The organism is Bradyrhizobium sp. th-b2 (genome assembly GCF_000426785.1).
Lineage (GTDB): Bacteria > Pseudomonadota > Alphaproteobacteria > Rhizobiales > Xanthobacteraceae > Bradyrhizobium > Bradyrhizobium septentrionale.
In genome coordinates, this window is sequence record NZ_AUGA01000004.1 from 282178 (window position 1) to 338223 (window position 56046).

55 protein-coding genes and 1 pseudogene (2 of these 56 cut by a window edge) are annotated in these 56046 nt (G+C 64.2%); 17 read left to right on the forward strand and 39 right to left on the reverse strand.

The features are described from left to right. Positions 1–221, forward strand: partial view of a DUF2339 domain-containing protein gene (locus tag K359_RS0108690; protein WP_029079001.1) — the 3' end only. Its footprint begins 2500 nt before the window's first position; only the last 221 of its 2721 coding nucleotides appear in the window; its start codon lies beyond the left edge, outside the window; the stop codon is at positions 219–221. Between the two features lie 4 nt (positions 222–225). On the opposite strand, the pseudogene K359_RS51480 reads toward K359_RS0108690, so the two are convergent. The 9 genes and pseudogenes from K359_RS51480 to K359_RS58675 form a co-directional block, all read right to left on the reverse strand. Beyond that, positions 226–1964 (reverse strand): annotated as a pseudogene (locus K359_RS51480) (methyl-accepting chemotaxis protein). A gap of 352 nt (positions 1965–2316) precedes the next feature. Then, complete coding sequence (locus K359_RS0108700; RefSeq protein ID WP_016844381.1) at positions 2317–2550, reverse strand: hypothetical protein; 234 nt, start codon at positions 2548–2550, stop codon at positions 2317–2319. A gap of 154 nt (positions 2551–2704) precedes the next feature. Continuing rightward, positions 2705–3283, reverse strand: coding sequence for a hypothetical protein (locus K359_RS0108705; protein ID WP_029079002.1), 579 nt, complete (start codon positions 3281–3283; stop codon positions 2705–2707). Between the two features lie 187 nt (positions 3284–3470). Then, entirely contained in the window at positions 3471–4457 is a 987-nt protein-coding gene (locus K359_RS0108710) for an MDR family oxidoreductase (RefSeq protein WP_029079003.1), read from the reverse strand. A 44-nt stretch (positions 4458–4501) separates the two neighbouring features. Continuing rightward, entirely contained in the window at positions 4502–5746 is a 1245-nt protein-coding gene (locus K359_RS0108715) for an MFS transporter (RefSeq protein ID WP_029079004.1), read from the reverse strand. 253 nt (positions 5747–5999) lie between these two features. After that, positions 6000–7478, reverse strand: coding sequence for a cell wall hydrolase (locus tag K359_RS0108720; protein WP_029079005.1), 1479 nt, complete (start codon positions 7476–7478; stop codon positions 6000–6002). A gap of 123 nt (positions 7479–7601) precedes the next feature. Next, a complete protein-coding gene (locus K359_RS0108725; protein WP_156928416.1) occupies positions 7602–7895 on the reverse strand; it encodes a hypothetical protein in 294 nt (97 codons plus the stop codon). A 37-nt stretch (positions 7896–7932) separates the two neighbouring features. After that, positions 7933–10860 carry a pyruvate, phosphate dikinase gene (gene ppdK / locus K359_RS0108730; protein ID WP_029079007.1) on the reverse strand — a complete coding sequence of 976 codons (2928 nt, stop codon included), beginning with the start codon at positions 10858–10860 and terminating at the stop codon, positions 7933–7935. A 91-nt stretch (positions 10861–10951) separates the two neighbouring features. Continuing rightward, positions 10952–11107, reverse strand: a complete 156-nt coding sequence (locus K359_RS58675; protein WP_084518327.1) for a DUF3096 domain-containing protein — start codon at positions 11105–11107, stop codon at positions 10952–10954. Positions 11108–11342: 235 nt separating this feature from the next. On the opposite strand from K359_RS58675, the gene K359_RS0108740 reads away from it, so the two are divergent. Beyond that, positions 11343–11702 carry a DUF1236 domain-containing protein gene (locus K359_RS0108740; protein ID WP_029079008.1) on the forward strand — a complete coding sequence of 120 codons (360 nt, stop codon included), beginning with the start codon at positions 11343–11345 and terminating at the stop codon, positions 11700–11702. Between the two features lie 116 nt (positions 11703–11818). Here K359_RS0108740 and K359_RS0108745 read toward each other — a convergent pair whose 3' ends face one another. From K359_RS0108745 to K359_RS0108790, 9 genes are all read right to left on the reverse strand, one after another. Continuing rightward, positions 11819–12919, reverse strand: coding sequence for a hypothetical protein (locus tag K359_RS0108745; RefSeq protein WP_029079009.1), 1101 nt, complete (start codon positions 12917–12919; stop codon positions 11819–11821). A 139-nt stretch (positions 12920–13058) separates the two neighbouring features. Further along, positions 13059–13430: a GFA family protein gene (locus tag K359_RS0108750; protein ID WP_198031129.1), complete on the reverse strand. Its 372-nt coding sequence runs from the start codon at positions 13428–13430 to the stop codon at positions 13059–13061. Between the two features lie 2 nt (positions 13431–13432). Beyond that, positions 13433–14026: a bifunctional 2-polyprenyl-6-hydroxyphenol methylase/3-demethylubiquinol 3-O-methyltransferase UbiG gene (locus K359_RS0108755; RefSeq protein ID WP_029079011.1), complete on the reverse strand. Its 594-nt coding sequence runs from the start codon at positions 14024–14026 to the stop codon at positions 13433–13435. Positions 14027–14029: 3 nt separating this feature from the next. Beyond that, on the reverse strand, positions 14030–16258 hold the full coding sequence (glyS, locus tag K359_RS0108760) for a glycine--tRNA ligase subunit beta (protein ID WP_029079012.1): 2229 nt from the start codon (positions 16256–16258) through the stop codon (positions 14030–14032). After that, positions 16258–17193 carry a glycine--tRNA ligase subunit alpha gene (locus K359_RS0108765; protein ID WP_029079013.1) on the reverse strand — a complete coding sequence of 312 codons (936 nt, stop codon included), beginning with the start codon at positions 17191–17193 and terminating at the stop codon, positions 16258–16260. The genes glyS and K359_RS0108765 overlap by 1 nt, the downstream gene beginning before the upstream one ends. Before the next feature lie 265 nt (positions 17194–17458). Next, a complete protein-coding gene (locus tag K359_RS0108770; protein WP_029079014.1) occupies positions 17459–17650 on the reverse strand; it encodes a hypothetical protein in 192 nt (63 codons plus the stop codon). A 116-nt stretch (positions 17651–17766) separates the two neighbouring features. Beyond that, the gene (locus K359_RS0108775; RefSeq protein ID WP_029079015.1) at positions 17767–18678 is read right to left on the reverse strand and encodes a S49 family peptidase; all 912 of its coding nucleotides are present in this window, start codon (positions 18676–18678) and stop codon (positions 17767–17769) included. 245 nt (positions 18679–18923) lie between these two features. Continuing rightward, complete coding sequence (locus K359_RS0108785; RefSeq protein ID WP_245284546.1) at positions 18924–19751, reverse strand: tRNA1(Val) (adenine(37)-N6)-methyltransferase; 828 nt, start codon at positions 19749–19751, stop codon at positions 18924–18926. Further along, entirely contained in the window at positions 19744–19971 is a 228-nt protein-coding gene (locus K359_RS0108790) for a DUF2007 domain-containing protein (protein WP_021080019.1), read from the reverse strand. The genes K359_RS0108785 and K359_RS0108790 overlap by 8 nt, the downstream gene beginning before the upstream one ends. Positions 19972–20105: 134 nt before the next feature. Between K359_RS0108790 and K359_RS0108795 the strand changes: the two genes are divergently transcribed. After that, positions 20106–21116: a polyprenyl synthetase family protein gene (locus K359_RS0108795; protein WP_029079017.1), complete on the forward strand. Its 1011-nt coding sequence runs from the start codon at positions 20106–20108 to the stop codon at positions 21114–21116. Between the two features lie 444 nt (positions 21117–21560). On the opposite strand, the gene K359_RS0108800 is transcribed toward K359_RS0108795, so the two are convergent. Further along, positions 21561–22400, reverse strand: a complete 840-nt coding sequence (locus tag K359_RS0108800; RefSeq protein WP_029079018.1) for an AraC family transcriptional regulator — start codon at positions 22398–22400, stop codon at positions 21561–21563. Between the two features lie 237 nt (positions 22401–22637). On the opposite strand from K359_RS0108800, the gene K359_RS0108805 reads away from it, so the two are divergent. Together K359_RS0108805 and K359_RS0108810 are read left to right on the forward strand one after the other, a co-directional pair. Further along, positions 22638–23879, forward strand: a complete 1242-nt coding sequence (locus K359_RS0108805; RefSeq protein WP_051346059.1) for an ABC transporter substrate-binding protein — start codon at positions 22638–22640, stop codon at positions 23877–23879. Positions 23880–24027: 148 nt separating this feature from the next. Further along, on the forward strand, positions 24028–25131 hold the full coding sequence (locus K359_RS0108810; protein ID WP_029079020.1) for a mandelate racemase/muconate lactonizing enzyme family protein: 1104 nt from the start codon (positions 24028–24030) through the stop codon (positions 25129–25131). A 101-nt stretch (positions 25132–25232) separates the two neighbouring features. Here K359_RS0108810 and K359_RS0108815 read toward each other — a convergent pair whose 3' ends face one another. Next, the gene (locus tag K359_RS0108815) at positions 25233–25604 is read right to left on the reverse strand and encodes a hypothetical protein (protein WP_029079021.1); all 372 of its coding nucleotides are present in this window, start codon (positions 25602–25604) and stop codon (positions 25233–25235) included. Positions 25605–25799: 195 nt separating this feature from the next. On the opposite strand from K359_RS0108815, the gene K359_RS0108820 reads away from it, so the two are divergent. Then, the gene (locus tag K359_RS0108820; protein WP_029079022.1) at positions 25800–26024 is read left to right on the forward strand and encodes a hypothetical protein; all 225 of its coding nucleotides are present in this window, start codon (positions 25800–25802) and stop codon (positions 26022–26024) included. 86 nt (positions 26025–26110) lie between these two features. Here the strand turns inward: K359_RS0108820 and K359_RS63215 are convergent, their stop codons facing one another. From K359_RS63215 to K359_RS0108840, 3 genes are all read right to left on the reverse strand, one after another. Beyond that, positions 26111–26248 (reverse strand): hypothetical protein, encoded by a 138-nt coding sequence (locus tag K359_RS63215; protein ID WP_165125233.1) that lies wholly within the window; start codon positions 26246–26248, stop codon positions 26111–26113. Between the two features lie 18 nt (positions 26249–26266). Beyond that, entirely contained in the window at positions 26267–26701 is a 435-nt protein-coding gene (locus tag K359_RS0108830) for a cupin domain-containing protein (RefSeq protein WP_029079023.1), read from the reverse strand. 320 nt (positions 26702–27021) lie between these two features. Then, entirely contained in the window at positions 27022–27678 is a 657-nt protein-coding gene (locus K359_RS0108840; protein ID WP_029079025.1) for a glutathione S-transferase, read from the reverse strand. A 173-nt stretch (positions 27679–27851) separates the two neighbouring features. On the opposite strand from K359_RS0108840, the gene K359_RS0108845 reads away from it, so the two are divergent. Both K359_RS0108845 and K359_RS0108850 read left to right on the forward strand, forming a co-directional pair. Then, positions 27852–29075, forward strand: coding sequence for a polyhydroxyalkanoate depolymerase (locus tag K359_RS0108845; RefSeq protein WP_029079026.1), 1224 nt, complete (start codon positions 27852–27854; stop codon positions 29073–29075). A gap of 220 nt (positions 29076–29295) precedes the next feature. Next, positions 29296–30084, forward strand: coding sequence for an extracellular solute-binding protein (locus tag K359_RS0108850; protein WP_029079027.1), 789 nt, complete (start codon positions 29296–29298; stop codon positions 30082–30084). 167 nt (positions 30085–30251) lie between these two features. On the opposite strand, the gene K359_RS0108855 is transcribed toward K359_RS0108850, so the two are convergent. The 6 genes from K359_RS0108855 to K359_RS0108880 form a co-directional block, all read right to left on the reverse strand. Then, positions 30252–31988, reverse strand: a complete 1737-nt coding sequence (locus K359_RS0108855; RefSeq protein ID WP_029079028.1) for a bifunctional protein-serine/threonine kinase/phosphatase — start codon at positions 31986–31988, stop codon at positions 30252–30254. A gap of 60 nt (positions 31989–32048) precedes the next feature. Next, a complete protein-coding gene (locus tag K359_RS0108860; protein ID WP_029079029.1) occupies positions 32049–32867 on the reverse strand; it encodes a formate/nitrite transporter family protein in 819 nt (272 codons plus the stop codon). A 392-nt stretch (positions 32868–33259) separates the two neighbouring features. Next, positions 33260–34006 (reverse strand): transporter substrate-binding domain-containing protein, encoded by a 747-nt coding sequence (locus K359_RS0108865; RefSeq protein WP_084518333.1) that lies wholly within the window; start codon positions 34004–34006, stop codon positions 33260–33262. Positions 34007–34162: 156 nt separating this feature from the next. Next, positions 34163–34567 (reverse strand): DUF4399 domain-containing protein, encoded by a 405-nt coding sequence (locus tag K359_RS0108870; RefSeq protein ID WP_371261140.1) that lies wholly within the window; start codon positions 34565–34567, stop codon positions 34163–34165. A gap of 58 nt (positions 34568–34625) precedes the next feature. Beyond that, complete coding sequence (locus tag K359_RS0108875) at positions 34626–36221, reverse strand: SUMF1/EgtB/PvdO family nonheme iron enzyme (RefSeq protein WP_029079032.1); 1596 nt, start codon at positions 36219–36221, stop codon at positions 34626–34628. 210 nt (positions 36222–36431) lie between these two features. Further along, positions 36432–37622 carry an MFS transporter gene (locus tag K359_RS0108880; protein ID WP_029079033.1) on the reverse strand — a complete coding sequence of 397 codons (1191 nt, stop codon included), beginning with the start codon at positions 37620–37622 and terminating at the stop codon, positions 36432–36434. 74 nt (positions 37623–37696) lie between these two features. Between K359_RS0108880 and K359_RS0108885 the strand changes: the two genes are divergently transcribed. Further along, positions 37697–38509 (forward strand): helix-turn-helix transcriptional regulator, encoded by an 813-nt coding sequence (locus tag K359_RS0108885; protein WP_035976328.1) that lies wholly within the window; start codon positions 37697–37699, stop codon positions 38507–38509. A gap of 158 nt (positions 38510–38667) precedes the next feature. After that, positions 38668–40032 carry a malonyl-CoA decarboxylase gene (locus K359_RS0108890; protein ID WP_029079035.1) on the forward strand — a complete coding sequence of 455 codons (1365 nt, stop codon included), beginning with the start codon at positions 38668–38670 and terminating at the stop codon, positions 40030–40032. A 164-nt stretch (positions 40033–40196) separates the two neighbouring features. Here the strand turns inward: K359_RS0108890 and K359_RS0108900 are convergent, their stop codons facing one another. The 9 genes from K359_RS0108900 to K359_RS0108940 form a co-directional block, all read right to left on the reverse strand. Beyond that, on the reverse strand, positions 40197–42566 hold the full coding sequence (locus tag K359_RS0108900; RefSeq protein WP_245284547.1) for a TonB-dependent siderophore receptor: 2370 nt from the start codon (positions 42564–42566) through the stop codon (positions 40197–40199). A gap of 313 nt (positions 42567–42879) precedes the next feature. Next, positions 42880–43941: a hypothetical protein gene (locus K359_RS0108905; protein WP_029079037.1), complete on the reverse strand. Its 1062-nt coding sequence runs from the start codon at positions 43939–43941 to the stop codon at positions 42880–42882. Positions 43942–44108: 167 nt separating this feature from the next. Further along, positions 44109–45278, reverse strand: coding sequence for a mandelate racemase/muconate lactonizing enzyme family protein (locus K359_RS0108910; RefSeq protein ID WP_029079038.1), 1170 nt, complete (start codon positions 45276–45278; stop codon positions 44109–44111). Positions 45279–45416: 138 nt separating this feature from the next. Further along, positions 45417–45689: a DUF3297 family protein gene (locus K359_RS0108915; RefSeq protein WP_029079039.1), complete on the reverse strand. Its 273-nt coding sequence runs from the start codon at positions 45687–45689 to the stop codon at positions 45417–45419. After that, positions 45686–46168 (reverse strand): glutathione peroxidase, encoded by a 483-nt coding sequence (locus K359_RS0108920; RefSeq protein WP_029079040.1) that lies wholly within the window; start codon positions 46166–46168, stop codon positions 45686–45688. Before K359_RS0108920 ends, K359_RS0108915 begins: the two co-directional genes overlap by 4 nt. Positions 46169–46173: 5 nt before the next feature. Further along, positions 46174–47565, reverse strand: a complete 1392-nt coding sequence (locus tag K359_RS0108925; RefSeq protein ID WP_029079041.1) for an amidase family protein — start codon at positions 47563–47565, stop codon at positions 46174–46176. Between the two features lie 72 nt (positions 47566–47637). Beyond that, positions 47638–48207: a c-type cytochrome gene (locus tag K359_RS0108930; RefSeq protein WP_029079042.1), complete on the reverse strand. Its 570-nt coding sequence runs from the start codon at positions 48205–48207 to the stop codon at positions 47638–47640. A gap of 132 nt (positions 48208–48339) precedes the next feature. Then, positions 48340–49614: a sorbosone dehydrogenase family protein gene (locus K359_RS0108935; protein WP_029079043.1), complete on the reverse strand. Its 1275-nt coding sequence runs from the start codon at positions 49612–49614 to the stop codon at positions 48340–48342. Positions 49615–49796: 182 nt separating this feature from the next. Further along, positions 49797–50054 carry a hypothetical protein gene (locus tag K359_RS0108940; RefSeq protein WP_029079044.1) on the reverse strand — a complete coding sequence of 86 codons (258 nt, stop codon included), beginning with the start codon at positions 50052–50054 and terminating at the stop codon, positions 49797–49799. 323 nt (positions 50055–50377) lie between these two features. On the opposite strand from K359_RS0108940, the gene pqqA reads away from it, so the two are divergent. The 7 genes from pqqA (at position 50378) to K359_RS0108975 (ending at position 55684) form a co-directional block, all read left to right on the forward strand. After that, positions 50378–50458, forward strand: a complete 81-nt coding sequence (gene pqqA / locus K359_RS58305) for a pyrroloquinoline quinone precursor peptide PqqA (protein ID WP_035635412.1) — start codon at positions 50378–50380, stop codon at positions 50456–50458. A gap of 163 nt (positions 50459–50621) precedes the next feature. Then, positions 50622–51551 (forward strand): pyrroloquinoline quinone biosynthesis protein PqqB, encoded by a 930-nt coding sequence (gene pqqB, locus K359_RS0108950; protein WP_029079045.1) that lies wholly within the window; start codon positions 50622–50624, stop codon positions 51549–51551. Positions 51552–51571: 20 nt separating this feature from the next. Beyond that, a complete protein-coding gene (gene pqqC, locus K359_RS0108955) occupies positions 51572–52327 on the forward strand; it encodes a pyrroloquinoline-quinone synthase PqqC (protein WP_029079046.1) in 756 nt (251 codons plus the stop codon). Between the two features lie 11 nt (positions 52328–52338). Next, on the forward strand, positions 52339–52647 hold the full coding sequence (gene pqqD, locus K359_RS0108960) for a pyrroloquinoline quinone biosynthesis peptide chaperone PqqD (protein ID WP_029079047.1): 309 nt from the start codon (positions 52339–52341) through the stop codon (positions 52645–52647). Continuing rightward, positions 52644–53864, forward strand: a complete 1221-nt coding sequence (pqqE, locus tag K359_RS0108965) for a pyrroloquinoline quinone biosynthesis protein PqqE (RefSeq protein WP_029079048.1) — start codon at positions 52644–52646, stop codon at positions 53862–53864. Before pqqD ends, pqqE begins: the two co-directional genes overlap by 4 nt. Next, the gene (pip, locus tag K359_RS0108970) at positions 53854–54828 is read left to right on the forward strand and encodes a prolyl aminopeptidase (RefSeq protein ID WP_029079049.1); all 975 of its coding nucleotides are present in this window, start codon (positions 53854–53856) and stop codon (positions 54826–54828) included. The genes pqqE and pip overlap by 11 nt, the downstream gene beginning before the upstream one ends. Positions 54829–54859: 31 nt before the next feature. Next, on the forward strand, positions 54860–55684 hold the full coding sequence (locus tag K359_RS0108975) for a glutamate racemase (RefSeq protein WP_029079050.1): 825 nt from the start codon (positions 54860–54862) through the stop codon (positions 55682–55684). Between the two features lie 147 nt (positions 55685–55831). On the opposite strand, the gene K359_RS0108980 is transcribed toward K359_RS0108975, so the two are convergent. Then, a protein-coding gene (locus K359_RS0108980) for a DUF1501 domain-containing protein (RefSeq protein WP_029079051.1) crosses the window boundary here: on the reverse strand, positions 55832–56046 show its 3' portion. The gene runs 979 nt beyond the window's last position; only the last 215 of its 1194 coding nucleotides appear in the window; its start codon lies beyond the right edge, outside the window — the gene reads right to left on this strand; its stop codon occupies positions 55832–55834.

Consider the following 56046-nt stretch of genomic DNA (forward strand, 5'->3'; position numbering starts at 1 on the left):
CGGAGCGGGCGCGGCTCGCGTCCGCTGCCGTGATCGGCCTGACAATCCTGAAGGCGTTCCTGGTCGACATGTCCACACTGACCGGTGTCTACCGGGCGCTGTCGTTCATGTGCCTTGGCATCGTGCTGGTCGCGATCGGCTGGCTGTACCAGCGGATCCTGTTTCGCAGGCGGGCCGTCGCCGCAGCGCCGCCCCCGCCTGTTCCGCAAGCGGGGGGATAAGGCATCACGCCGCGCGAATCGTCCTGAGGAAGTTCGCGACCTTGAGTTTGAGGCGCTGGCTATCGCCCGACAGCGATCGTGCGGCCCCCAGGACCTGCGAGGAGGCGGAGCCCGTCTCGGTTGCGCCGCGCTGAACGTCGGTGATGTTGGCTGAAACCTGCTCGGTGCCGTGCGCGGCCTGCTGCACGTTGCGCGATATCTCCTGCGTTGCCGCGCCCTGTTCTTCCACAGCTGCAGCGATAGCCGAGGAGATTTCCGCCAGACGCTCGATCGTGCCACTGATCTGTTCGATGGCCTTGACCGATTCCTGCGTCGCCACCTGGATGCTGGAGATCTGTTGTCCGATTTCACCGGTCGCCTTCGCCGTCTGCTCGGCCAGCGCCTTCACTTCGGAAGCAACCACGGCGAAGCCGCGGCCGGCCCCGCCTGCACGTGCGGCCTCGATAGTCGCGTTCAACGCAAGGAGATTGGTCTGGCCGGCAATGGTGCTGATCAGTTCGACGACATCACCGATCCGGGTCGCGGCTTTCGACAACTCGCTGACGCGATCGGTAGTGACGTGCGCTTGACCGACAGCATCGCTGGCCATGCGCGCCGATTCCTGGACTTGGCGACTGATCTCGCTGACCGAAGACGACAATTCCTCGGTCGCCGACGCCACCGACTGCACGTTCGCAGAGGCCTCCCCTGAGGCCGCGGCCACCACTGTGGCGCGTTCCTGCGCCCGTTCGGCGGTCGACGTCAGCGTGCCCGCGGAAGCCTCGAGTTCGGTCGATGCCGAGGAGACGGTCTCGATGATCTCGCCGACCGCGCCTTCGAACGCGTCGGCGAGCTTGAACATCTCCGCCTTGCGCCGTTCCGCCGTGAGTTCATCCTGCTTGACCTTGGCCGCCGTCTCGTCGCGGGCCTTCTGCTCGGACATAAGCTTGAACCTCTCCACCGCGTCCGCCACGCCGCCTACTTCGTCCTTTCGGCCGAGCCCCGGAAGGACCACGCCAAGATTGCCGCCGGCGAGCTCTTTCATCGCAACCGTCAGGGCGCGTATCGGGCGGACCACCGTGAACAGCGAGAAAATCCAGCTCGCGATCAGCAGCAACGCAACACCGCTGCCAACCGAGAGCAAGGTGCGTTCGACCGAAGCTTCCTCCGCCTCGGCGGCCGACCGCGCATCTACGCTGCGGTGCCTGGCGAACTCGGCAATCTTCTCGGCGTTACTCTCGGTTTCGGTATTGATAGGAAGGGTCACATCCTTGCGGATTTGCGCGATCTGATCCGCGAACCTGGAGAGCTGCGCCGCCGTTTCCGGATTGGCGTCGCCCGCGACCCGCTTCGCTTCCAGATCGATGGTTCGCCTGCGTAGGACCTCGAGCTGCCCTTTGCCCTTGTCGAACGCCTCGATCAAGACCGGAATCCGCGCGATCCGTTGGCCGTTCTCGGGCGATTTGGACAATCGCGCCATCTCTTCGGCATATTTGAGCGCCGAGGTCTTGCGTCGCAGAAAAACTTCATCGGCCTTTTGCAGCTCAGCTTCCGATCCTGCGAGCAGGATGTCGCGGACCGCCATCTGCATGCCGCGCAACTCTGCCATGGTGGCGGCTGAATCGCTGACGATGGCTTGCTGCCCAGCGGCATATAACGTCACCTTGCGAATATCAGCGGCACCAGTCATCTGCAGAAAAATATCAACCCGACCAACAGCACGGCCGCTATCGACGTGATCGCAAGCTTTGTCCCGATACGCATGTCCCGAATAAATCGTGTCACGGAGCTCTCCGAACGACAGGTGCATTTCCGACGCGATTCCAACCGCCCGTGCGAGGGAGCGAGTGCGACATAATGTGGCACGCTGCTCGATGTTTGGTTAACACGGCCTCCGTAAGACTACCGGCGCCGACGATGGGATGCGTGAAGAACGAACGCAGTGCGATTGAGTTGGAAAAAGCGACGCGCCCAGGTAGCCGCAAGCGTTGGGAAGTGAACACCGAAGTCGCCGGTCAGCGTGTCTGGCGAGACGAACAGCTGGGTGACGGCGAGGCAAGGCGACGAACTCGCCGCCGACTGGAGGGTGAGCGCATGCGCCACGCCACGAGGAGAATTAGTCGACGGACTCGGCGACCAGGCGAATCCTGAACACCGGCTTTCTGCCCTCGTCGAGCAGCTCCATGTGCCATTCGCTGTTCTGCTTCAGATTGCGCGAAATGCTGCCGAGGAAATTGCCGCAGACCTTGGTCATCTCGGCCCAGGCCACATCACGGCTTTCAAACTCCGTCGCGTGGTCGGATGCGCCAGCGTAATCGCCGTCACTGATCCGGAAAAAATACTGCGCCATATGACTACTCAAAATCGGAGCCCCCAACATCTCGCCGCCTGGCGAACGCTAGGTATTGAGTAGATAACAACGCGTGGCGACCGCCATCCGTATGACTACGGCTTGGCGGCGCTATTCCCGTTAGCGCGCAGATGAAACGTTAGTCAGCAGAGCGTTAGTCGGTGGAGCGGCGCAACTCCGGCGCGCTCTCGACCTTGGCGGGTTCGGCCTTGACCGGCTCGAGCTTCGCGCTTCCGACCTGCGGCGTCTCAACGCGCGACACTTCGGTCTGCGAAGCATCCGCGGATCGGGTGCGCGGGTGCAGCGAGCGTGGCCGCGCCACCGCGCGCGCCATCAGCATCTGCTGGCCGCCCTGGTGACGGAATTCGCAATAGGCGAAGCCCATGCCCGAGACCGAGCCGCGGAACGAGCGCTCGTCCTGCTTGTCGAGGTTGAAGCACGGCTCGAACGGAATGCCCTTCAGCGAGGCGCAAACGCTCTGACCGCGGATTTGCAACGTGTTGCCGGGCAGGCGCACGTGACGGATCGGACCGGAGCCGGAGAACTGGACCGAGCCTGCCGCGCCCATGTCGTCGAGGATGCGGCCGGCGCCGCGCGTGCCATCGAAACAGGTGAAGGCGAATACCTTGCCCGCGACGAACTTGCGGGCCTCATCGGCGTTCATCATGCCTGCGAACGCCGGCACGACCATTGCCCCGGCCGTGACGGCCCCCAACACCAAACGCGCAAGCATGAGCTACTCCACTTACGAGCGCGGGCACCCGCTCCTTGTTGAGCATGATCCCCGCCACCGACGCTTCTCGACGTCTGCGCGAGGAAACCCGGCCCCCCGGGATCATGCTGCAAGTCTCTTTACCCGCTGCTTACCATACCAACCGTGGCAACATTGGAGCAGCTTGGTTGGTAAAGTCTGAACGTCCTCAGACTATTTTTACCACGATCCGCCCGCGGACCTGGCCGCCGAGAATTTTCGCGCCGTAGCCCATGACCTCGTCCAGCGCGATTTCATGAGTGATATCAGCAAGTTTTGCCTTGTCCAGATCGCTGGCGAGACGACGCCAGGCGGTCCGCCTGAGTTCGATCGGGCACATCACAGAATCGATGCCGAGAAGGCACACGCCCCGCAAAATGAAGGGCGCGACCGACGACGGCAGGTCCATACCAGCCGCCAGGCCGCAGGCCGCGATGGCGCCGCCGTATCTGGTCATCGAAAGCAGATTGGCGAGCGTGGTCGAGCCGACGCTGTCGACGCCGCCGGCCCAGCGCTCTTTGGCAAGCGCCTTCGGCGCACCCGACAGTCCGGCACGGTCGATCACCTCGCTGGCGCCGAGCGCCTTGAGATAGTCGGTCTCCGACACCCGCCCGGTCGACGCGATGACGTGGTAGCCGAGCTTCGACAGCACCGCGATCGCGACCGAGCCGACGCCGCCGGCAGCGCCCGTCACGACGACCGGGCCGCTCTTCGGCGTGAGCCCGTGCTTCTCGAGCGCCAGCACCGACAGCATCGCGGTATAGCCGGCGGTGCCGACCGCCATCGCATCGCGTGCGGAAATGCCGTCCGGCAGCCTTACCAGCCAGTCGCCTTTGACGCGGGCCTTTTCCGCATAGGCGCCGAGATGGGTCTCGCCCATGCCCCAGCCGTTGCAGACGACCTTGTCGCCCGCCTTCCAGTCGGGATGGCTGGATTGCTCGACCGTCCCGGCGAAATCGATGCCGGCGATCATCGGGAAGCGGCGCACCACCGGCGCCTTGCCGGTCAGCGCGAGGCCGTCCTTGTAGTTCAGCGTCGACCATTCGACGCGGACGGTGACATCGCCGTCCATCAATTCCGCGTCGTCGAATTGGGTCAGTGCGGCGGTGGTACCCTTGTCCGCCTTGTCGATCCTGATTGCCTTGAACGTTGCCACGATGAGCACTCCCCGTAATCCGTTTCGGAAAAGTGTTTAACCCATCAGGCGGGCTGCGCAACCGGGCGCACGACCGGCTTTTCGACGATTGGCAGGTTGATCAGCGCCGACAGCACGCCGAACACCACCGACAGCCACCAGATCGGGGTGTAGGAACCAACCTGCTCGAACACGATGCCGCCGAGCCAGACCCCGAGGAAGCCGCCGACCTGATGGCTGACGAAGGCGAAGCCGTACAGCGTCGCAAACCAGCGCGTGCCGAACATCAATGCAACCAGCGCCGAGGTCGGCGGCACCGTGGAGAGCCAGGTCAGGCCAGAGATTGCGCCGAATGCAATCGCCGAGAAGGTCGTGATCGGGAACGAGATGAAGGCGATGATCGACAGCGCGCGGGTGAAATAGATCACCGACAGGATGTAGCGCTTCGGGAACACGTTCTGCAGCCAGCCGACGCTGAGCGAGCCCATGATGTTGAACAGGCCGATCGCCGCGATCACCCAGCCGCCGGTCGAGGCCGGAATGCCGCGGTCGGCGAGATAGGCCGGCAGATGCACGGTGATGAAGGCGAGCTGGAAGCCGCAGGTAAAGAAGCCGAGCACCAGCAACACATAGGAGCGATGGCCGAAGGCTTCCGCCAGCGCGGTCTTGAACGATTGCTGATCGGCAGGCGCGGCATCATGCGTCTCTGCCGGCGGCGTCGAGAGCGCCAGCGACAGCGGCAGGATCAGCAGCATCAGCGCGGCGAACACGACGAGCGCGGTCTGCCAGCCGAAATTGTCGATCATCGCAACGCCGAACGGCGCGAACAGGAACTGGCCGAACGAGCCCGCGGCGGTGCCAGCGCCGAGCGCGATGCCGCGCTGCGCGGGCGGCAGCAGCTTGCTGAACGCGGACAGAACGAGGTTGAACGAGGAGCCCGACAGGCCGAAGCCGATCAGGACGCCGGCGCCGATATCGAGCGACAGCGGCGTCGTCGAGTAGCGCATCAGCAGCAGGCCGGCAGCGTAAAGCAGCGCGCCGACGATCATCACGCGCAGCAGGCCGAAGCGGTCGGCAATCGCACCGGCGATCGGCTGGCCCAGACCCCACAACAGGTTCTGCAGCGCCAGCGCGAGGCCGAACACGTTGCGGCCCCAGGCGAATTCATGGCCCATCGGCTGCACGAAGAAGCCGAGGCTGGAGCGCGGGCCGAAGCTCAACAATGCGATCGCGCAGCCGCAGACGATGATCACGAGCGGCGTGCGCCAGGTGCCGGACGCCGGTCGAAGATCCCCGGTGGTAACGGCCATGTTGTCTTCCCCCGCAACTGCTGCGGGGGAACCGCCCCGCCGAACATTACGGGGAGTTAATGCATCTGCATGAAAACCCCAAGAGGGTCCGGGAGAAAAATCTTCGCCCGCAGGGCTGCTCTGCAGATTATGCGACCGTCATTCCGGGGCGATGCGGAGCATCGAACCCGGAGTCTCGAGGTCGATTGATTGCCCAGACCATCGGGATTCCGGGTCTGGCCCTGCGGGCCATCCCGGAATGACGTGCAAAACGCTATCGCTTGGCGCTGGCCTGTTCGGCCGAACTCTGGGCGGCCTCGGCGAGCTGCGCCGAGATCTTGGCGGTCTCGGCCGGGTTGCCCCAGCTCGGCGCGTCGCTGCCGTCGCCCCAAGCGCGCGGGCGATAGAAGGTGTGGACGCCGAACTTGTACATCTTCTTCATTTCGCTGACCCAGGACGGCCGCACCCAATAGGCATGGTAGTGGGTCGAGCGGTCGACTTCGGGCAGCCACAATTTGCCGTCGAGCATCGCTTTCGCGATCTTCTTCGCTCGGTCCCACATATCGGGCTCGCGGACGACGTCGGCGGTGTTGTCGCAGGCGAAGGTGAACTGACAGGCGTAGTGCCGGTTCTTGTTCTGGTAGACCACGCCGCACACCGTCTCCGGATATTTGCCGGAGAAGGCACGGTTCAAGACCACTTGGGCGACCGCGATCTGGCCGCGCACCGCTTCGCCGCGGGCTTCGAAGTAGACCGCCTCCGCCAGGCACTTCTCCGACTTGGCGCGCGACTTGTCGTCGAACAGGCCGAGCCGCTCCGCCGGCGTCTTGGTGTGCTGGTCGTCGGCGTTGACCTCGCCCTTCGGCGCGATGCTCTCGCCCATCTCGCCGGCCCTGACCGGGCCGTCGGCATCGACCGGCAACGACGCCATCACCTTCATGTCGGGATCGGGCTGCACGGCCGGCAGCACGACGACCGGCGCCTCGCCGGGCTGCCAGCGCTCGAGATTCTCGGGCGTGCCGAGCGAAGAGCCGAAGAACAGGCTGGCGGTCTTGAATGCAAACGGATCGCGCTCGCGCGCTGCATCGGCGGGCGCAGCAGCAGGCTTCGCAGGAGCCGGTTTCAGATCGTCGAGCGGGCTGGCCTCGAGCGACAGCGACACGTCGTATTGTTGCGGTGACGGCTTGGCATATTGCGGCAGCGGCGGCGCGCGCAGCGCCTCCTGCAGTTCCGGATCAAGCGGCGCGCTGTCGGCCGGTGCGGTCGCGGTCTTCATGCCTTTGATCGACGAATTCGATGTCGCGGGATCCTCGTTCGCCGGCGCCGTATTTGCGGGCTCTGCAGGCTCGACCTGATCAGGCCGCCTGACCACGAGACGATCGCCCTTCAGGGTGCGATCGACCTTGGGAAAATCGGATGCCGCGTAACGCGGCGGCGGCGCCGCGATCGGATTGCGCGTCACCGTGCCGGTGATGTCGACGCTCGAATTGTCCAGCCTGGCGAGCAGGATTTGCGGGGCCTGCGGCGCGGATGTTCCGATCGGACGGCCGAAGCTGTAGGTGGCGACCTGGATCGAGCCGACCGCGGAGGCGAAGACGCGCTTCTGCCAGCGCTCGGCGACGCCGGGCTGCCGGGCCAGGAGCGAAGCAATATCCTGATATCCGATCTCGGTCGGCATCAGTGCGAAGATGCCAAGACCGAGACCGAAGAGCGCAAGACGTGCGCCCTTCGGCCGGTTACGCGACACAAACATCGTACGCTCACGCAACGCTTACTGAGTGCAATCGAACGCGGTACATCCGCGCAATTCGACCTTTCCCGTTGCTAACTTGTTTAGGTTGCCGCGGAGTTAATCGGCGTTGCACGCGCGCTACACTCAAGCGATCGCAGCGTCTTCGCGCGGCGCATCGCGCGCCTTGGTAAATGCGCGGCGCAAGAAGGTCGTGAACATCCGGTCAACGAAGATGGTGAACAAAGTCTTGCACGCAGCCTCCACCGTCATTGCGAGGAGCGCCAGCGACGAAGCAATCCATGTCTCAGCAAGCGGCGCGATGGATTGCTTCGCGGAGCCTGTCATCCGGCGGCGCTTCGCGCCGACCGGGTGGCTCGCAATGACGATATCCGCTGGCAGCGCTCCAGAAACACGTATGCCCGGGACAAGCCCGGGCATGACGTCGTTTGTGACCTACGTAGCTTGCGCCAGCTAGTTACGCCTGGCTGGCGGCGGCCTTGCCGAGCGCGGCCTGGGCTGCTGCGAGACGCGCGATCGGCACGCGATAGGGCGAGCAGGACACGTAGTCGAGCCCGACCTCGTGGCAGAACGCAACCGATGCCGGATCGCCGCCGTGCTCGCCGCAGATGCCGACCTTCAGATTCGGACGCGTCTTGCGGCCGCGCGTGACGCCGATCCTGACCAGCTCGCCGACGCCGTCGCGATCGACCGAGATGAACGGATCGATCTCGAGAATGCCCTTGGCGACATAGGTGCCGAGGAAGCTCGCGGCGTCGTCGCGGCTGATGCCGTAGGTGGTCTGCGTCAGGTCGTTGGTGCCGAACGAGAAGAACTCCGCGGTCTCGGCCACCTCGCCCGCCATCAGGCAGGCGCGCGGCAGCTCGATCATGGTGCCGACCTGGTAGCTGAGCTTGGCGCCGGTTTCCTTCATCACCGCCTTGGCCATGGCATCGATCCGCGCCTTGACCAGATCGAACTCGGCCTTGGTCGCGATCAGCGGCACCATCACCTCGAGGCCGACCGGCTTGCCGGTGCGCTTGCCGGCTTCGACAGCCGCCTCGAAGATCGCGCGCGCCTGCATCTCGGCGATCTCCGGATAGGCGATCGCGAGACGGCAGCCGCGGAAGCCGAGCATCGGGTTGAACTCGGACAGTTCGCGGGCGCGGTCCGCGAGCTTGCGCGGATCGGTGTTCATGGCGCGCGCCACTTCCTCGATCTCAGCCTGGGTGTGCGGCAGGAACTCATGCAGCGGCGGATCAAGCAGACGGATCGTGACGGGCAGGCCCTTCATGATCTCGAACAGCTCGACGAAGTCGGCGCGCTGCATCGGCAACAGCTTCGACAGCGCGGCGCGGCGCGATTGCTCGTCCTCGGAGAGGATCATCTCGCGCACGGTGCGGATGCGGGTCTCCTCGAAGAACATGTGCTCGGTGCGGCAGAGGCCGATGCCTTCGGCACCGAACTTCACCGCGGTGCGCGCGTCATCGGGCGTGTCGCCGTTGACGCGGACGCCGAGCTTGCGGACCTCGTCGGCCCAGCCCATCAGCGTGCCGAACTCGCCGGACAGTTCCGGCTCGATCATCGGCATCCGGCCGGCCAGCACCTGGCCGACAGAGCCGTCGATGGTGATGACGTCGCCGGTCTTGAAGGTGCGCGAACCGATGCTCATGGTGCCGCGGCCGTAATCGACGCGGATGGTGCCGCAGCCGGAGACGCAGGGCTTGCCCATGCCGCGGGCGACCACCGCCGCGTGCGAGGTCATGCCGCCGCGGGTGGTGAGAATGCCTTCCGCGGCGTGCATGCCGTGGATGTCTTCCGGGCTGGTCTCGATGCGGACCAAAATCACCTTGCGCCCGTCGGCCTGCAGCTTGGCCGCTTCATCCGACGAGAACACGATCTCGCCGGAGGCAGCACCTGGCGAGGCCGGCAGGCCGGTCGCGATCACGTCGCGCTTGGCGGCCGGATCGATGGTCGGGTGCAGCAGCTGATCGAGCGAGGCCGGATCGATCCGCGTCACCGCGTCCTTCCTGGAGATCAGGCCTTCATTGGCGAGTTCGACCGCGATGCGCAGCGCCGCTTTCGCGGTGCGCTTGCCGCCGCGGGTCTGCAGCATCCACAGCTTGCCCTGCTCGACCGTGAACTCCATGTCCTGCATGTCGCGGTAGTGCTTCTCGAGCAGCGTGTAGATCCGCGTCAGCTCCTTGAAGGCGTGCGGCATCGCGGCTTCCATCGACAGCTTGTCGGAGCCGGATTCCTTGCGCGCTTCCTCGGTGATGTCCTGCGGCGTGCGGATGCCGGCGACGACGTCCTCGCCCTGCGCGTTGATCAGGAACTCGCCGTACAGCTTGCTCTCGCCGGTCGAGGGGTTGCGGGTGAAGGCAACGCCGGTGGCCGAGGTCTCGCCCATGTTGCCGAACACCATCGCCTGCACGTTGACGGCGGTGCCCCAGGATTCCGGGATGTCGTGCAGCTTGCGGTAGGTCACCGCGCGCGCGTTCATCCAGGATGAGAACACCGCGCCGATCGCCCCCCACAGCTGGTCGTGCGGATCCTGCGGGAAGTCGTGGCCGGTCTCCTTGGCGACCGCTTCCTTGTACTTGCCGACCAGCTCGACCCAGTCGTCGCCGGTCAGGTCGGTGTCGAGCGAATAGCCCTGGCCGTCCTTGAAGGTGTCGAGGATGTCCTCGAAGTGATGATGCTCGAAGCCGAGCACCACGTCGGAATACATCGTGATGAAGCGGCGATAGCTGTCATAGGCGAAGCGGCGGTCGCCGGAGAGCTCGGCGAGCGCTTCGACCGTGCGGTCGTTGAGGCCGAGATTGAGCACGGTATCCATCATGCCGGGCATCGAGGCGCGCGCACCCGAGCGCACCGAGACCAGCAGCGGGTTCCTGGCATCGCCGAAGGTCTTGCCGGTCAGCTTGCCGACATAGTCGAGCGCCTTCTCAACCTGAGATTTCAATTCCTTCGGATACGTCTTGTCGTGTTCGTAGAAATAGGTGCAGACCGAGGTCGGAATCGTGAAGCCGGGAGGCACCGGCAGGCCGAGATTGGCCATTTCCGCGAGGTTGGCGCCCTTGCCGCCGAGCAGATCGCGCAAGGTCGCCTGGCCCTCGGCCTTGCCGTCACCGAACGTATAGACCCACTTGCCGGCCTTGATCGCAGCCGGGGCTGCCTTTTTCGCCGAAGTTGCCGCCTTCACCGGCGCCTTGCTGGCGGGCTTTGCAGCCGGCTTCGCAGTCGATTTGGCGGCGGGTTTCGGCGCCGCCTTCGGGGCGCTCTTCTTCAGCGCCTTGCGCGCCGGCGCGGCCTTGCGGGCCGCTGCGGAGGGCTTTGATTTCGCTGCAGTTTTCTCGGCAGTTCTCGCTGCAGTTTTCTTGGACTTCGCGACGGCTTTGGCCATGTCAGACAACAATCCGGAAGGAGGGGTCGAAGATGCGCGCCTTACACCATTTTGGGGGGTTCCGCGCAAGCCGCGAAACCCCGCTTTCCCGCTACAGGTGCAGCCAGCGCAACAGGCCCATCCCCACCAGACCGACGAAGATCAGGTAGATCGCGACGATGTAGTTGAGGAGCCGCGGCATGATCAGGATCAGGATGCCTGCAATCAGAGCGACAATGTGCGGCAAATGCCCAGCGGTGATGACCATTGAAGTTTCTCCGGCGGTTTTTGGAGGAGCGAATCGAGCGGCAGTTTATCCGCTGCGCGGGTTCCCACATCAAGACGCCCGTCACGCCCGCAGGTTCCCGCACCTCACCAAAATTGCTCCAAAATGCCGCGTGTATGGCGGCGGTTTTTCCGGAACATCACCACACCCCGATGCATTGGCTCGCCATGTGCGCTGGCGAAGGCCGGCGTGCTGCGTGAAAACAATGGAGCGAGCCATGCGAAACAGAATACTTGCCGTTGCAGCGGTTGCTGCCGCGATCACGGTGCCGGCTGTTGCCGCACAGGCCCAGACCGTCGGCATTGTCCGCGGTGGTCCGGCAGTCGCCGTCGAGGATGACGGAGCAATCGCGGTCGAGCAGCGTCCGGCATTCCGCGAATACATCGTGCGCGAGCGCGTGCCGAACTACACCGTTCCAGATCGCGTCGTGGTCGGCACCGTGCTGCCGGACGTCGGCGTGACCTATTACGACGTGCCGCAACGGTTCGGGGCGACGCCCTATCGCTACACCGTCGTGAATGGCGAGACCGTTCTGGTCGAGCCGCGTTCACGACGGATCGTTCAGGTGGTCGAATAAGCCCCCAGCCGCCTGAACGCGATGTCCGGGCGCCGCGCAAGCGGATGTGCGTGCAGATCGACCGGACTTGAAAGCCTCGCCCGGCCTCCCCACCGGGTGGGGTTTTTCATGGATGCCTACGATTTCAGGATCGAGAGCAGCGTCGAGGTCGACTTGTGACTCTTGATCGCGGCGTCCTGGAAATCCTGCGTCCAATTGGCCGCCTGCCGCTCCTCCGCGCTCATCGAGGAATATTGCTTGAGGATGCCGAGGCTGAACTGGCGCGGATCGCCAGCGGACTGGCTCTGCTTCAGCGCGTCGAGCACCGCAAGGCGGGTCCGCGTGTTGAGTTCCTGCTTGGCCGCGAAGATCTCGTCGGTGGAGAACTTCTTGTCCTGGTTCAACGAGATCGCCGACAGCGAACGGTTGTCTAGCGAGGACAGGTCGGCGAGCTGTCCGGTCTTGCGCCTGGCATCGTAGACCAGTTCCTTGCCGTTGCTCGCAGCCTGACTCTTCTGCCGATCGAGGAACGCGCGCACGTCGCTTGCCACGCTGCTGAAGTCGCGCGTGTTGCCCGTCGCGGGAGATGTGGTCCCCGCCAGCGCGGCCGCGATCGGGTCACCGGTAATTCCAGATGGCGCCGTGTTCGGATCCTGCTGCGTCGCCTGATAGCCTTTCAGCACCGCGGCGCGCTGGCTGGCCCAGGTCGCAGTTGCCTTCTCCTCGTCGCTGGCGCCATCGAGATAGTCGAGCGCCGCCTTGTAGCTGACGCTGTAGTCGCCGGTCAGGCGCGTGGTCGCGAGCGAAGGCGCCAGCGCCGTGTCGAAGCGCTGCTTCAGTTCGGTGGCGGCAACCGCCTGCTCGTCCGGCGTAAACTTGCCGCCATTGTTGGTCGAGATCGCAAACAGCGAACGGCGATCCAGCGTCGAGAGATCGATCGTGGTCTTGCCGTCGACGATCGGCGCCTTGACGCCGGCCACCGTGTAGAGCCGATCGAGCGTGACGCGCGCGTCGCTCGTCACCGTCGCGAAGTCGGGCTGCGGCGCCTTGGCGAGCTGGGCGCGGGCGGCATCCGACAGCGTGAGGTTGGTTGCGGCATTTGACGTCGACGACGCCGACAGATCGCCGGCCGTGCCGTCGCCCGACAAGGTCGCCGCCAGCGAGGGCGTCGCCGCGGCCCGCGCGTAGGCCGAACCATATTGGGCGTAGGGATTGGGCGTGGTGCCGATCGAGGTCATCGGAGAGGTCTCTGCATTGGCGCAAAGGGCGATTTCTTAAGAAATCGTCGACCCGGCAGGACCTTCGCAGGGCATGGTTAACAAATTGCAAATTGTGTCCAAATATTTCCGGCGCGACCCGCCGCTCGGCGGCGCCCCCTCATTTGTCCGCGACCCAGCGGTGGCGACGCTGGGTGAAGACGGATTGCGACGGCGCGGGAAAGTCGGGGTCGGCGAAGGCACCAACCGCAACGCCGATCAGATCCGGCGCGCGGCGCGGCTCCCAATAGACCGACGTTCCGCAATTCGGACAGAAATGGAACACCACCGCAGACCCGCTGTCGCCGATGCGGCTGTATTCGCGCGCCTCGCCCTGCGGCTCGACATCGGCGCGCGGAAAGAACGCCGCGACGCCATAGGTGCTGCCGGTCCGCCTCTGGCACTCCAGGCAATGGCACAGCGATATCCTGAGAGGCTCGCTCTGACAGGTGACGCGGAGCTGTCCGCAGGCGCATGTCGCGAGCCTCGCCATCATCACCTGCCTTTGCTTGCGACCAGCCGGTGAATGACTTTGCCGGACGACGCGCTGACGACTTCCTCATCGAGCAGCAATTCGGCCGCCGCCAGTTCAGTCCGCACCAGGGCCGCATCGAAAGCTGCATAGAGCCGGCCGTGTGCATCACGCGCATCGTCACCCGCGGTGACACGCCAGCTCAGATAGAACACGCCGCCCGGCTTCACGAGTTCGAACATGCGGCGCACCGACGGCACGATCAGCGCGTGATCGAGATGCATGATCACGGTCTCGCAGAGCACATTGTCGAAGCTGCCGGAGGCGATGCCGCGGAGGTCAGGCAGTTCGGCACGCACAAAGCGCAGCGCCGGATAGCGGGCGCGGGCCTCCGTGAGCAGGCCCTCGGAGGCGTCAAAACCTTCGGCCGGAAAACCGTTGGCATTCAACCACGCCACCTCGCGGCCGCTGCCGCAGCCGATATCGGCGGTTGTGCCGCCCTTGACGAAGAAACGTGTGACGATCTCCTGCAGATCGACCGGCGCCGGTTGTTCGTGCCAGTCCTGCGCAAACGCCGCCGCTTCCTTGTCGTAAGCGGCGAGCGTTGCGCGGTCCATCGATCAGCCCTCGATCCTGGAGAAATCCGCAACCGCACGCGTCGCGGCGCGGATCTCGTTGAGCAGTTTCAGGCGGTTTTCGCGCACCTTCGGGTCATCGTCGTTGACCTTGACCTTGTCGAAAAACGCATCCACCGCGGGACGCAGCTTCGCCATCGCGCTCATCGCGGCGGCAAAGTCTTCCTTCCCGACTGCGTAAGAAGCCTCGTTCTTCACCTGCTCGATCGCCTTCGCCAACGTCTTCTCTTCGTCGAGCTGGTACAACGCGGCATCAGGCGCGCCATCGAAGCTGCGCTTGTCCTTCTTTTCCTCGATCGAGAGGATGTTGCTGGCGCGCTTGGTTCCGGCAAGTAGGTTCTTGCCGTCGTCACTATCGAGGAACTTTCCGAGCGCTTCGACGCGCCGAACGATCAAGAGAAAATCATCATTTCCTTCAAGAGGCCCCACGCCGAGTTGCTGAAGCGAAAGAACGGCATCAACCAAGTCGTGTCGAGCCCCCTGATCGCGAAGTTGAACCTTCAAGCGATCCACAAAAAACGCCAGCAAATCTATCGTTCGAACATCGTAGTGATGTGGATTGAGGTAAGTTCCGTACGAAACCGATTTGGTTCCCTCAACATGAGTGGCACCAACGCTTTCGGCGACGGATACGCGGCGAGTGAGGTCTTTCAGTTCTTGTGCCATCAGTATCGGACCGAACTTGTCGTCGATTAGGCTTCCCATAGCGATTCGAAGCTGGTTCTCCAAGACGATCCTAATTATTCCAAGAGCCGCACGCCGCAAGGCGAATGGGTCTTTGCTCCCCGTCGGCTTTTCATCGATCGCCCAGAACCCCGCCAGCGTATCCAGCTTGTCCGCCAGCGCCACCGCGACGCTCACCGGATCGGTCGGCACACGGTCCGTGGGCCCCTGCGGCTTCCAGTGCTCCTCGCTCGCGGCAGCGACCGAGGCATCCTCGCCCTGCGCCAGCGCGTAGTACTTGCCCATCAGGCCCTGCAATTCGGGGAATTCGCCGACCACTTCGGTCAGCAAATCCGCTTTCGCGAGGCGCGCCGCACGCTTGGTCTTCTCGACGTCGGCGCCGACCAGCGGCGCGATCTCGGCGGCGAGCCGCTCGATCCGTTTGATCCGCTCCGCCTGCGTGCCGAGCTTCTCGTGGAACACGATCTGCTCGAACTTCGGCAGCCGATCTTCCAGTCTGGTCCTGAGATCGGTCTCATAGAAGAACTTCGCATCCGACAGCCGCGGACGGATCACGCGCTCATTGCCGGCGACGATGGTCTTGCCGCCGTCGGGCGCCTCGATGTTGGCGGTCAGCACGAACTTGTTGGTCAGTTTGCCGGTCTTGGGATCCTTGACCACAAAGCACTTCTGGTTGTTGCGGATGGTGGCGCGGATCACCTCGTCAGGAATCGCCAAAAATTCCTTCTCGAACGATCCCATCATCACAACAGGCCATTCGACGAGGCCGGACACCTCGTCGAGCAGAACCTGATCCTCGACCAGTTCGAGGCCCTGCGCGAACGCCAGCTCCTTGGCGTCCTCGAGGATGATGTCCTTGCGCGCCTGCGGATCGAGGATGACTTTTGCGGCCTTCAGCTTGGCCTCGTAGTCCTCGAAGCGGCGTACCGAGATCGCGGCTGGCGCCATGAAGCGGTGGCCGTAGGTGGTCTGCCCGGCCTCGATGCCGTCGACGGAGAATGTCACGACATCGGGCTCCTCGGTCTCCAGACCGAAGGTCGCGGTGATGGCGTGCAGCGGGCGTACCCAGGTGAGCGAGCCGGATCTCGCCGAGCGCGCGCCCCAGCGCATCGATTTCGGCCACGGGAAGGTGCGGATGATCACCGGCAGCATTTCCGCGATTACGTCGATCGCGGCGCGGCCGGGCTTTTCGATCAGCGCGATGTAGAAATCGCCCTTCTTCGGATCGGTCTGGATTTTTGCCTCGCTGATCGAGGACAGGCCGGTGGCCTTCAGAAATCCCTGGATCGCGGGCTCGGGTCCGCCGACGCGCGGTCCGCGGCGCTCTTCCTTCAGATCGGGCTGGCGTGCCGGAATGCCGTGCACGGTGAGCGCCAGCCGCCGCGGGGTCGCGAACGCCTTGGCGCCTTCATAGACGAGGCCCTCGGCGACGAGCTTGTCGGTCACCATGCGGCGCAGATCGTCCGCCGCCTTCGCCTGCATGCGCGCGGGGATTTCTTCCGAGAACAGTTCGAGGAGAAGATCGGGCATCAGACCGCCCTGCCCGTTTCAGTGTGGATCCACGCCTCGCCGCAGGCCTTCGCCAGGTCGCGCACACGGGCGATGTAGCTCTGCCGCTCCGTCACCGAGATGACGCCGCGGGCATCGAGCAGGTTGAACACGTGGCTCGCCTTGATGCACTGGTCGTAGGCCGGCAAGGCCATCAGATGTTCCTTACTGTTCCCGCCCTCACGCCAGCCGGCAGCGAGATATTTGCGGCAGGCGTCCTCGGCCATCCTGAACTGCTCGAACAGCATCGCGGTGTCGGAATATTCAAAATTGTGCCGCGAATATTCCTGCTCGGCCTGCAGGAAGACGTCGCCATAGGTGACCTTCTCGGCGCCCTCGCGGCCGTTGAAGTTGAGGTCGTAGACGCGGTCGACGCCCTGCACATACATCGCGAGCCGCTCGAGCCCGTAAGTGAGCTCGCCCGCGACCGGCGCGCATTCAACGCCGGCGACCTGCTGGAAGTAGGTGAACTGGCTGACTTCCATGCCGTCGCACCAGCATTCCCAGCCCAAACCCCAAGCGCCAAGCGTCGGGCTCTCCCAATCGTCCTCGACGAAGCGGATGTCATGGACGGCGGCGTCGATGCCGATCGCGGCGAGCGACTTCAGGTACAAGTCCTGAAGGTTCGGCGGCGACGGCTTCATGATCACCTGGAACTGGTAGTAGTGCTGCAGCCGGTTGGGGTTTTCGCCATAGCGGCCGTCCTTGGGCCTCCGCGAGGGCTGCACATAGGCAGCGTTCCAGGGCTTTGGGCCCAGCGCGCGCAGCGTGGTCGCGGGATGGAAGGTGCCGGCGCCCATTTCCATGTCGTAGGGCTGCAGGATGACGCAACCCTGCTCGGCCCAGAATCGCTGGAGAGCCAGGATGAAGCCCTGGAACGAACGTTCCGGGCGCATGTGGTCAGGCAGGGCGTCCATCGTCACGACAGGTCTCGCGAGGGGGGTTGTGAAGCGCGCGGGACCGTATCGGCGGCAGCCAATGGAATCAAGGCGATGGGGATGTTTCTGCGAGCTGTCGTCGCCCCTCCCGCTTGCGGGGGAGGTCGGATCGCATCTTTGGATGCGATCCGGGTGGGGGCTCTATCCACGATACGACTCGTGGATAGAGCCCCCACCCCGACCCTCCCCCGCAAGCGGAAGGGGAAGCACAATCCCTGAGTGGCAAGATTGGGAGACCTAAGGCCTAGCCCGGGCGATAGGCCCCGGTCACGGGGTCGCGGCGCAGGGTCTTGATTTCGCCCGCATGCGCGGCCTCGGCCACGCGGGACAATCGCGCCTCTTCCAGTTCCTGGTTGATCCGGACGGCCGTCTTGTAAGCCCAGCGGACCACGGCCAGGCCACCCAGGACGCCTGCGAATGCAATCAGCGGCGGCATCGGTCGATCCTTGTCGTTCACGTCTGTCAGGCCCCCAATGACAGGCATTCTTGCGCAAGCGGGCCTGCGCCGCAATCGCACTTTTGGGACTAAATGGCGCGCTCACAACCGTGTGTTCACAGCCCGAATCTGGCCCAAATCGCCCGTGTTTCCAACGCCGAGATCAGATCGTCCGGCAGCGCGGCGATGCCGTCCAGGGCCGCCAGCGAGCCCGCCCCCGGCGCCCGGCGGCCGAGCAGGCCGGACAGCATGCCACTCGCGGGCGCGATCACCGGGGTCAGCACCTTCTCGCCATAGCGGGCCCGCAAGGTGGAGCGGAGGTCGCCGATGGCGTCGGCAAGCCCAAGACCGACCGCGGTCTCGCCCGCCCAGTACTCGCCGGTGAACAGCGCGTCGTCTGGTGCCTTGAGACGGCCGCCGCGGCTCTGCTTCACCAGCGCGATGAAGATCGCATGGATCTCGCGCTGGATCGACTTGAGCCGGGCGACGTCATCGGGGTTTTCGGGAAGGAACGGATCGAGCATCGCCTTGTGGCTGCCGGCCGTATAGAGCCGCCGCTCGACCCCGATCTTCTTGATCGCCTCCTGGAAACCGAAACTGCCGCCGACCACGCCGATCGAGCCCAGGATCGAGGACGGGTCGCAATAGATCTCGTCGCCGGCGCAGGCGATCATGTAGCCGCCGGAGGCCGCGACGTCTTCCGCGAACACCAGCACCGGCAACTTCTTCTCGGCCGCCAGTTGCCGGATGCGCAGATAGATCAGCCGGGACTGCACCGGCGAGCCGCCCGGCGAATTGATCACCAGTGCCACCGCCTTGGCATTCCGAGTGCCAAAGGCACGCTCCAGCATCTTGGCGACGCCGGAGAGCGTCATGCCGGGCCGCAGAGGCGTCACCGCGCCGATCACGCCTGACAGCCGCACCACCGGCACCACCGCCGTGCCGCGCCTGAACCGCGCCGGAAGCATTTTCTGCGCACGCTCGAGCAGTCCCGGACGTCTGGCGCGATCACTTATTTGTTCACTCATGCCGTTACCTCGAATTAACCACTTTTTATCACGCCAGTGTCATTGGATTCCGTGGAACGCGTTTTGCATTTTGTCATTGAGGTTGCAACGCGCGGCGGAGAGGGACTCATGAAGATCTACCTGCTGATTTTGCTGATCGGTGCGCTCCTGGCGGCGATCCACTTCACCTCAACGCCTGATCGCCAGTCAGAAACGGCTTCGCAGTAACTTAGTGCCAGTCACTACGTGGGCAGTTCGCCTGCCCGCTAGCGCCGCGCCAGCGGCAATTCTCCCTTTCCAGCCAAGATCTCCTGCACCCATTTATTGGGCACACCTGACTCTTCCTTGAGCAGCAATGCGGCATGGAGCCGCGTCGGCGCCCGGCCGCCCTTGACCGCCCGCACCAGGATTCGAATGGCCGGCGACGTCGCGTCGGCGTGAACCGGCAAGATCTCGAGGCTGCCGAAGCCGCGGTCCAGCGCGGCCAGCACTTCGGCAATGCCGTCGGCCCGCCAGATCAGCGCCAGCTGCCCGTTCGACCTGAGAATCCGCCGTGCGACGTGGACCCAGCCGGCGAGCGTGGTCGCGGTTGCGACATGGGCGCGCTCCCGCTCGCCGTCCGGCGAGGCCTGGTGCCGCGACGGATCGTTGAACGGCGGGTTCATCAGCACGACGTCGGCGCTGTCGGGTGTCAGGCCGGCGTCATCGAAGGCGGCAGCACCGGACTCGACATCGAGCACGATCACGTCGGCCATGATCGCGTTGGCGCCTGCATTATTCCGTGCGAGCTCGGCCAGCGCCGGGTCGATTTCGACCAGGACAAGATCGATCCCCCTCACCCGCCGCGCCACGGCGAGCCCGGCGGCGCCGACGCCGGAACCGAGATCGACGACGCGGTCGCCGGATCGCGCCGGCGTCGCCGCGGCCAGCAGGATCGCGTCATGGCCGGCGCGGTGGCCGCCGCGCGGCTGCCGCAGGCGCAATTGCCCGCCGAGAAATCCGTCTTCGGTGATGTCGGCGGCCGGAGACTCCTTTTTTGACGCGTTTTGTTCACGCGAACCGGGGTCCACTTCGCTTGAAAACGCTCTAATCATCGGCCCGCAACTCGTGGCCGAGGCCGGCGTCGGTCAGGAGCTGGCGGGCCTCGTGGTTGTCGTCCTCGTGCACCAGGATCCGCCGCGGCAGCACGCCGAGCGAGCCCTCGATGATGCTCATGTTCTGGTCCAGCACCAGATGATGGATGTTAGCGCTGTCGAGCAACGCGCCGATGGCGGAGACCAGCACCACGTCATTGGTCCGTACCAATTCCCGCAAAACGCACTCTCCTGTGGCCCCGGCTGTGCGGCTATTGCGCCACATGTCAATAACTTGATGGCCTTGCCGCTGCACCGCGCAGTTTCTATTGTTATAGCTGAGCTAGTGCGAAATCGGCAAAATTGGAGACCAGCGTGGCGGTTATTGTACCCTTCGAAAGCCCGTCCAATGCTTCGATCGACGGGCTGGTGGGACTTCTCGCCGCGGACATGGAGCGCGTCAACGCGACGATCCTCTCCAGGACCGGCTCCGAGGTCACCATGATCCCCGAGGTCGCCAATCATTTGATCTCCTCCGGGGGCAAGCGGCTGCGTCCGATGCTGACGCTGGCGATGGCCCAGCTCGCGGATTATTCGGGCGACGGCCATATCAAGCTCGCCGCCGCCGTCGAGTTCATGCACACCGCGACCCTGCTGCATGACGACGTGGTCGACGAGAGCGAACTGCGCCGCGGCAAACTGTCCGCGCGGATGCTGTGGGGCAATGAGGCCAGCGTGCTGGTCGGCGACTTCCTGCTCGGCCAGGCGTTCCGCATGATGGTCGAGGTCGGCTCGCTGCGCGCGCTCGACATCCTGTCGGCGGCCGCCGCTACCATCGCCGAGGGCGAGGTGATGCAGCTTGCGGCGGCCAAGAACACCGCGACCACCGAGGACGAATATCTCGCCGTGATCCGCGGCAAGACCGCGGAGCTGTTCGCCGCGGCCTGCGAGGTCGGCCCCGTGATCGCCAACCGGCCGAAGGCCGAGCAGACCGCCTGCCGCTCGGTCGGCATGAATCTCGGCATCGCCTTCCAGCTCGTCGACGACGTGCTCGACTATGGCGGCAAGTCGGCCAAGCTCGGCAAGAATGTCGGCGACGATTTCCGCGAGGGCAAGATCACGCTTCCCGTGGTGCTGGCGTTCCGCCGCGGCAACGACACCGAGCGCAAGTTCTGGATCCGCGCACTCGAGCGCGGCGAGATCGGCGCTGCCGACCTCGACCACGCGATCGGGCTGATGACCAAGCACCGCGCGCTCGAAGACACGATCAGCCGCGCCCAGCACTACGGCGCGATGTCGGTCGACGCACTGGCGCTGTTCCCGCCCTCGCCGATGAAGACGGCGCTGGAAGAGGTCGTCGCGTTCTGCCTGGCGCGGTCGCATTAGGCTAGACACTCCCTAGCAACATAGACGACGTCGTCCCTGCGAAAGCAGGGACCCATAACCACCGAATTTGGTGATGAACGGGATCGCGGCCCCAGCGTCGCGCAACAATTGAGATTTGGGGTAATGGGTCCCGGCCCCCGTGCGCAATTGCGCACTAGGCCGGGACGACACTGAGTGTGTCGCGCGATGGAGGATCCTCTCGATTAAAGATACCGAACAACGCGGTGTCATCACCCGCGCATGCGGGTGATCCAGTATTCCAGAGACGCCTGTGCTTGAACCGATAGGCCGCGGCCCACTGGATCGCCCGGTCGAGCCGGGCGATGACAGATGAGGATGAGGGTACAACTTCGCATTCTCGCGACATGAACCGTCCGCTGCGCGCGCCCCGGAATGACGAAAAGAGAGGCGATCCGCGCTACAAAGCGCGCGGCTCGCCCCACGCTACCCCTCCACCGGCACCCAGATCTCGAGCCCGCCGTTGCCGCTGTTCTTGTCGAACTTCTCGTCGTAGCGCTCGAAGCTCGGGGCGTCGGCGACCTTCATGCCAGATTGCGGCAGCCAGCGATTCCAGATCGTGTTGACGGTGCGGCGGATGGTCGAGACGTGGTCGGTGTGGGTGAACACGAGATATTTCTGCGCCGGGATTCTGACGTGCGCGAACTCGCGCGGCAGGTCGGAGAAATCGGCGACCTCCAACCCTGCGATGTAGTCGAAATTGCCGGCGTCGTCGCCGTTGCAGCAGACGCCGTAGGCGATGCTGCCGACCTGGCGAGGGATATGCGCGCATTGCTGGTGGAAGCCATGCCACTGGTTCGGGATGCCGGCCGTGCTGTCATTGACGTGGTTGTAGCGCTCGCCGACACCGGCGACGAGAAAGGCCTTGCCGGTTGCGATACGCGGCGGATCGATGTGATCGAGAGCGGTCGAGATCATGGTGATCGGCTCCTGCAGCTTGAGCTTCGTCAGGCACGTCGTGGCGCGCACCGTCTCGGGCGTGACGCCGAAATGGTCGCGAAACGCGCGGGTGAATGCTTCGTGGGAGCCGTAATCCGCATCCAGCGCCAGGCTGAGAATATCGGGCGCCCCGGCCGCGAGCTCGCGCGCGGCCTCGCTGAGGCGGCGCGCCCGCAAATAGCGCATCACCGAGAACCCGGTTGCTTCCGCGAACGCCCGCACCAGATGAAAGCGCGAGACCCCGGCGACGGCTGCAATGTCATCGAGCGTCATCGGCCGACGGAGGTGGCTCTCGATGTACCAGAGCGCCTTCTGGGCTGGATTCATGGACGACGGCCTTCCTTCAAAGCACGCACATCATGCGCGTCTGCCTACGCGGCGCTTGACAGTCCTTGCTGCGCAACGGTGGAAACTCTGGTTCCGCTCTGCGGAAATTTACCGCAAAGCCGTCGCTGGTAACACCGTTGCAATCGTGCATACTCGCAGTTGCATCGATCCGACGGCTCATCAAGCTGCCCGAAAATCAAGACTGCACGAGCCGCGGCCAGCATGTCAGGGAGGACAATGATGCACTACCCACGCCTGAGCTATGTCAACTGCGTCAAATCAGCGGCGCTTGCGGGGCTTCTGACGATCGCCGTCGCAACCGCCGCCAACGCACAGAAGAAATACGATCCGGGCGCGACCGACACCGAGATCAAGGTCGGCAACATCATGCCCTATTCGGGTCCGGCGTCCGCCTACGCCACGATCGGCAAGACCGAAGCCGCCTATTTCAACAAGCTCAACAGCGAAGGCGGCATCAACGGACGCAAGGTCAACTTCATCTCCTATGATGACGCCTACAGCCCGCCGAAGATGGTCGAGCAGGCCCGCAAGCTGGTCGAGAGCGACGAGGTGCTCTTGATCTTCAATCCGCTGGGAACGCCGGGCAACACCGCGATCCAGAAATACATGAATGCCAAGAAGGTGCCGCAGCTGTTCGTCTCCACCGGCGCCGCCAAGTGGAACGACCCGAAGAATTTCCCGTGGACCATGGGCTGGCAGCCGAGCTACCAGGTCGAAGCCCGCATCTATGCCAAATACATTCTGCAGAAATATCCCGGCAAGACCATCGGCGTGCTCTATCAGAACGACGATTTCGGCAAGGACTATCTGATCGGGCTGCACGACGGGCTCGGCGATCAGGCCAAGAAGCTGATCATCGTCGAATCCTCCTACGAGACCTCGTCACCGACGGTGGATTCGCAGATCGTGCAGATCAAGGGCGCCAACCCCGACATCTTCGTCAACATCGCAACCCCGAAATTCGCAGCGCAGGCGATCAAGAAGGCCGCTGAGCTCGACTGGCATCCGGTCCAGTTCCTGACCAACGTCTCGGTCTCGATCGGCGGCGTGATGAAGCCGGCCGGCTACGAGGCGAGCCAGGACATCCTGTCGACCCAGTATCTGAAGGATCCCGCGGATCACGAGTGGAAGAACGATTCGGCCATGAACGAGTGGCGTGCCTTCATGACCAAGTGGTATCCTGAAGGCGACCAGAACGACGCCTCGACCGTGTTCGGCTATGGCGTCGCCAAGGGGCTGGAGCAGGTGTTGCGGCAATGCGGCGACGACCTCACCCGCGAGAACCTGATCAAGCAGGCGGCCAGCCTCAACTTCGAGATCGGCATCTACCTGCCCGGCACCAAGATCAAGACCGGGCCGGATGACTATGCACCGATCGAGCAGTTGCAGATGATGCGCTTCAAGGGCGAGAGCTGGGAGCGGTTCGGTCCCGTCATGAGCGGCGAGAAGAGCTCGTAACAGCTTTCTCCACAATTCCGCAGTCCCCGATGCCCGGCCTGAAACCGGGCATCCACGTCTTCGACACGATTGACGAGCAAGACTCGTCACAAGCAAGAGTTGGGATGGCCGGAACCAGGCACATCCTGCGATCGGAAGGACAACAACAATGAAGATCACCGATGTCCGCGCCCACCATATCCGGATTCCCTATGACGCAGGGCCAGCGAGCTTCCGCCAGGGCGCATCCGCGATCTCGGCGCTCGATATGGTGCTGGTCGAGGTGTCGACCGATGCCGGCCTGACCGGCTGGGGCGATGCCTTCGCTTATGTCTGCCCGAAGACGAGTTGCGCGGCGGTGACCGAGATGATCGCGCCGCAGGCCCGCGGCCTCGACGTGCCGGACGCTACCCAAATTCCCGCCGTGATGGAGCAGATCCAGCGCAATCTGCACCTGTTCGGCCGCTACGGCATCACGATGTTTGCGATCTCGGCGCTCGACATCGCGCTGTGGGATCTGGCCGGCAAGGTGAAGGGCACACCGCTGCATCAATTGATCGGCGGCGCGCGGCGCAGCTCCATTCCGGCCTATGCAAGCCTGATGCGGATCGGCAATCCCGCGCAGATCGCGGCCGAATGCAAGAAGGCGATCAAGCTTGGCTATGCCGCGATCAAGCTGCACGAGACCACCGTGCCGGCGGTATCAGCCGCACGCGAGGCGATCGGCCCCACCGTGCCGCTGATGGTTGACATGAACTGCCCGCTGGACGGACCGGCGGCGATACAATTCGCCCGCAACTGCAAGCAGGCCGGGCCGATGTTCCTGGAGGAGCCGGTCTGGCCGCCGGAGGATTTTGCGACGCTCGCCGAGGTGCGCAAGGAAGGCCGGCTCGATATCGCGGCCGGCGAGAACGCCTGCACCGTGCACCAATTCCGCCAGATGATGACTGCCGGCGCCGTCAGTCACGCGCAGCCGTCGGTGATCAAGGTCGGCGGCGTCACCGAATTCCTGAAGGTCGCCGTGCTTGCCGACGAGTTCGGCGTCCAGGTGATTCCGCACTCGCCCTATTTCGGGCCGGGCTTCCTCGCCACGCTGCATCTGATGGCGATCCGCGACGAAGGCCTGATCGAAATGTTCTTCATGAAGCGCCCTGCCTGCCTGTGGGGCGACCGCATCGCCGTCGACGCCAACGGCCATGTCGCCGTGCCGCAGGGCCCCGGGCTCGGCTACGAGCCGGATCGCGACGTGATGGAGCAATTTCGGGTGGCGTGAAGCGCCTCCCTGTCATTGCGAGCGAAGCGAAGCAATCCATCGATCCGCGCACGAGGAAAGACGGATTGCTTCGTCGCTTCGCTCCTCGCAATGACGGGAGGCTACTTCGTCCCATCCTTCGCAGCAGGTGCAGCATCCTTCGTCGTCGGAGCGTCGGCTTTCTTCTTCAAATCTTCGGTCAGCTTGGCCTGCGCCGCCTGCTGATCGGCAACGAGCTTCTGCAAACTCGCAACCGAACTCTTCAGGCTTTCGATCTGCCGGCTGGCTGCGTCGAGCTTCTGCTGATGATCTGATGTCAGCTTGTTGATGGTCTTCTGCAGGAAATCGACATTGCTCTGCAGACAGCTGGTGCGCCGCTCCATCGTCTTCTCGACAGTGCAGATCTCGATGCCGGGAACGTCTTGCGCATGCGCAGTTCCGACGACGCCGAGCGCAATCAGCGCGAGCAAGGCAACAGCGATACGAGCGAACATCATCATCCCCAATCAGACGCGTCTTTCACAGTTTTGTGCTCGCGACGCTGAAAGCTGGGCAGACATACCACACTGAAACCGCATTCAAGCGGTGTGCTTCACCCATTGCGAGGATTACTCGTGGGGACGGGGGCCTTCGGAACTCGTTTGGTTCGACCTCTTTTGGCTCGGCCTTGGGCAGTGGAGACAGATCGTATGGCTACGCGCGAAAAACGGCTGGCGCAATTCGACGGCAATGGCGAACCTTCGCCGGAACAACGCGTGGAAGTGCTTTGTGAGGATCACAGCGGAACGTATCAGCTGCCGTTCGCCTGCCGTTTCATCGACGGCCAGTGGCGCAATGACACGACCGGCGGCGCGCTGGAGGTCAATGTCATTGCCTGGCGCATGCCGCGCGTGAAGCAGGCGGGCATGGCGTAACAGCGCCCAGGCGCTGTTTCAAAACGCGACGCGCACGCGCAACGATTTTAAGGTTTGGAACGCGGGTGGAACGAACCGCGTCCGAATCACTGATCGAGCGCCGTACTCCGTTGTTCACGGCTAGATGTGGTCATCAGTCCGAGGCTGCGCACCACATACAGAAGCATCACGATCGGCCGCAGCCAGCGGCCGACGACAAAGGTTAATTCCTCCGCAGACGACATTGCGATCCCTCCTCGCGGTCATTTCCACGACGTGACCGGCGGCACCGTCTCGGTCGCCGGCGGCACATCCACGGTCTTGAAATCGGCCGGGCTGACGATCTCGAGGTATTCCATGTCCTTCGAGTAATCGAACAGATAGTGGGTGATGCCGGGGCGCTGATGGATGACGTCGCCCGCCTCGACCAGCGTCTCCTTGTCCTCGTACATGAAGCGGGCCCAGCCCTTGGTCATGATGACGATCTGGAAATCGCACAGATGCTTGTGCCAGCCGGTGCCCTGCTCCGGCGGCAGATCGGGATTGGCCTTGACCAGATGGCAGATCACCTGCCCGCCGGTGGCGTCGGCGATGCCGAGATCGCGATACAGGAAGAAGTCGCGCAGACCTCCGCCCTTGAACTCGGTGTCACCTGGTTTGACGTGGGAGAATTTGCTGACGACGGCGTGCTGATTCATTTCAAGCCTCCACGGTTCTCGTGTTCGCGAGATCGCGGCGCGGGCTCAGCGTCCAAATTTTCGGCAGCGTCGCATCGTCGCGGTCACAGCTCGATGTTGCTATGCGAAATCCTTGCCAGCCCGATCGTGCTGCGGCGATCGGTCTCGCCGCGAGCTGATGCCGCAGTGGAAGCGTTTGGCGCAAAGCGCAAATTTGGGTTCGGCGCGGATTACGTCGCGCGCGCTGCGCGCCGCCGGGACCTGACGCCGACGGCACGTCTGTTGAGCAAGGCTTGCCTGGACCTTGAGCCGCCGCCGCAGGCAGGCGGGGCGTGCGCTGCCTAATATTCGACCTCGAGCTCCTCGACGTCGGCGGGCTCGGCCTTCGCGGCCTCGATCCATTCCTGCATCTCGGGCATCGCCATGATGGTCTTGGCATAGGCCGCGAGCACCGGGTCGAGCTTGACGTCATAGGTCATGAAGCGGGTCACGACCGGCGCATACATCGCGTCCGCCATGGTGCGGCGTTCGCCGAACAGGAACGGCCCACCGGATATGCCGAGGCAGTCGCGCCAGATCACGCAGACGCGGTCGATGTCGGCCTGCGCCCGCGACCAGATCTTGAAGCCGGGGAAATGGCCCTTGAGGTTGACCGGCAGCGAGGCCCGCAGCGTGGTGAAGCCGGAATGGATTTCGCCCGAGATCGAGCGGCAATGCGCGCGCTGGATCCGGTCGTCCGGCAACAGCCCGGCATGCGGCATGATCTCGTTGAGATACTCGCCGATCGCCAGCGTATCCCAGACGGTCGCGCCCTCGTGGCGCAGGCAGGGCACCAGGATCGACGATGACAACAGCAGCAATTCGGCCCGTGCCGAGGCGTCGTCGGGCGCGGTGACCACCTCCTCGAACTCCAGCCCGGCGAATTTCGCCAGCAGCCAGCCGCGCAGCGACCACGACGAATAATTCTTGCTGCTGATGGTGAGTGTCGCTTTCGCCATGCCCGCTCCTCACGCCTGAACGCGTCCTTGGCCCCGCACCTGCGCGCCGGTCCAAGCCGCCGCGCCCCCGAAGCCGTTCATTTTTGCAGCAAGCCACGTGCCAATTTGCCGGGCAGCCCGCCCCCTCTCTGGCGTCGATATTGCATAGCCAGCCGGGCCAGGGGCGGATGCGTATGATGTCAATGATGTACCAAGCCTATCAGAACCACATGGACTTCACGGCGCCTTGGCGGACCGGGGCTGCAGCGGCGCTGAAATACCTCAATCTGGTGCCGCAGGGCGCCACCGACCGGGTGTACGGCCGGCTCGCAGCGGCGCTCGAGCTGATCTCGCGCTCCACCCTGACCTACGCCCGTCCCGACTACGCCATCGGCAGCGTGACTGTCGGCAACAGGGAATACCAGGTGACCGAGGAGGTCGCCTATGCGACGCCGTTCGGCTCGCTGCTGCATTTCAGGAAGGTGGACGGACCGGAGCAGCCGCGGATGCTGCTCGTGGCGCCGATGTCCGGCCATTTTGCCACCCTGCTGCGCGGCACCGTGAAGACGCTGCTGCAGGACCACGACGTCTACATCACCGACTGGCACAATCCGCGCGACATCCCGCGCAGGGAGGGCCGCTTCGGGCTCGAGGACTACACCGACCACCTGATCGACTTCCTCGGCCAGCTCGGCCCGCGCGCGCACATGGTGGCGATCTGCCAGCCCTCGGTCTCGGCGCTGGCGGCCGCCGCGATCATGTCGGAGGACAATCATCCGGCGCGGCCGGCGTCGCTGACCCTGATGGCCGGACCGATCGACACGCGGATCCAGCCGACCAAGGTCAACGAGTTTGCCAAGAGCAAGCCGATCAAATGGTTCGAGGACAATCTGATCAACTACGTACCAATGCAGTGCAAGGGCGCGCTGCGCCAGGTCTATCCCGGCTTCGTGCAGCTCACGGCGTTCGTGTCGATGAACCTGGAGCGGCATATCAAGCAGCACATCGATCTCGCCGACCATCTCGCCAAGGGCGAGACCGCCAAGGCCGAGCTGATCAAGACCTTCTACGACGAGTATTTTGCGGTCATGGATCTGCCGGCGGAGTTCTACATCGAGACAGTGCGCGACGTGTTCCAGGAGCATCTGTTGCCGCAGGGCATGCTGATGCACCGCGGTCACCCGGTGAACCCGGCGGCGATCCGGCGCATGGGCCTGATGACGGTGGAAGGCGAGAAGGACGACATCTGCTCGATCGGCCAGACGCTCGCAGCCCAAGACCTCTGCACCGGCGTCCGCACCTATCGCAAGGTGCATCACATGCAAGCCGGGGTCGGCCATTACGGCGTGTTCTCCGGCAAGCGCTGGAACAACGAGATCTACCCGCTGCTGCGCGATTTCGTGCATGTGAATTCGTGAGAGCTGACGACGCTCTCTCCCCGTCATTGCGAGCGCAGCGAAGCAATCCATCGCCCTCATACGCGGAAGAATGGATTGCTTCGTCGCTTCAGCGCAAAAATTGCTTTGCATTTTTGTCGCGAGCTCCTCGCAATGACGACGACTAGTCATAGCTGATCCCGAGCAGTAGTCTCCCCGGCCACGACGACCCCTTCCCAAGAATCGTCCAGGGAGAAACTCCATGCGTTCCGCCACCACCTTCCGCGCCCTCGCCTTGATCGGCGCCCTCGCCTTCACGTCAGCTGCTGCCGCCGCCGAGGTCCACGTCATGATCTCGGGCGGGCTGACCGCGGCCTACAAGGCGCTGGTGCCGGAGTTCGAGCGCAAGACCGGGCACAAGGTGGTGACCGCCTTTGGGCCGTCGATGGGCACCACGACCAACGCCATTCCGGTGCGGCTGGAGCGCGGCGAGCCGGCCGACGTGCTGATCATGGTCGGCTATGCGCTCGGCGACCTCGTCAAGCAGGGCAAGGTCGTGGCCGACAGCCGCGTCGACCTGGTGAAATCGCCGATCGGGATCGCGGTCAAGGCAGGCGCACCGAAGCCGGACCTCAGCTCGGCAGAGACCGTCAAGCAGGCGCTGCTGTCAGCGAAATCGGTCGCCTATTCCGACAGCGCCAGCGGCGTCTATGTCTCAACCGAGATGTTCGCAAGGCTCGGCATCGCCGATCAGATGAAGGACAAGGCGCGGATGATCCCGGCGACCCCGGTCGGCGAGATCGTCGCCAAAGGTGAGGACGAGATCGGCCTGCAGCAGATCTCCGAGCTGAAGCCGGTCGCCGGCATCGACATCGTAGGCCCCCTGCCGGAGCCGTTGCAGAAGATCACAGTGTTCTCGGCCGGCATCGCATCGGTTTCAAAGGAGCCCGACGCCGGCAAGGCGCTGATCAGCTTCCTCGCTTCGCCGGACGCGCGCGACGCGCTGGTCAAGAGCGGGCTCGATCCGATTCCGGCGAGCGCGACGCATTAGCGAGGCATCGCCTGCTCTATCCCCGTCATTCCACCCTCCCCGTCATCCTGAGGAGCGCGTAGCGCGTCTCGAAGGATGCACGGCCCCGCTGGTGGCCGTCGACCCTTCGAGACGCGCGCAAGAGCCCGCTCCTCAGGGTGACGGGACTAAGTTGACGAGGTTGATCCCTACCGCAAATGATGCGCGGCGTAGGCGAGCAACAGGATGACGACGAGCGCCAGCAGCAGCGTGGTCGACTTCCAGAACAGCACCGGGTTGCGCTCGATCAGCGGGGTCGATGACGTCGTCAGATATTTTGCGTTGGGATTGCGCAGGTCGAACAGGAACTCAGAAAAACTCTCGTAGCGCTTGAGCGGATTGGCGTGCACGGCGCGCTCCAGTGTGCCATCGACCCAGTTCGGGACGTCGCGGCCGCCATGTGCGGCCGGACGATAGACCAGCCTGTTGAAATCGGACCGGGTGCGGGCGCGGGCAATCTGCGCGCCATAGGGCAAGCGTCCGGTCAGCATCTGATAGGTGACGACGCCGAGCGAGAACAGGTCGGAGCGCGCCGTGCCGGCCTCGCCCAGAAAATACTCCGGCGCGGTGTATTGCTGGGTGCCCAAAATATCCTCGCCGCCCGACGGCGCCGCGTCGGCGACACCGGCGATCCGCGTCGAGCCGAAATCGATGATCTTCACCGTGCCGGTCCGGTCGATCATGATGTTGTCGGGCCTGATGTCCTGGTGCAGCATCTCCTTGCGGTGGAACGCGCGCAGGCCTTTTGCAATTTGCTCGGTGATGTCGCGCACCGTCTCCAGCGCGGGCGACGGATTATCGATCATCCACTGCGTCAGCGTCTGGCCGTCGATATATTCCATCGTCACATAGAGGAAATTGCGCCGGCGCTGCGGCAGAAACGGCTTCAGCACATGCGGGCTGTCGATCCGCTTGGCGACCCACTCCTCCATCACGAAGCGCTTCAGATAGGCCGGATCGTCGCGCAGATCGATCGAGGGGATCTTGATCGTGACCGTGGTGCCAGTCTCCTCGTCGACCGCGAGATAGATGTGGCTGCGATGTGATGCATGCAGCTCGCGCACCACGCGGTAGCCGTCGAACAGCATCCTTGCATCGAGCAGCGGCGGCAGCGGCAGCTCGGTCGGCTGGCCGAACACCTCGCTGGCATCGCCGTCGGGCAAGGCGTCGATCCGGATGATCTGCGCGGTGAGATTGTCCGGGCTGCCGCTCTCATAGGCCTGCTCGACGATCGATTTCGCTGTAGCATCGAGATCGCCAGCGCCGTCCAGAATCGTCTTCGCCAGCTGGCGCGGGGCGACGTGCTCGTAGATGCCGTCAGTCACCAGCAGGAAAGTGTCGCCGCGCTCGAGCGGGAGATTCTGGTAGTCGATCTCGAGCTGCGGGTTCACGCCGAGCGCGCGGCCGAGATAGCTTTGCTGCGAGGAGATCACGACGCGATGGTCGGTGGTCAATTGCTCGAGGCTGGTGCCGACGACACGGTAGATCCTGCTGTCGCCGACATGGAACAGATGCGCCGTGGTCGATCGGATCACCATGGCGCTCAGCGTGCAGACGTAACCCTTGTCCTTGTCGTAGGGATTCTGGCTGCGCCTGGTCTGGGCGTGCAGCCAGGAATTGGTCGCCTCCAGCACCCGCTGTGCCGAGCTCTTCACCGACCAGGATTCCGAGGTGCAGTAATAGTCGGTCAGGAAGCTCTTGACCGCTGATTCGGCGGCGACGCGGCTGACGCTGCTCGACGAGATGCCGTCGGCGAGCACCACAGCGACGCCCTTCAGGCCGAGCAGCGGCTCGTCCGGGATCAGCACGCCGTGAAAATCCTGATTGGTGTCCTTGCGGCCCCTATCAGAGAATTGCCCGACCGATATTTTCAGCGCGCGCGGCATCGACCGTCCCAATGCGAATGGGGCCCTCCATGACAGGAGAGCCCCATCAGCCGGCCTGGATCAAGCCGCGAGGCGCTGGCGCTTCGGCGCCGTCTTGATATGCGTCGTGTAGAGCGTGAGCCCAGTGAAGGCGAGGCCGCCGACCAGGTTGCCGACCACGGTCGGGATCTCGTTCCAGATCAGATAGTCCATGATCGTGAAGTGACCGCCGAGCATGAGGCCGGACGGGAACAGGAACATGTTCACGATCGAATGCTCGAAGGTCATGTAGAAGAACAGCATGATCGGCATCCACATCGCGATCACCTTGCCGCTGACCGTGGTCGAGATCATCGCGCCGACCACGCCGGCCGAGACCATCCAGTTGCAGAGCATGCCGCGGATGAACAGCGTCAGCATGCCGGCCGCGCCATGCGCCGCGTAACCGACGGTACGGCTCTCGCCGATGGTGCCGATCACCTGGCCGACCTTGTCGGGCGGCGAGGAGAAGCCGAACGTGAAGACGATCGCCATCATCACCGCCACCGTGAAAGCGCCGGCGAAATTGCCGACAAACACGAGCCCCCAGTTGCGCAGAACGCCGCTGAGCGTGACGCCGGGCCGCTTGTCGATCAGCGCGAGCGGCGACAGCACGAACACGCCGGTCAGCAGGTCGAAGCCGAACAGATAGAGCATGCAGAAGCCGACCGGAAACAGCGCGGCGCCGACGATCGTCACGCCGGTGTTGACGTTGATGGTGACCGCAAACGCCGCCGCCAGCGCCAGGATCGCGCCGGCCATATAAGCGCGGATCACGGTGTCGCGCGTCGACATGAAGATCTTGGATTCGCCGGCGTCGACCATCTTGGTGACGAATTCGGACGGTGCGAGATAGGCCATTCGTAAAGTCCCCTTGCGCAATTCGGCCGCGCCGGAGCCATGCCGGAAGCGACGCGGGTTGATTGAAATGCTCGTCCGTCCGGGGAGATGGGGGTCTGACGATGCTCGAGACGCCCGGGCCGGGCGCCTTGATCCCCTCGCCTTGGCCTTCACTGGCTTCGGCAATCCGGAGGACGGCAGTCGTCATTGACTGATGCAATCAAAAGCAATGCATGTGCCAACCGCAGGCGTCGGCCACAGTCTTAAAATTCGTTTTAATACAATAGCTTACCAGATCATCCGCGAGGCAGGCGGGCGCGATGGCGCCGAATTATGCAGCTTGCACAGATGTCGCCCACGCCGACGCGCGGTCCGGCGGCGGGCACCGGCGCGACCGCCGCGTCCGCGCGGACCTACTTCACCGCGGTCCGAACCGGCGAGCCCTTCAGCCCGTTATTGTCATAGGCCTTGCGCAGCGTGCCGTTGGCGATTGCCTCCGTCATGAACTTGGTGGCGAACGCCGCGGCGAGCGGATGGTTGAGCGGCACCGCGACCGCGGTGACGGTCTGCTTGAAGGTTTCATCCAGCACGCACGTGCCCGGAATCTTCTTCGCCATCGCGATCAGCTGATCGCGCGATAGCGCGAAGGCGTCGACCTCACCGCTCTTCAGGAGATGGAAGATCTCGTCATAGGTCTGATAACCCGTGACCCTGGCGTGCTTGAGATGCGCGATCGCACCACGCATGGTCGTGGTGTTGTTGACGGCGGTGACCTTGACGCCGTCCTGGTCGAGCGTTGCGAAATTCGTGATCTTGGAACCCGGCCTGACGATGTAGGTGGCGTCGGCGACCTCGTAGATCGGCCCGAACGTCATCCTGGTTTCGCGATCGGGATCCTTGGGCAGGAAGGTGACGTCCCAGCTGTTGTTCGACGCCGCGTCGGTGATCTGGCCGGAATTCTGGTGCACGACGTATTCGACCGGCACCCCGAGCTGCGCCGCCATCGCCTTGCCGAGATCGACGGGAACGCCGGCATAGCCGTTCTCGGTTTTGGTCGACCAGAACGCGCCGCCGGCCGGGCTGATCGCGATCGCGACCCGGAGCTTTCCGGTCGGCGCGATCTGATCCTTCAAGGCGTCGGCATTGGCAGATGTGGCCATCATCATCGCTCCCAGAACGAGGCCAGCCAGACGCTGCAGTCGAGACGACATCGGTGCCCCTCCACGCCGAATCTTGTTGTCCGGCAGGCGCGCAACAAACCGCACGGCATGGCCCGGCGCAAGCGCCGGTCCCGCAGGGGAGCTATCCGTATCGGCCTATCTGACCCGGATGGTGATTTTATCGGAGACGACGGGCGGGCTGAATGGATAGTGCTTGGCGTCGCCCAGCACCAGCTGCAAGGTATGCTTGCCCCGCGGCAGGTCGAGCTGCGTCTCGGTCTGGCCTGCTCCGAAGTGCAGATGAGACTTGTCCGAAGGAATCGGCTCGTTCGGATTCAACGGCTCACTCACGTCGATCAGAAGATGGTGGTGGCCGCTGTTCGGATAGTCGTCGCCGGCATGGGTGACGCCCATGTTGCGCAGCCCGAAGCGACACCAGAACGGGCTCTTCACCGTCACTCCGTCGTGCGGCCAGAGGAAATACAGCTTGGTGTCCTTCCCTGCCGGCTTGTTCTGCGCGCTGGCCGGAGCCGCGAACAACGTCAGTGCCGCGGCGAGCATGATCAAGCCTGTACTTTTCATATCCCCTCCATGAAACCCCGCGATTGCAGATGATCGCTCAGGGAGACAGCGCGACCCGGAAACCGTGGGTCGGGTAGCGCACATTGGTATCGTAATTGTCGCGATTGGCCGGACGGACATAGCGCGCGTCGTTCTTCCAGGAGCCGGAGCGAAGGACATGGGAGGCGCAGTCGCCGCCGGACCACACCGCGCCGTCGACCGGCGCGCCCTGGTAGCTCCTGTGCCAGCAATCCTCCACCCATTGATCGACCCCGCCGCCCATATCGTAGAGGCCGAACGGGTTCGGCTTGAAGCTGCCGACCTTGACCGGTTGTTCGGTCGCAGCATTACCGCCGCAATCCTTGCAACCTGCGTTGCCCGATTGCATCTGGTCGCCCCACCAGTATTTCGATTGCGTTCCGCCACGCGCCGCATACTCCCATTCGGCCTCGCTCGGCAGCCGATAGGCCTTTTTGGTGCGTTCGGCGAGCCACGCTACATATTGCTTCGCGTCATTCCAGCTCACATTGGTGATCGGAACGTCGTCCTTGCCGGTGACCGTGAAGCCGCAAGCCTTGGCCTCCGCGCAGGCATTCCATTCGCGCACGGTGACCGGATATTTTCCCATGGCGAACGGCTTGACCGTCACCTTGCGGACCGGCCGCTCCGAAGGATCGTCATTGCTGCCCATCGAGAAGCTGCCGCCCTGCAGCGAGACCATTTCGGGCTCCGGCACCGACACGGCGGGACTGGCGGAGGGTGCAGCCTGAGGCAACGCCTGCTGTGTCGGCGCTGCGCTTGGGACCTGACTTGGGATTTGACTTGGGCTCTGGCTTGGGACCGGACTTGCAGATTGAGCTGGAGCCGGGCTCGGAGCCGGCTGCTGGACGGTCGGCGATGCCGCCGGCGACGGAGGTGCCTTTGCCACGTCGGCCGGCTTGCTGCGCGGTTGCGCGAGCATGTACCAGAGCACGCCGCCGGCGATGATTGCGACCGCCAATCCGAGCAGCGTGAGCAGGATGGACTCACGGCGCCGGCGCGTCCTTTGGTACGCGGCGGCGTCCGGCAGCACGCGATAAACCCGGACCGGATCGGTGATGTTCTTGACCTTGCGGTCGCCAAGCGATTCGTATCCGCAGACCATCTTGTGCTTGATCTGCTCGTAGATGCCGCCGGAGATGAAGACGTCACCCGGCGCCGCAATCCCTTCGAGACGCGACGCCACATTGACGCCGTCGCCATAGATATCGTCGGGCTCGATGATGACGTCGCCGAGGTTGACGCCGATTCGGTACTCGATCCAGTGATCTTTCGCGATCGCCGCGTTGCGGCCGATCATGTTCTGCTGGATCACGATGCTGCAACGGACGGCCTCGACCGGACTGTCGAATATCGCGATGAAGCCGTCGCCGGTGGTCTTGACCAGCTTGCCGTGGTGCTCGGCAATGGTGGGCTCGACGAGATCGCGCACGATCCGCTTGACGCGGGTATGCGTGCCTTCTTCATCGAGTTGCATCAACCGGCTGTAGCCGGCGATATCGCCGGCAACGATCGCTGCCAGGCGCCGCGGCATCGAATTGCCGGGAGTCTCGCCGGGGGGCTGTGTATTGTCGGGCTGTGACCGGCCTGACTTGAAGTCGCGAATTTCTCCCATAGCGCTCCGGCTGCTCCAAAAAATTTCGTGCTCGAGGCGCAACCGGCGCCTTCGTCCCCGAGGCTCGGTTAAACCTACCACACCTTCGGATTGGAACAAAGTTTCGCGAAGCGTGACCAAGCTCACGGACTGCCGCCAGTGGATGAGCACCCGCCGGCCAGCGGGCGGGTACTATCTCAACGGCAAACCGGCTGGCAAAACACTATTGCGTCAGCCTGCCCGCGTGGCCGGCGTCCGGATCTCGCGCGGCAGGATGATCGCGGCCGCAATCGCCAGCAGGCACAGCGCGGCAAAGGCACGCAGCATCGTGGCGAAGCCCCCCTGATCGTACAGCCAGGCCACCAGGCCGACCGAGGCGCCGGCCGCCGTGAAGCCGACGAAATAGCGCACCGCATAGGCGCGCGAGCGCCATTCCTCGGTGGTGTACTTGCCGACCATGGCATCGTTCACCGTCACCTGGCCGAACGCGCCCATCACGATGCCGATCGAGACCACGATCAGCGGCAGGTTGGACAGGTTCGCCGCGAGATAGAGGAACGGCGCCAGCATGAACGACAGCGGCAGTGCCACCGTCTTCAGCGAATGCCTGTCGAGCAGCTTGCCGATCGTGTACTGCGTCATCGCGCCGAACACATAGACCCCGGCCGCGATCACGCCGAGCAGCGCCGGGCTCCCGGTCAGGTCGGCGAGCCGTTCGGCGAACAGTTTTGGCAGCGCCACCGTCACCGCGTTGAAGGTCGTCGAGATCGCGATCACCACGATCAGGAGCGACAGCACCACGCGCCACATGTCCTGCTTGGCGACGCGCGCCTGGGCTGCGGCCTGTTTGGAGCCCTTGCGGTCCTCATGCACCACCGTCATCGCAAAGACGACGCCGATCAGCACGGTGACGGCGCCGGGCACGATGAAGGCCCAGCGCCAGCCGAGATACTGGCCGATCACGCCGGTGACCAGCGCCGACGAGGCGACGCCGAGATTGCCCCAGACACCGTTGATCCCCATCTCGGCGCCGAGCTTCTCGGCATAGGACACGATCATCGCGGTGCCGACCGGATGGTAGATCGAGGCGAAGATGCCGATCGCCAGCAACGTCGCGCCGAGCTGCAGCGGGCTCGAGACGAAGCCGACCGAGATCATCGACAGGCCGATGCCGACGAAGAAGATCAGCATCATGTGGCGGCGGCTCCAGCGGTCGCCGAGCCAGCCCGTGATCAGCGAGCCGGCACCGAAGGCGATGAAGCCCGGCGTCGCATAGGGCAGCAGTTCCGAATAGGCCATGCCGAGAGCCGGGCCCATGATGATGACGGCGGCGGCGAAGATCAGCATCGCGTAGTGATCGATAAAATGGGCGGCGTTGACGAAGGTGATCACCCGGCTCGGACTGTTGCTTGGGCTATTCATGGCACGTCTCTCACGCGATTCTTCAATTGCTCGAAAAATAGGTTATAGGTGCTTGTCCTGACGGGATGTCGCCAATGACTATCGCTGAACCGCCAATCAGAGCCCTCCACAAGGACCGGCGCATCACCGGCGACGGCGTGCACCTGGTCGCGCGCAGCTACCCAAAGGGCGTCCGGCTCGACCCGCACATGCACCGCGAGGCCCAGCTGGTCTATGCCGCCTCGGGTACCATGCAGGTGACCACGCCGAAGGGCCGCTGGCTGGTGCCGCCGGACCGCGCGGTGTGGGTTCCTGCCCTGCTGCCGCATGCGATCGATGTGCTCGCCGACATCGAGATGCGCACGCTGTATTTCGACCAGGCCTGGCTCGCACGCGAGGAGCGCAGCGACAGCCTCGACCACGAATTCGTGGTGCGGGTCTCGCCCCTTGTGCACCAGGCGATCCTAGCGCTGTTCGACACATCATGCGGACGCGAGCGCACCGACCTCTTGATCCGCCTCGTGATGCTGGAGCTGCACCAGGCCGAGGATTCCGCGACCTTCATCCCGCTGCCGCAGGAGCCGCGCTGCCGCCGCGCCGCCGATATCGTGCTCGCCGATCCGACGGGGGATCACGAGATCGACGCGCTGGCGCGCATGGTGGGCACCTCGGCGCGGACGCTATCGCGGTTGTTCTCGGTGGAGACGCAGCTCTCCTTCAAGAGCTGGTGCCAGCGCGCCCGCATCGCGGCCGCGATCGAGCGTCTGTCGACCAATGCGAATGTTTCGGTCAAGCAGGTCGCCGCCGACCTCGGCTATGCCAGCGTGCCGGCATTCTCCCACGCGTTCCGCCAGGTCACCGGCAAGACACCGACCGCGTTCGCGGAGAAAACGTGCGAGAAAACGTGAACGGGATTCGTCATCGGGAGTAGTCATGACGAATTATACCGCTGTCGGGCTGCGACATATTTCCGTACGATCCCTGCGCTTGATTGCAGTCCTCCCGACCTTAAATCCCGTGTAAGGTCCGGCTTCACTGGATGCGACCCGCTGGATACGACCTGCTCATGGCCAACGCCTTTTTCTCCGACCTGCTGTCCACGATCTCCGAACGCGGCCGCGTGCTGCTCGGCCGCGCCAGCCCGGCCGACGACAAGCAGGATCCGTCCGAGCTCTTGGAATTGTGCGAGGCGCTATTGTCCGGCCGCGGCGAAGCCTCCGGTACCGCGATGGCGCGCGAAGTGCTCGACCGCTACCACCATCTCGATACCCCCGGGCGGCTGTCGTTCTTCCAGACGCTGGCGCGCGATTTCGGGCCCGATCACGCCAGGCTGGCGCAGGCGATCGAAAGCTGGCGCGCCAAGGTGAACGACACGGCCAATGGCGACGACGCCAGCGATTTGCATTTCGCCTCCGAGCCGCGCCGCCAGGAATTGATCCGCCGGCTCAATCGCGCGCCGGGCGGCACCGCCGAGCTGGTGTCGATGCGATCCGATCTGCTTTCATTGATGAAGGGCAACAAGGACCTCGCCGCGCTCGATCGCGACGTGTCGCATTTGCTCTCATCCTGGTTCAACAGGGGATTTCTGGTGCTGCGCAGGATAGACTGGTCATCGCCGGCCAATATTCTGGAGAAGATCATCCGCTATGAGGCCGTGCACGAGATCCGCGACTGGGACGATCTGCGCCGCCGCATCGATCCGGTGGACCGCCGCTGCTACGCGTTCTTCCACCCGGCGCTGACCGACGAGCCGCTGATCTTCGTCGAGGTCGCGCTGACCGAAACCATTCCGGGCGCGATCGCGCCGCTGCTGGCGGAAGAGCGCGAGCCGGTTGCGGTCGAGCGGGCCCGCACCGCGGTGTTCTATTCGATCTCCAACACCCAGCGCGGACTTGGCGGCATCTCCTTCGGCAGCTTCCTGATCAAGCAGGTGGTCGAGGAACTGCGCCGCGAATTGCCCAAGCTCGACACCTTCGTGACGCTGTCGCCGGCGCCGGGCTTCATGCAGTGGGTCAAGCAGGCCGACGACGTGCCGCTCACCGATGAGGACCGACAGCTCCTGGAAAGCCTCGGCAAGCCCGGCTGGTCCGAGAACCCCGAGTTCGCCGCGCAGCTGCGTACCGTACTGGAGCCGCTCGCCGCCTACTACTTCCTGAAGGCGCGCACGCCGAAGGGACGGCTGATCGATTCGGTCGCGCGCTTCCATCTCGGCAACGGCGCACGGCTGGAGCGGATCAACTGGCTCGGCGACCTCTCGCCCAAGGGCCTGCGCGAATCCGCCGGCGTCATGGTCAACTACCTCTACCGCCTCGACGACATCGAGAAGAACCACGAGGCCTACGCCAACAATGGCGAGGTGATCGCCTCGAGCGCGGTGAAGAAGCTGTTGAAGGGCGAAGGCCGGCGGCTGCTGGACATGCGGCTGGGCTGAGAGGGCGCTCTCTCCACGTCATTGCGAGCGGACAGTCTCAGTCGTCGTCATGCCCGGGCTTGACCCGGGCATCCACGTCTTTGGCGCCCCACGTAAGAAAGACGTGGATGGGCGGGTCAAGCCCGGCCATGACGATGCTGATAGGTTGTCGACACTCTCTGCGCCTAAAACCTCGCCCGCGCCATCAGCCGCACCGTGCGGCCCTGCCCCGGCGAGATGTTGTTGTTGCCGTCGGCGGAGGCCCAATAGCCCTTGTCAAAAATGTTCTCGACATTGAGCTGGGCGCTCCAGGTCTCGTCGATCTTGGAATAGACCGCCGCATCGAAGCGGACGAAGCTCGGCAGCCGCACGGTGTCGTCGGACGAGGCAAAGGAATCGCCGAAATAGATCACGCCGAGCGCGGCCGCCCACATCGGCGTGAACTGATACTTGTTCCACCAGGCAAACTGATTATACGGCACGAGCTGGACGCGGTTGCCGGGCACGACGGTCGCCGACGTCGCGCCGGTGATCTTCGCATCGGTATAGGCATAGGCCAGCGACGACTGCCACTGCTCGGTGACATAGCCGGTCAGGCTCGCCTCGACGCCGCGCGTCAGCGTGCTGCCGGAGGGGAAGAAAAAGCCGGGATTGTTGCCGTCGGCGATCGGCTGGTTGGTGCGGTTCAGATTATAGACCGCGGTCGAGAACAGCAGCTTCGGATTGATGTTCCACTTCATGCCGAGCTCGACATTCTCGAAGCGCTGCGGCTGCAGGATCAGCGTGCCGTCGGTCAGCGCGCTGAACTGGTCGCCCGAGGCCGGCAGATACGAGATGCTGTAGGCGGTATAGACCGACATCGAATCCATCGGCTTGATGATCAGGGCGCCTTGCGGCGACACCAGATTGTCGACGCGGCCGCGGTTGATGTTGGTGTTCATGTCGGTGGCCGACATGTCGTAGCGGTCGAACCGCGCGCCGGCGATGATCTGCACGGCGCGCGAAATCTCGATGGTGTCCCTGACATAGCCGGACTGGATGTTCAGCGCGTAACGGCTGTTCGAATCGGGCGTGGTGACGCCGTCGGTGTTGGTGCCGGTGAAGTGGTGGATGAAGGTCACCGGGCCGAAATAGGTCGGCGCGAACGGGTTCTGCACGATGGTGTTGGTGCCGTTCGGGAACACGCCGGTATTGCGGATGTCGACGCCGGTCTGACGGCCTAATTCGGTGCCGAAGCCTACGGTGTGGAACAGCGGTCCGGTCCAGGTCTTGTAGGTGAAATCGGTCTGGTTGAAGACATTGTCGCGGTTGGTGGTGTGCTGATAGGCGCCGAGATTGACCGCGGTATCCGCCGGATTGACCGCGCCGGCGAGCGCACCGCCCGTCGGATAGACGTTCTGATAGAACTTCTGGTAGTCGGCGGCGAAGGTGCCGTTGCGCACCGTCAGTCCGTTCTCGAAATTGTGCTCGATGATTGCCATGCCGGTCTGCACCGTCGCCTGCGCGGTGTTCAGCGCCGGACTGCCGAAGAAGGTCGAGAAATCGCCGTTCGGCGCAAACGGCGTGGTCGGATTGAAGCGGGTCGCGCCGCCCGGCAGGCCCTGCGAGGGATTGCCGCGATCGGCGGTGCGCTCGTCGTGGAAATACTCGTAGCTCAGCTTGATCTTGGTGTTGTCGTCGGGCTTGAGCGTCACCGTCGGATTGATGCCGTAGCGTTCCAGATGGTTGAAGTCGCGGAACGCGTCGGCGCCCTCGTAGAACACGTTGAGCCTTGCTGCGACGTTCTCGTTGATCGCCTGTCCGGCATCGAGCGTGACGCGGCGATCGCCCCATGAGCCGGTCTGCGCGGTCGCCTCATAGACGCGGTTGCCGTCGGCCTCCTTGAGCGTGCGGTTGAGCAGGCCGCCGCCGGCGCCGCGGCCGAAGGTCAGCGCGCTCGGCCCCTTCAGCACCTCGATGCTCTGGGCGTTGTACAAGTCGCGGAAATACTGCACGTCGTCGCGGAAGCCGTTGACGAAGAAATTCGCGCTGGAATCGACGCCGCGGATCACCAGCTCGTCGCGATTGCCCTCGCCCTGATGCACGGCGACGCTGGGGACGTAGCGGGTGACGTCGGTGAGGCCCTGGTAGTTCTGGTCGCGGATCTGCTCCCGGGTGATGACGTTGAGCGATTGCGGGATGTTGACGATCGCGGTGTTGGTCCTGGTCGCAACCGAGGTGCTGTTGGCGAAATAGCCCGACGTGCCGGTGCGCGCGTCCTGCGATTCCGCGAACGGCTTTGCCGTAGCCGCCGGCTCGATCCGCCGCGCGGTCTGGGTGCGGCGGCCGCGCGTGGCCGCAGTGTTGCGCGCAGTCTTCGGCGCGCTGCGGCGGCGTTGCGCCGCCGGCGGGGTGACGGTCACCGGCGGCAACGTCGAGACGCCTTGCGTCGGCGCCGACTGCGCCTGTGCAACCGAGGTTGCGAGCGGAACGCTCATAGCGAAATAGCTCGCCGTGAGCAGCGAAAGCTTCGCCAGCAACGCAGTGTGGCGGTTGGTTTGTGATCTCGATGTCATGACGTCGTCCCCAAGCAACTCTCGAAGCAACTCTCGCCTTGCACGAAGGCGATGCGCCGTCCTCTAGAGACGTGGGGCGCCATGCGTCCAGACGACGCGGCCGGGAAAATTTTTGCGCGACAACGGAATAAAATCGCGACGAAAGCGCGCAGGTGCGCCTCGCGGCGAGCGCAGCGTTGGAAAAGTCAAGGATGCAAATGGTTTCTGTCGGCTTCCGGGTTTGCGCCGGGAAACGAAGAACGGCGCTTGCGCGCCGCCCTTCTTGTAGGAATTCCAGATTGTATCGGTTCTAAAGGCGCTACGGATGCCGGCGTCACGCCGTCGCGGATCGCGGCCGCAGCCCCGCCGGCAGATGCGCGTCGATCCAGCCAGCGATCGCGCGCTCATTGCGATGGTAGAGCAGGCCGGCGGCGATCACGGCAATTCCGATCAGCGACAGCGCGAACGGAAACCACAGCGAGTCCTTGAACACGACGTCGGCCAGATGTCCGAGATAGATGCAGATGCCGAACGCGCCGAACACCGCATAGGCGCGCCGCATCAGGATCACGGCGAGCGCGATCAGGCCGACATTGAGCAGGCAGTAGACCGCCTTGCCCAGTTCGGTCGAGCCTTCAGACGCGGTAATTCCGCCCCAGAACGCCATCAGGCCGAACAGATGCAGCCAGAACGCAAAGTCGCCGTTGCGGCTGCGATAGTCGACGATCCACGCCACCGCGAGGACGGCCAATCCGAACCAGATCGACACGCGGCGCCGCGTCTCGAAGTCGGCATAATCCATGCCGCTGAACCATGGCGCCAGATCCATCGACATGAACCACAGCGCGAACGCGATGATCGCGACGATGAAGGCGAAGCGGAAGTAGCGCAGTGCGACGATGCCGGCGGCAATTGTTGCGATCTCCATGAAGAGCCAGCTGCCCTTCACCCAGATGTAGAAGTCGTGCACGGTTCCGGGCTTACCGAACTTCCCCCACCAGCCGAGCTCATCCTGGATGCCATAGACCGCGAGCGGCGCCATCGAGACCGCGATCGCGATCAACAGGCCGCCGGGAACCCGCAGATTCTTGCCGTACCAGAGGTGGTGACCAGCGACAGTGAAAGCGGTGGCGTAGGCGATCGCGCAGGCCGTCAGCGCCCGGCCGCCCATCTGGGTGAACGCCAGGGTCGAGAACAGGCCCATGGCGCCGATCACGATCAGCGCGCCGACGTACCAGAGCACATGCGCGGCATCGAATTTCGCTGCCGGGCCGGCGCCACTGTCCGCACCCTTCCCGTCGCTGCTCGCCAGGAAGGCGAGCAAGCGTTCCAGATCAGCCGCGCTGATCACCCCGGCATCGGCGGCGTCCCGGAGATTCTTCGCTGAATATGGCATGCGGCTATCCTCATGGCCGGTTCCGCGCCTCTCCCGGTGACCCGAAAGAGGCGTCTCTCCAGCATGAGTATACCGAACATGAGCAACGTTCAATATTCTCTTGAGCGTCGCTCACATTATTTTGCGAGCAGACTCAAGGATGCCGGGCCGGCCGGATTGGGCACGGGCTACGCCGCCAGCGCCTTCATCTCCGCATAGAGGTCGGATTTGCCCTCAAAACCGATGCCCGGAAGGTCGGGCATCACGATGTGGCCGTTCTCGACGCGCACGCCGTCCGGGAAACCGCCATAGGGCTGGAACAGGTCGGGATAGCTCTCATTGCCGCCAAGGCCGAGGCCGGCCGCGATGTTGAGCGACATCTGGTGGCCGCCATGCGGGATGCAGCGGCTCGGCGACCAGCCGTAGGTCTTCAGCACCGCGAGCGTGCGCTGATACTCGCACAGCCCGTAGGACAGCGCGCAGTCGAACTGCAGCCAGTCGCGGTCCGGCCGCATGCCGCCGTAGCGGATCAGGTTGCGCGCATCCTGGTGGCTGAACAGGTTCTCGCCGGTCGCCATCGGGCCGGGATAGAACTCGGCCAGCGCGGCCTGCAGCGCATAATCTAGCGGATCGCCGGCCTCCTCGTACCAGAACAGCGGATACTCGCGCAGCATCTTGGCGTAGGCGATCGCGGTCTCCAGATCGAAGCGGCCATTGGCGTCGACCGCAAGCTGCGCGTTACTGCCGATCTCCTTGAGCACCGCCTCGATCCGCTCGCGGTCCTCCGCGAGCGGCGCGCCGCCGATCTTCATCTTCACGACGTTGTAGCCGCGATCGAGATAGCCGCGCATCTCCTTGCGCAGCGCGCCGAGATCCTTGCCCGGATAGTAATAGCCGCCGGCGGCATAGACGAAGACGCGCGGATTGGCGCTCACGCCGTGGCGCTCGGCGAGCAGCCGGAACAGCGGCTTGCCGGCGATCTTCGCCACCGCGTCCCACACCGCCATGTCGATGGTGCCGACCGCGACCGAGCGCTCGCCATGGCCGCCCGGCTTCTCGTTCGACATCAGCGTCGACCAGACCTTGTCCGGATCGAGATTGCCGCGGTCGGCATCGAGCAGCGATTTCGGATCGGCCTCAAGCAGGCGGGGCGCAAAGCGCTCGCGGATCAGACCGCCCTGCCCGTAGCGGCCGTTGGAATTGAAGCCGTAGCCGACCACCCGCCTGCCGTCGCGCACCACGTCGGTGACCACGGCGACCAGGCTCGAGGTCATCTTGCTGAAATCGATATAGGCGTTGCGGATCGGCGAGGAGATCGGCTTTGTGACCTCGCGGACGTCGAGGATACGGACGGACATGATCGTGCTCTCTGAGTAAGAACTGGCGCTTCCGCCCCACCGTCATTGCGAGGAGCGAAGCGACGAAGCAATCCATTCTTCGGCTTGCGGCGCGATGGATTGCTTCGCTGCGCTCGCAATGACGGCGGAGGAAGCGCCTCAGGACTTCGCCTTGTCCCGGAAATACGGCTCGACCGGCCCGTGCACCTTGATGGTCAGCGGATTGCCGTAACGGTCCTTGGCGTTGCCGGCGGTGACCCGCACCCAGCCCTCGCTGATGCAGTACTCCTCGACATTGGTTTTCTCGGCGCCCTTGAAGCGGATGCCGACGTCACGCGACAGGATCGCCTCGTTGTAATAGGGGCTCTTTGGATCGATCGAGAGACGGTCCGGAAATTGCTCGTTGGTGGTATCGTCGTTGTTGTCGCTCATAGCAGCGCCTCGATCTCCTTCTTCAATCCTTCGGGCCGGGCGGTCGGCGCGTGCCGCGCCACGACCTTGCCGGAGCGATCGACCAGGAACTTGGTGAAGTTCCACTTGATCGAGGGTCCGAGCAGGCCCGACTTCTCACGTTTCAGGTGCTCATACAATGGATGCGCACCGGCGCCATTGACGTCGATCTTGGCGAACATCGGAAACGTCACGGAATAGTTGGTCTCGCAGAACGAGGCGATCTGCGCTGCGTCGCCCGGCTCCTGCGCACTGAACTGGTTGCACGGAAAGCCGAGCACGGCAAAGCCGCGCGGCGACAGGTCGGCGTGCAGCTCCTGCAGGCCCTTGTATTGTGGCGTGAACCCGCAGGCGCTCGCGGTGTTGACGATCAGCAGCACCTGCCCCTCGAAGCGCTGCAGCGGCACGTCGTCGCCGGACAGCGACTTGGCGGTGAAATCATAGACGCGTGACGTCGTCATTGCCGTTACCCCGCTGGATCGATCGGCGACGACGGCGTGCCGCCCGCCTCGACCGCCTCGCCCGCGGCAAGGCAGAGGTCCTCGCGGTAGCGGCCGGCCACCAGCTGCACGCCGACCGGAATCCGCCCCACGAGGCCGGTGGAGACGACGAGCCCGGGAAGCCCCATGAACGGGATCGCGATCTGCGGCAGCTGCGCATGCCACACCCGCGCGAACGAGGCCTCGTCCTTGCGGTCGAGATGGTCGGGGAACGGCAGCTCGCCGGACACCGGCATCAGCAGCACCGGATATTTGTCGAAGAAGGCAAACCATTCGCGGGTCAAGGTCGCGCGGCGGGTCAGCGCCCGCGACAGGTCGAACGGATGTACCCTGGCGCGGACGCCGCGCAGGCAGGCCAGCGCACCGGGATCGCCCTCGCGCTCGGCGAAGGCGAGCTGGGCCTCGTAACCGTCGCCGAGCCAGAGCCGGGTCTGGATCTCCGCCGCCTCACGCAACGACGGCGTGTCGGCGATCTCCTCGACGATCCAGCCGGCCTCTCGCAACCGCTTGCCGGCATCGGCCACCGCGGCGACCACTTCCGGCACCGGATTGAGACCATCGGGATTGAGGCACATCGCAACGCGCTTTTCCCGCGGCGGGCCCTCGAGGGGCACCGGCGCATACCAAGGGTCGCGATAGTCGGGCGCCGACATCGCGGCAAGCGAGATGCGCAGATCGTTGACGGTGCGCGCCAGGGGGCCCGACACCGCGCTGATCTGCGGGCCGATCGGCCGCTCCGGCAGCGCCGAATTGAAGGCCGGGATACGGCCCATGCTCGGCCGCAGGCCGTGCACGCCGCAGGCATAGGCCGGATAGCGGACCGAGCCAGCGATATCGGTGCCGTGGGCGATATGGCCGATGCCGGCCGCAACCGCCGAGCCCGCGCCGCCCGACGAGCCACCCGGGGTGATGGCTGGATCGCGCGGGTTCTTGGTGTCGCCGTGAATGAGATTGGTGGTGAACCAGCGATAGGAGACCGCGGGACAATTGGTGCGGCCGAGCAGCACCGCGCCGGCCTTGCGCAGATTGGCGACCACCGGGTTGTCGACCCTGGCGATGAGGTCGCGCTGCGCCTTCAGCCCGTTGGTGGTGGCGTAGCCCTCCTGGTCGACATTGACCTTGATGGTGATGGGCACGCCGGCGAGCGGACCGACCGCCTCGCCGCGCGCAATTGCCGCATCGATCGAAGCGGCTTGCGCCAGCACGTCGTCTGGCCGGTGATCGACCACCGCATTGATCTTCGGGTTGACCGCGTCGAGCCGGGCGAGCCCGGCCTCGGCCGCCTCCTTCGCCGATACCTTCTTTGATTTGATGAGGCCGGCGAGTTCAGCCGCCGACAGACGCCAAAGATCCTGCATGTGCAACTCCGTGTGACGCAGGCGTTTTAGCGCCGCACGGAGAACAAGGCCAGCGGCCCGCCGCCCGATGTTTCAGCGGACGTGCGCGATGTAATAGGCAAGGTCGGCGATCTGCTCCTTGGCGACCGGCTGCATCACGTCGGCCATGGTCCCATCGTAGCCGTGGCGGCTGTTGTCCTTGTATTCGGCCATGGTCTTGGCGAGGTAGTCCTCGCGCTGGTTGGCGATGCGGGGGACGTTCTCCTTGCCGGAGAAATCGGTGTTATGGCAGGCGTTGCAGCGGTTCTGCTGCACCAGCGCCTGGCCGCGCGCCATCCGCGCCGGATCGCCGGCCTCGGTGGGCGGCGTGGGCTTGGGCAGGGTGGCGATGAAATCAGAGAAGGCGCGCAGATCGTCGTCGGTCATCGACTTCGCCATCTCGTTCATCGGCTCGAAGGTGCGCAGCTTCTCGCGGAACATGAGGAGCTGGATCAGCGCATAGGGCGCCTGCTGGCCCCCGAGCGAGGGCGTGTTCTCGGTTTCCGAGGTGCCACGCTCGCCGTGGCAGGCAAAGCACGCAGCAGTGCGCTCCTGGATGGTCTCGGCATTTGCGGAGAATGCGGTGAATGCAAACAGGAGCGTGGGAATAGTCATCTTGCGCATTAGCGGCTCCTGGCACTTCAGTCATTCCGGGCTGGTGCTCAGCACCAGACCCGGAATCTCGAGATTCTCAGATGTGCAATTGCACATCATAGTTCGATGCTGCGCATCGCCCCGGAATGACGTTGGTGGTTGTTACTGGTTGGCGACCTTCTGCTTGCCGTAGCTGATGCGATAGACCGCGCCGTTCCAGTCGTCGGAGACCAGCATCGAACCGTCCTTCAGCAGCATCACGTCGACCGGGCGGCCGGCATACTTGTTGTCCTCGAGGAAGCCGGTCAGGAACGGCTCGACCGACTTCACGGTGCCGTCCTTGTTCAGCTTGACGACGACGATGTCACCGCCCTGCTTCTGCGACTTGTTCCAGGAGCCGTGGCGCGCGACGAAGATCGCGTCCTTGTAGGCCTTGGGGAACATGCTGCCGGTGTAGAAGCGCATGCCGAGTGAAGCGGTATGCGGGCCCATCAGGCCGACCGGCGCCGTGTAGTCCTTGCAGTTCTTGCCCCAGCCGAGCTCCTGGTCGATGATGTTGCCCTGCCAGCAATACGGCGCGCCGAAATCCTCGCCGGCCTTGGTGACGCGGTTGAGCTCGTCTTCCGGCACCGTCTCCGACAGCCAGTCGCGGCCGTTGTCGGTGAAGTACATCTGCTTGTTCTCGGGATTCCAGTCGAAGCCGACCGAGTTGCGCACGCCGAGCGCGTAGACCTCGGCGCCGGAGCCGTCGAGATTCATGCGGCGGATCTGGCCGTGGTCGGCGTCATGCAGCACGTTGTTGCCGGGCTGCCCGACCGGGACATAGAGCTTGTTGTCGGGACCGATGGCGATGAACTTCCAGCCATGCGCCTCGTCCTTCGGCAGCTTGTCGTAGATGACGGTCGGCTTCGGCGGGTTGTCCAGATTGTCCTCGATCTTGTCAATCTTGGAGACCTTCGAGAGCTCGGCGATGTAGAGCGTGCCGTCCTTGAAGGCGACGCCGTTCGGACGATAGAGGCCCGAGGCGATCACCTTGACCGAGCGCTTGCCGTCCTTGTTGACGATCGCATAGACCTTGTCGACCAGCCGGCTGCCGACGAACACGGTGCCCTTGTCGCCGAGCGCCAGCGAACGCGCATTGGCCATGCCCGCGGCATAGACCTCGACGTTGAAGCCGGCCGGCACCTTGAGCTTGGCGAGCGGCAGCTTGTCGGGTGCGGACGGCAGCGGCGGCGGCGCCACCGGCGCGAGCTTGGCGGCGGCCTCATTGTCCGGACGCCCGATCATGGGCGAGCCCGGCGGTAGCGGCTGCGCGGCAGGCGCCGCGCCTGCCGCCGGCGGGGTCGCCGGCTGCTGCGCCGCAGCAGAGAGCGTGAACGCCCCCAACATCGCCCCGGCAAGCAGCAGGCGGCGCGGTGCGAACGAGTGTTTTTTCATGATTGTTCTCCCCTGGGTGGAAGCCGTTGTTGATTGCGCCATTGAGGTCGATCGGCGCGGTTCGGCTTTCCGTTCATAGCCTTGGGAATTTGTCCGGACAATTGCAATCGGAAACATGCTGGCATCGGGCCAACGCATGGTTGTGACCACGCGGCCTTGTCGGCGTGCGTCGATGCCTTATCTCAGTGCCTTGTCAGGGAGCGGTCCGGGCGATCGAGAATCGCCTCGGTGAAGGGAAACTCCAGCACGATCTCGCCCTCGTCGTCGGTCACCTCGATCACCGCGCTGAGCAGTGCGCCGTCGGCGCCCTCGGTCTTGAGCAATTCGCGAATCATCGCCCGTGCCATTTCCCACGCACGATCCGGGTCGCGCAGGATTTCGCCGTCAGGGTCGGAGATCAGCTCGTCGCCGATTCGGGTGTTGAAGAAATAGCGTGGCATCGGCTGAACTCGGCTCGGTTAGTCGCTCCCGTCGCCGGAAGCTGTAGAATCGTCATCAGGACCTTCGGAGGACCGCGCGGCCCCTGTTCATTAGCCCAACATCACCATTCATCCTGTGGCGAACAACAGGAAAAAGGTCTGACGGCACGGGCTTTTGACGGGAAATGCGTGCACAAATTTGTGACTGGGCCAGTTCCGCTTGCCGCAGTGCAGCATGCCTTTGAGCAGGGCACGTTGCAAAAAATTTAAGTGGCGAACTTTTCCAACCGCAGTAGTTTAACTGCAGGGCGGAAAGTTCGTCCGGTTGCAACAAGGAGAGCCTAATGGCCTGGAAAGCACCGAAGATCGTGGAAGTGTCGGTCGGCATGGAAATCAACATGTATATGTGCGCCACCCGCAAGTAAGCGGCAGCGCCCCATACACGTCTAGCGTTTTAGCGCAGGTGGACATCCGGGCGTAACGCGCTCCCGAGCAAGGGAGTGTGTTTCAAATCCGGGGTCCACCTCGTAACGTTTCTGGGTCCAGATCAAACCTCGTCAGGGCCAAACTTTCTCCAGGGGACGGATCATGCTTCGTGTCGTCGTCCTGGGTGCCGCGGCGGGTGGCGGCGTTCCGCAGTGGAACTGTGGCTGTGCCGTCTGCAGGACGGCGCGAAGCGACCATCCGGAATTGCAGAGCACGCAAGCCTCGATCGCCGTCAGCGGCGACGGCGCGCACTGGTTCCTGGTCAACGCTTCCCCCGATCTGCGTCAGCAGCTGATCGCCACGCCGCAGTTGCATCCGAAGCCCGGCGCCTTGCGCCACAGCCCGATCGCCGGCGTCATCCTCACCAATGGCGAGATCGATGCGGTCGCGGGGCTGCTGTCGATGCGCGAGGGTTCGCCATTTGCGATCTACGCCCATGAGCGGGTGCTCGCGATCCTGCGCTCGAACAGCATCTTCAACGTGCTCAGTGAAAAGAGCGTCGCGCGACGGCCGATCGCGGTCGATCAGGGCTTCGAGCCGGCTTTGCCCGACGGATCGCCGTCGGGGCTCGAGGTGCTGCCGTTCGAGGTTCCCGGCAAGGGCGCCTGGTATCTCGAGGGCAAGGCGCACCCGGCAGGCGCCGACGGCGTCGGCGATACGCTCGGCCTGCGCATTGCGGACAAGCGCAGCGGCCAATATTTCTACTTCCTGGCCGCCTGCGCGCGGGTCACCGACGACCTGAAATCGCGGCTCAAGGGCGCGCCCCTCGTGTTCTTCGACGGCACGGTGTGGCGCGACGACGAGCTGATCGCGGCGGGGCTTGGCAACAAGACCGGCCAGGGCATGGGACATATCGCGATGTCGGGCGATCAGGGTGCGATCGCGAGCCTCGCCGCTCTCGACATCGGACGAAAAGTGTTTTTGCATATCAACAACTCCAACCCGGCGCTGCTTGGGACCTCGGCCGAGCGCAAGGCGGCCGAACAGGCGGGCTGGCAGATTCCTTCCGACGGAACGGAGATCGTGCTGTGAATGTCGTGCTGACCTCTGGAATGACCGCGCTCTCGATCGGCAAGGGCATCACGCTCGACAGCGCCGAGGCGATGGAGGCGACGCTGCGCCAGATCGGCGCGACGCGCTATCACAGCCTGCACCCGTTCCACCGCCTGCTGCACGGCGGCAAGCTGAACAAGGGCCAGGTCCAGGCCTGGGCGCTCAACCGCTATTATTACCAGAGCACGATCCCGCTGAAGGACGCGATGGTGATCTCGCGCTTCCGCGACCGCAACACACGAGTTGAGTGGCGTCACCGCATCGAGGATCATGACGGCGATCTCGGCACTGAGGGCGGCATCGAGCGCTGGCTGAAGCTGACCGAAGGCCTCGGCCTCGCCACCGCCTATGTGGAATCCACCGAAGGCATTCTGCCGGCGACGCGTTTCGCCGTGGAGGCCTATGTGCATTTCTGCCGCGACCGCACGCCGCTGGAGGCGATCGCCTCCTCGCTCACCGAATTGTTCGCGCCGAACCTGCACGAGGAGCGCATCTCGGGGATGCTGAAGCATTACGACTTCGTCAACCCCGATATCATGAGCTATTTCAGCCGCCGCCTGACCCAGGCGCCGCGCGACGCAGGCTTCGCGCTCGAATACGTCAAGCAGCATGCCAAGACGCCGGCCGAGCGCGAAGCGGTGTGCAACGCGCTGATCTTCAAGACCAACGTGCTGTGGGTGCAGCTCGACGCGCTGTATCACGCCTATGTCGACGGCCACATTCCGCCCGGCGCGTTCGTGCCGAAAGCGAGTTAGGAACGAGATCAATGGCCAGCCGCAACATCAGCGTCAGCGAGACCAGCCGGCCGAAACTGCCGCGCCACACCAAGCTGAAATTCGACGAGACGCGGCAGGTCTGGGTGATCCTGGCGCCGGAGCGTGTGCTGGCGCCGGACGAGATCGCGGTCGAGGTGCTGCATCTCTGCGACGGCGTGCGCAATGTCGCCGAGATGGTGGACCAGCTCGCGGAAAAATACGCCGCGCCACGCGAGGCGATCGCGACCGACGTGATCGCCATGCTGCAGGATCTAGCCGACAAGGGCTTTCTCACCGAAGCGCGCGAGAGCACAGCATGAGTGACACGCTCGCCGACAACAAGACGACACCATCAGGCCCGAGCGACGGGCTCGCGGTGCTGCAAGGCGCCCGCTCGGCGGCCGAGACCTACGGCATCCCGCTCGCGGTGCTGCTCGAGATCACCCACCGCTGCCCGCTGCAATGCCCCTATTGCTCGAATCCGGTCGAGCTCGACCGCGGCTCTACCGAGCTCACCACCGACGAATGGAAGAAGGTGCTGAGCGAGCTCGCCGAACTCGGCGTGCTGCAGATCCATTTCTCCGGCGGCGAGCCGACCGCGCGCAAGGACATCGTCGAGCTGGTGCAGCATGCGACCGATGTCGGGCTCTATTCCAACCTGATCACCTCGGCCGTGCTGCTGACCAGGGACAAGCTCGCGGCGCTGGCCGATGCCGGCCTCAGCCATGTGCAGATCAGTTTTCAGGGCAACGAGCCCATCGTCGCCGATCGCGTGGCCGGGCTGAAGGACGCGCACAAAAAGAAGCTCGAGGTCGCGAAATGGACGCGCGAGCTTGAACTGCCGCTCACGGTGAATGCCGTGATGCACCGGCAGAACCTGCATCAGCTCCCCGACATCATCCAGATGGCCGTCGACCTCGACGCCGACCGGCTCGAAGTCGCCAACGTCCAGTATTACGGCTGGGCGCTGAAGAACCGCGCCGCGCTGATGCCGACGGTCGCGCAGATCGAGGAGACCAGCCGCCTCGTCGAGGAGGCGCAGGCCCGCCTGAAGGGCACGCTTGCGATCGACTATGTGGTTCCGGATTACTACGCGCTGCGGCCGAAGAAATGCATGGGCGGCTGGGGCCGCCAGTTCTTCAACATCTCGCCGGCCGGCAAGGTGCTGCCGTGCCACGCCGCCGAGAGCATCACCGGGCTCGAATTCGAATCGGTGCGTTCGAATCATTCAATCGCCTGGATCTGGCAGAACTCGGAAGCCTTCAACCGCTATCGCGGCACGGGCTGGATGCCGGAGCCGTGCAAGTCTTGCGAATTCCGCGAGGTCGATTACGGCGGCTGCCGCTGCCAGGCCTTTGCCCTGACCGGCGACGCCGGCAACACCGATCCGGCCTGTGCGCTGTCGCCGCGGCACGAGGAGATCTTCAAGCAGGCCGAGCAGGAATCCGCCGGCATGCAGAATCGTTTCCTCTATCGCAATTTTGCCGGCGGCACGCTGGAGACGGACGAACGCCAGGACAAACGTGATGGCGCCTGACGCCGACGTCGGCAAGGCCGCGAGGCGCGCCGATCCGTTTGCGCCCCTGACATCGGAATGGCTCGATGTCGGCCGTGGCCACAACCTTCATGTCGAGAGCGTCGGTCGCGAAGGCGGCGTTCCCGCGGTCTATCTGCATGGCGGGCCCGGCAGCGGCTGCCAGCCCGATCATCGCCGGCTGTTCGACCCCGAGCGCTTTCACGCCGTGCTGTTCGACCAGCGCGGCTGCGGCCGCAGCCGGCCGAAGGGCAGCCGCGACCACAACACGACGCAGCATCTGATTGCGGACATGGAGAAGATCCGCGAGCGGTTCGGCTTCGCGCGCTGGATGGTGGTCGGCGGCTCCTGGGGCGCGACGCTGGCGCTGGCTTATGCCCAAGCCCATCCCGACCGCGTCAGCGGCCTGGTGCTGCGCGCGACCTTTCTCGGCACCGCCGAGGAACTGGAAGACGTTTTTCTGCGCGCCTTGCCGCGGTTCTATCCGTCCCTCCACGAGGACTTCCTCAACTTCCTGCCCGAGGGCGAACGCGTAGCGCCGCTTGCGGCCTATTATCGTCGCATCCTCGATCCCGACGCCGCGGTGCATGCGCCGGCCGCGCGCGCCTGGCACGACACCGAGCGCACGCTGTCGGAGCATGCGCCGAAGCAGACGCGGCTTGAGCTCCAGAAAACATCGGGCGCCCTGCCCTCGACGCCGTTCATGGAAGCGCACTACTTCGCCAATGACTGCTTCATGCGGCCGAACCAGCTGATGGACGACGCCGGCAAGCTCGCCGGCATTCCCGGCATCCTGGTGCAGGGCCGCTACGATCTGCTGTGCCCGCCCGCAACCTCGCACGCGCTCGCCGCGCGCTGGCCGGGCAGCGAGGTCCGCATCATCGATGGCGCCGGCCACATCCTCTACGACCCCGGCATCCGTAATGCTGTGATGAAGGCGATCGCGGATCTGGCGTCAAAAGTGTGATCGACGCCTGGAGCCGTAGCTTGGAACCGCAATGACCGGTCAAAATCTTCACAGTCTGAGAAAGCCTGTTGCAGTGTTTGACGCGGGCATCGGCAGTTATGCGGCCGTGGCCGCGTTGCAGCGCGCTTTGCCCAAGCAGGACATCCTCTATTTCGCTGACAGAGCGAGCTTTCCTTACGGCAGCAAGAGCAGAGAACAGCTTCTGGGGATTCTGAACCGAACCCTTCGTTTCCTTTGCGGCTTCGATCCCGCCGCCATCCTCGTCGCGTCCAATGCCCCGTCGATAACCGTCCTGGACGACCTGAAGGATATGGTTTCGGTGCCGGTGTTCGGGGTGCACCCACCGGTGCGGGAAGCCTTGCAGCGCGCGAAGGAGCGAGACGTCGCGGTCCTCGGCGTTCAATCCCTTGTCGAAAGTGCGGAAATGCGGACGTTCGCTGCCGCCGAGGCCGGCGAACAGGTTGACCGCGTTCATCTCGTCAACGCTTCGCCGCTCGTGGAGCTGGTGGAGAGCGGAGCGTTCCTGTTCGACCACATCGGGGTGCAGGAGAAGGTCGACGCATTTGTCTCGGCGCTGGACGCACGACATCCGGGCATCGGAGCGATGACGCTGTCCAGCACGCATCTGCCCTGGCTGCGGAGCTTTCTGGAGATTTCAGCACCGGAACGGCCCCTCCTCGATCCTTTGGACAGCGTGCTCGGCGCCGTTGTGCCTTTGGCAGTTGAAGGCCAAGGGCAGATCCTGGGCCTGGTTACCGAGAACGACCGCTACACGGCAAACGACTTCCAGCGCATGCTCGAAAAGCTCGGGATCACTCTCCCGCTGCATGTCGTCTCGCGCCTGACCGAGGATTGATCGCGCCCGCCTCCGCCACCTGCACTATTTCTGAATAATAGAAGAATACCGTTGATTTGCCCGACGTGTCAAGTTGCCGTGTCGAACACCGGCAACCGACGGCTACTTTGCATGGGGTTGTTTTCGATATTTTGGCAGCGCGCCCCTTCAAACCAAATTCAGATCCTTCGGCTTGATGCCGGAGAAGATGCACTCGAGGCTCGGCTGCTTCAGGCCGTAGACGCGCTGGAGCAGGCCGGCGAAGAACGCCCGGTAGTCGGTCAGAACCGGATAGTCGCGGTTCTGGAACAGCGTCGCCTCCGCGACCTTGACCTGCTCGCCGGCCATGCGCCCGCCATTGATGCCGCCGCCCATCACCCAAT

Excerpts from the sequence above, each read along its gene's own strand:
- K359_RS0108875 (WP_029079032.1), bottom strand. The coding sequence starts at position 36,221 with ATGGGAGAAATTCGCGACTTCAAGTCAGGCCGGTCACAGCCCGACAAT.
- K359_RS0108865 (WP_084518333.1), bottom strand. The coding sequence starts at position 34,006 with ATGGCCACATCTGCCAATGCCGACGCCTTGAAGGATCAGATCGCGCCG.
- K359_RS0108900 (WP_245284547.1), bottom strand. The coding sequence starts at position 42,566 with ATGACATCGAGATCACAAACCAACCGCCACACTGCGTTGCTGGCGAAG.
- K359_RS0108905 (WP_029079037.1), bottom strand. The coding sequence starts at position 43,941 with ATGCCATATTCAGCGAAGAATCTCCGGGACGCCGCCGATGCCGGGGTG.
- K359_RS0108805 (WP_051346059.1), top strand. The coding sequence starts at position 22,638 with ATGATGCACTACCCACGCCTGAGCTATGTCAACTGCGTCAAATCAGCG.
- K359_RS0108845 (WP_029079026.1), top strand. The coding sequence starts at position 27,852 with ATGATGTCAATGATGTACCAAGCCTATCAGAACCACATGGACTTCACG.
- pip (WP_029079049.1), top strand. The coding sequence starts at position 53,854 with ATGGCGCCTGACGCCGACGTCGGCAAGGCCGCGAGGCGCGCCGATCCG.
- K359_RS0108915 (WP_029079039.1), bottom strand. The coding sequence starts at position 45,689 with ATGAGCGACAACAACGACGATACCACCAACGAGCAATTTCCGGACCGT.
- K359_RS0108755 (WP_029079011.1), bottom strand. The coding sequence starts at position 14,026 with ATGGACCGCGCAACGCTCGCCGCTTACGACAAGGAAGCGGCGGCGTTT.
- K359_RS0108720 (WP_029079005.1), bottom strand. The coding sequence starts at position 7,478 with ATGTTTGTGTCGCGTAACCGGCCGAAGGGCGCACGTCTTGCGCTCTTC.
- K359_RS0108890 (WP_029079035.1), top strand. The coding sequence starts at position 38,668 with ATGGCCAACGCCTTTTTCTCCGACCTGCTGTCCACGATCTCCGAACGC.
- K359_RS0108750 (WP_198031129.1), bottom strand. The coding sequence starts at position 13,430 with ATGGCGAGGCTCGCGACATGCGCCTGCGGACAGCTCCGCGTCACCTGT.
- K359_RS0108745 (WP_029079009.1), bottom strand. The coding sequence starts at position 12,919 with ATGACCTCGATCGGCACCACGCCCAATCCCTACGCCCAATATGGTTCG.
- ppdK (WP_029079007.1), bottom strand. The coding sequence starts at position 10,860 with ATGGCCAAAGCCGTCGCGAAGTCCAAGAAAACTGCAGCGAGAACTGCC.
- K359_RS0108800 (WP_029079018.1), bottom strand. The coding sequence starts at position 22,400 with ATGAATCCAGCCCAGAAGGCGCTCTGGTACATCGAGAGCCACCTCCGT.
- K359_RS0108770 (WP_029079014.1), bottom strand. The coding sequence starts at position 17,650 with ATGCCGCCGCTGATTGCATTCGCAGGCGTCCTGGGTGGCCTGGCCGTG.
- K359_RS0108725 (WP_156928416.1), bottom strand. The coding sequence starts at position 7,895 with ATGCCCGGGCTTGTCCCGGGCATACGTGTTTCTGGAGCGCTGCCAGCG.
- K359_RS0108785 (WP_245284546.1), bottom strand. The coding sequence starts at position 19,751 with ATGATTAGAGCGTTTTCAAGCGAAGTGGACCCCGGTTCGCGTGAACAA.
- pqqA (WP_035635412.1), top strand. The coding sequence starts at position 50,378 with ATGGCCTGGAAAGCACCGAAGATCGTGGAAGTGTCGGTCGGCATGGAA.
- K359_RS0108715 (WP_029079004.1), bottom strand. The coding sequence starts at position 5,746 with ATGGCCGTTACCACCGGGGATCTTCGACCGGCGTCCGGCACCTGGCGC.
- K359_RS0108850 (WP_029079027.1), top strand. The coding sequence starts at position 29,296 with ATGCGTTCCGCCACCACCTTCCGCGCCCTCGCCTTGATCGGCGCCCTC.
- K359_RS0108810 (WP_029079020.1), top strand. The coding sequence starts at position 24,028 with ATGAAGATCACCGATGTCCGCGCCCACCATATCCGGATTCCCTATGAC.
- K359_RS0108935 (WP_029079043.1), bottom strand. The coding sequence starts at position 49,614 with ATGAAAAAACACTCGTTCGCACCGCGCCGCCTGCTGCTTGCCGGGGCG.
- glyS (WP_029079012.1), bottom strand. The coding sequence starts at position 16,258 with ATGCCCGATCTTCTCCTCGAACTGTTCTCGGAAGAAATCCCCGCGCGC.
- pqqE (WP_029079048.1), top strand. The coding sequence starts at position 52,644 with ATGAGTGACACGCTCGCCGACAACAAGACGACACCATCAGGCCCGAGC.
- K359_RS0108885 (WP_035976328.1), top strand. The coding sequence starts at position 37,697 with ATGACTATCGCTGAACCGCCAATCAGAGCCCTCCACAAGGACCGGCGC.
- K359_RS0108855 (WP_029079028.1), bottom strand. The coding sequence starts at position 31,988 with ATGCCGCGCGCGCTGAAAATATCGGTCGGGCAATTCTCTGATAGGGGC.
- K359_RS0108880 (WP_029079033.1), bottom strand. The coding sequence starts at position 37,622 with ATGAATAGCCCAAGCAACAGTCCGAGCCGGGTGATCACCTTCGTCAAC.
- K359_RS0108840 (WP_029079025.1), bottom strand. The coding sequence starts at position 27,678 with ATGGCGAAAGCGACACTCACCATCAGCAGCAAGAATTATTCGTCGTGG.
- K359_RS0108705 (WP_029079002.1), bottom strand. The coding sequence starts at position 3,283 with ATGCTTGCGCGTTTGGTGTTGGGGGCCGTCACGGCCGGGGCAATGGTC.
- K359_RS0108920 (WP_029079040.1), bottom strand. The coding sequence starts at position 46,168 with ATGACGACGTCACGCGTCTATGATTTCACCGCCAAGTCGCTGTCCGGC.
- pqqB (WP_029079045.1), top strand. The coding sequence starts at position 50,622 with ATGCTTCGTGTCGTCGTCCTGGGTGCCGCGGCGGGTGGCGGCGTTCCG.
- K359_RS0108830 (WP_029079023.1), bottom strand. The coding sequence starts at position 26,701 with ATGAATCAGCACGCCGTCGTCAGCAAATTCTCCCACGTCAAACCAGGT.
- K359_RS0108925 (WP_029079041.1), bottom strand. The coding sequence starts at position 47,565 with ATGCAGGATCTTTGGCGTCTGTCGGCGGCTGAACTCGCCGGCCTCATC.
- K359_RS0108815 (WP_029079021.1), bottom strand. The coding sequence starts at position 25,604 with ATGTTCGCTCGTATCGCTGTTGCCTTGCTCGCGCTGATTGCGCTCGGC.
- pqqD (WP_029079047.1), top strand. The coding sequence starts at position 52,339 with ATGGCCAGCCGCAACATCAGCGTCAGCGAGACCAGCCGGCCGAAACTG.
- K359_RS0108765 (WP_029079013.1), bottom strand. The coding sequence starts at position 17,193 with ATGGACGCCCTGCCTGACCACATGCGCCCGGAACGTTCGTTCCAGGGC.
- K359_RS0108930 (WP_029079042.1), bottom strand. The coding sequence starts at position 48,207 with ATGCGCAAGATGACTATTCCCACGCTCCTGTTTGCATTCACCGCATTC.
- K359_RS0108700 (WP_016844381.1), bottom strand. The coding sequence starts at position 2,550 with ATGGCGCAGTATTTTTTCCGGATCAGTGACGGCGATTACGCTGGCGCA.
- K359_RS0108740 (WP_029079008.1), top strand. The coding sequence starts at position 11,343 with ATGCGAAACAGAATACTTGCCGTTGCAGCGGTTGCTGCCGCGATCACG.
- K359_RS0108910 (WP_029079038.1), bottom strand. The coding sequence starts at position 45,278 with ATGTCCGTCCGTATCCTCGACGTCCGCGAGGTCACAAAGCCGATCTCC.
- K359_RS63215 (WP_165125233.1), bottom strand. The coding sequence starts at position 26,248 with ATGTCGTCTGCGGAGGAATTAACCTTTGTCGTCGGCCGCTGGCTGCGG.
- K359_RS58675 (WP_084518327.1), bottom strand. The coding sequence starts at position 11,107 with ATGGTCATCACCGCTGGGCATTTGCCGCACATTGTCGCTCTGATTGCA.
- K359_RS0108775 (WP_029079015.1), bottom strand. The coding sequence starts at position 18,678 with ATGAGTGAACAAATAAGTGATCGCGCCAGACGTCCGGGACTGCTCGAG.
- pqqC (WP_029079046.1), top strand. The coding sequence starts at position 51,572 with ATGACCGCGCTCTCGATCGGCAAGGGCATCACGCTCGACAGCGCCGAG.
- K359_RS0108940 (WP_029079044.1), bottom strand. The coding sequence starts at position 50,054 with ATGCCACGCTATTTCTTCAACACCCGAATCGGCGACGAGCTGATCTCC.
- K359_RS0108975 (WP_029079050.1), top strand. The coding sequence starts at position 54,860 with ATGACCGGTCAAAATCTTCACAGTCTGAGAAAGCCTGTTGCAGTGTTT.
- K359_RS0108870 (WP_371261140.1), bottom strand. The coding sequence starts at position 34,567 with ATGCTCGCCGCGGCACTGACGTTGTTCGCGGCTCCGGCCAGCGCGCAG.
- K359_RS0108860 (WP_029079029.1), bottom strand. The coding sequence starts at position 32,867 with ATGGCCTATCTCGCACCGTCCGAATTCGTCACCAAGATGGTCGACGCC.
- K359_RS0108820 (WP_029079022.1), top strand. The coding sequence starts at position 25,800 with ATGGCTACGCGCGAAAAACGGCTGGCGCAATTCGACGGCAATGGCGAA.